Annotated in this window: 41 protein-coding genes; 19 read left to right on the top strand and 22 right to left on the bottom strand. The window is 32.4% G+C overall.

Annotated elements, in window-relative coordinates; translation table 11 throughout:
- Positions 1–106 precede the first annotated feature (106 nt).
- Positions 107–949 (bottom strand): 1,4-dihydroxy-2-naphthoyl-CoA synthase, encoded by an 843-nt coding sequence (locus GBO31_RS17230; protein ID WP_219009646.1) that lies wholly within the window; start codon positions 947–949, stop codon positions 107–109.
- A gap of 167 nt (positions 950–1,116) precedes the next feature.
- On the opposite strand from GBO31_RS17230, the gene GBO31_RS17225 reads away from it, so the two are divergent.
- Positions 1,117–1,593, top strand: a complete 477-nt coding sequence (locus GBO31_RS17225) for a hypothetical protein (RefSeq protein ID WP_219009644.1) — start codon at positions 1,117–1,119, stop codon at positions 1,591–1,593.
- A 30-nt stretch (positions 1,594–1,623) separates the two neighbouring features.
- Here GBO31_RS17225 and GBO31_RS17220 read toward each other — a convergent pair whose 3' ends face one another.
- From GBO31_RS17220 to GBO31_RS17205, 4 genes are all read right to left on the bottom strand, one after another.
- Entirely contained in the window at positions 1,624–2,457 is an 834-nt protein-coding gene (locus GBO31_RS17220; RefSeq protein WP_219009650.1) for a CvfB family protein, read from the bottom strand.
- A gap of 108 nt (positions 2,458–2,565) precedes the next feature.
- Positions 2,566–2,907, bottom strand: coding sequence for a DUF2853 family protein (locus GBO31_RS17215; protein ID WP_219009642.1), 342 nt, complete (start codon positions 2,905–2,907; stop codon positions 2,566–2,568).
- A 103-nt stretch (positions 2,908–3,010) separates the two neighbouring features.
- Positions 3,011–4,735, bottom strand: a complete 1,725-nt coding sequence (menD, locus tag GBO31_RS17210) for a 2-succinyl-5-enolpyruvyl-6-hydroxy-3-cyclohexene-1-carboxylic-acid synthase (protein WP_219009641.1) — start codon at positions 4,733–4,735, stop codon at positions 3,011–3,013.
- 189 nt (positions 4,736–4,924) lie between these two features.
- Entirely contained in the window at positions 4,925–5,815 is an 891-nt protein-coding gene (locus GBO31_RS17205; protein ID WP_219009639.1) for a LysR family transcriptional regulator, read from the bottom strand.
- Between the two features lie 136 nt (positions 5,816–5,951).
- On the opposite strand from GBO31_RS17205, the gene GBO31_RS17200 reads away from it, so the two are divergent.
- The gene (locus GBO31_RS17200) at positions 5,952–6,341 is read left to right on the top strand and encodes a nuclear transport factor 2 family protein (protein ID WP_219009637.1); all 390 of its coding nucleotides are present in this window, start codon (positions 5,952–5,954) and stop codon (positions 6,339–6,341) included.
- 27 nt (positions 6,342–6,368) lie between these two features.
- On the opposite strand, the gene GBO31_RS17195 is transcribed toward GBO31_RS17200, so the two are convergent.
- Together GBO31_RS17195 and GBO31_RS17190 are read right to left on the bottom strand one after the other, a co-directional pair.
- Complete coding sequence (locus tag GBO31_RS17195) at positions 6,369–7,451, bottom strand: chorismate-binding protein (protein ID WP_219009635.1); 1,083 nt, start codon at positions 7,449–7,451, stop codon at positions 6,369–6,371.
- A 5-nt stretch (positions 7,452–7,456) separates the two neighbouring features.
- The gene (locus GBO31_RS17190) at positions 7,457–7,879 is read right to left on the bottom strand and encodes a PaaI family thioesterase (RefSeq protein ID WP_219009633.1); all 423 of its coding nucleotides are present in this window, start codon (positions 7,877–7,879) and stop codon (positions 7,457–7,459) included.
- A gap of 84 nt (positions 7,880–7,963) precedes the next feature.
- Here GBO31_RS17190 and GBO31_RS17185 point away from each other — a divergent pair, with 84 nt between their 5' ends.
- The 4 genes from GBO31_RS17185 to GBO31_RS17170 all read left to right on the top strand — a co-directional run bounded on the left by GBO31_RS17185 (position 7,964) and on the right by GBO31_RS17170 (position 10,934).
- Positions 7,964–8,530, top strand: a complete 567-nt coding sequence (locus GBO31_RS17185) for a TetR/AcrR family transcriptional regulator (RefSeq protein ID WP_219009631.1) — start codon at positions 7,964–7,966, stop codon at positions 8,528–8,530.
- Complete coding sequence (locus GBO31_RS17180) at positions 8,530–9,378, top strand: alpha/beta hydrolase family protein (RefSeq protein ID WP_219009630.1); 849 nt, start codon at positions 8,530–8,532, stop codon at positions 9,376–9,378. Before GBO31_RS17185 ends, GBO31_RS17180 begins: the two co-directional genes overlap by 1 nt.
- 13 nt (positions 9,379–9,391) lie before the next feature.
- The gene (locus tag GBO31_RS17175; RefSeq protein ID WP_219009629.1) at positions 9,392–10,021 is read left to right on the top strand and encodes an alpha/beta hydrolase; all 630 of its coding nucleotides are present in this window, start codon (positions 9,392–9,394) and stop codon (positions 10,019–10,021) included.
- Between the two features lie 127 nt (positions 10,022–10,148).
- On the top strand, positions 10,149–10,934 hold the full coding sequence (locus GBO31_RS17170; protein WP_219009627.1) for a hypothetical protein: 786 nt from the start codon (positions 10,149–10,151) through the stop codon (positions 10,932–10,934).
- Positions 10,935–10,969: 35 nt separating this feature from the next.
- Here the strand turns inward: GBO31_RS17170 and GBO31_RS17165 are convergent, their stop codons facing one another.
- From GBO31_RS17165 to GBO31_RS17135, 7 genes are all read right to left on the bottom strand, one after another.
- Complete coding sequence (locus tag GBO31_RS17165) at positions 10,970–11,482, bottom strand: DinB family protein (RefSeq protein ID WP_219009626.1); 513 nt, start codon at positions 11,480–11,482, stop codon at positions 10,970–10,972.
- 89 nt (positions 11,483–11,571) lie between these two features.
- On the bottom strand, positions 11,572–12,618 hold the full coding sequence (locus tag GBO31_RS17160) for a S41 family peptidase (protein ID WP_219009625.1): 1,047 nt from the start codon (positions 12,616–12,618) through the stop codon (positions 11,572–11,574).
- 101 nt (positions 12,619–12,719) lie between these two features.
- Entirely contained in the window at positions 12,720–13,655 is a 936-nt protein-coding gene (locus tag GBO31_RS17155) for a helix-turn-helix domain-containing protein (RefSeq protein WP_219009624.1), read from the bottom strand.
- Positions 13,656–13,925: 270 nt separating this feature from the next.
- Positions 13,926–15,296 carry an alpha/beta hydrolase family protein gene (locus tag GBO31_RS17150; protein ID WP_219009623.1) on the bottom strand — a complete coding sequence of 457 codons (1,371 nt, stop codon included), beginning with the start codon at positions 15,294–15,296 and terminating at the stop codon, positions 13,926–13,928.
- Positions 15,297–15,447: 151 nt separating this feature from the next.
- Positions 15,448–18,030, bottom strand: coding sequence for a phosphoenolpyruvate carboxylase (locus tag GBO31_RS17145; RefSeq protein WP_219009622.1), 2,583 nt, complete (start codon positions 18,028–18,030; stop codon positions 15,448–15,450).
- 102 nt (positions 18,031–18,132) lie between these two features.
- Positions 18,133–18,612: an Lrp/AsnC family transcriptional regulator gene (locus GBO31_RS17140; RefSeq protein ID WP_027391699.1), complete on the bottom strand. Its 480-nt coding sequence runs from the start codon at positions 18,610–18,612 to the stop codon at positions 18,133–18,135.
- A 75-nt stretch (positions 18,613–18,687) separates the two neighbouring features.
- Positions 18,688–19,845: a M14 family zinc carboxypeptidase gene (locus GBO31_RS17135; protein WP_219009619.1), complete on the bottom strand. Its 1,158-nt coding sequence runs from the start codon at positions 19,843–19,845 to the stop codon at positions 18,688–18,690.
- A 386-nt stretch (positions 19,846–20,231) separates the two neighbouring features.
- Between GBO31_RS17135 and GBO31_RS17130 the strand changes: the two genes are divergently transcribed.
- The 5 genes from GBO31_RS17130 to GBO31_RS17110 all read left to right on the top strand — a co-directional run bounded on the left by GBO31_RS17130 (position 20,232) and on the right by GBO31_RS17110 (position 24,833).
- Positions 20,232–20,720 carry a helix-turn-helix domain-containing protein gene (locus GBO31_RS17130; RefSeq protein ID WP_219009618.1) on the top strand — a complete coding sequence of 163 codons (489 nt, stop codon included), beginning with the start codon at positions 20,232–20,234 and terminating at the stop codon, positions 20,718–20,720.
- Between the two features lie 79 nt (positions 20,721–20,799).
- Entirely contained in the window at positions 20,800–21,177 is a 378-nt protein-coding gene (locus GBO31_RS17125) for a DNA topoisomerase IV (RefSeq protein ID WP_219009617.1), read from the top strand.
- Between the two features lie 64 nt (positions 21,178–21,241).
- Entirely contained in the window at positions 21,242–21,820 is a 579-nt protein-coding gene (locus tag GBO31_RS17120; RefSeq protein ID WP_219009614.1) for a PhnA domain-containing protein, read from the top strand.
- 192 nt (positions 21,821–22,012) lie between these two features.
- The gene (locus GBO31_RS17115; protein WP_219009612.1) at positions 22,013–23,020 is read left to right on the top strand and encodes a glycoside hydrolase family 11 protein; all 1,008 of its coding nucleotides are present in this window, start codon (positions 22,013–22,015) and stop codon (positions 23,018–23,020) included.
- A gap of 70 nt (positions 23,021–23,090) precedes the next feature.
- Positions 23,091–24,833 (top strand): carbohydrate-binding protein, encoded by a 1,743-nt coding sequence (locus GBO31_RS17110; protein WP_219009610.1) that lies wholly within the window; start codon positions 23,091–23,093, stop codon positions 24,831–24,833.
- A 111-nt stretch (positions 24,834–24,944) separates the two neighbouring features.
- Here GBO31_RS17110 and GBO31_RS17105 read toward each other — a convergent pair whose 3' ends face one another.
- Entirely contained in the window at positions 24,945–27,620 is a 2,676-nt protein-coding gene (locus tag GBO31_RS17105; RefSeq protein ID WP_219009601.1) for a DNA gyrase/topoisomerase IV subunit A, read from the bottom strand.
- 37 nt (positions 27,621–27,657) lie between these two features.
- Positions 27,658–29,511 (bottom strand): DNA topoisomerase IV subunit B, encoded by a 1,854-nt coding sequence (locus tag GBO31_RS17100; RefSeq protein WP_219009600.1) that lies wholly within the window; start codon positions 29,509–29,511, stop codon positions 27,658–27,660.
- Positions 29,512–29,857: 346 nt separating this feature from the next.
- Between GBO31_RS17100 and GBO31_RS17095 the strand changes: the two genes are divergently transcribed.
- Together GBO31_RS17095 and GBO31_RS17090 are read left to right on the top strand one after the other, a co-directional pair.
- Positions 29,858–30,958, top strand: a complete 1,101-nt coding sequence (locus GBO31_RS17095) for a Gfo/Idh/MocA family protein (protein WP_219009599.1) — start codon at positions 29,858–29,860, stop codon at positions 30,956–30,958.
- A 9-nt stretch (positions 30,959–30,967) separates the two neighbouring features.
- Complete coding sequence (locus tag GBO31_RS17090; RefSeq protein WP_219009598.1) at positions 30,968–33,592, top strand: glycoside hydrolase family 31 protein; 2,625 nt, start codon at positions 30,968–30,970, stop codon at positions 33,590–33,592.
- 101 nt (positions 33,593–33,693) lie between these two features.
- Here GBO31_RS17090 and katG read toward each other — a convergent pair whose 3' ends face one another.
- A complete protein-coding gene (gene katG, locus GBO31_RS17085; RefSeq protein WP_219009597.1) occupies positions 33,694–35,886 on the bottom strand; it encodes a catalase/peroxidase HPI in 2,193 nt (730 codons plus the stop codon).
- Positions 35,887–36,079: 193 nt separating this feature from the next.
- On the opposite strand from katG, the gene GBO31_RS17080 reads away from it, so the two are divergent.
- The 3 genes from GBO31_RS17080 to GBO31_RS17070 all read left to right on the top strand — a co-directional run bounded on the left by GBO31_RS17080 (position 36,080) and on the right by GBO31_RS17070 (position 38,711).
- Positions 36,080–36,409: an ArsR/SmtB family transcription factor gene (locus GBO31_RS17080; protein ID WP_219009596.1), complete on the top strand. Its 330-nt coding sequence runs from the start codon at positions 36,080–36,082 to the stop codon at positions 36,407–36,409.
- Positions 36,402–36,860, top strand: a complete 459-nt coding sequence (locus GBO31_RS17075; protein WP_219009595.1) for an SRPBCC domain-containing protein — start codon at positions 36,402–36,404, stop codon at positions 36,858–36,860. The genes GBO31_RS17080 and GBO31_RS17075 overlap by 8 nt, the downstream gene beginning before the upstream one ends.
- Before the next feature lie 126 nt (positions 36,861–36,986).
- On the top strand, positions 36,987–38,711 hold the full coding sequence (locus tag GBO31_RS17070) for a phytoene desaturase family protein (RefSeq protein ID WP_343211319.1): 1,725 nt from the start codon (positions 36,987–36,989) through the stop codon (positions 38,709–38,711).
- A gap of 64 nt (positions 38,712–38,775) precedes the next feature.
- On the opposite strand, the gene GBO31_RS17065 is transcribed toward GBO31_RS17070, so the two are convergent.
- Positions 38,776–40,653 (bottom strand): peptidase M61, encoded by a 1,878-nt coding sequence (locus GBO31_RS17065; RefSeq protein ID WP_219009594.1) that lies wholly within the window; start codon positions 40,651–40,653, stop codon positions 38,776–38,778.
- 229 nt (positions 40,654–40,882) lie between these two features.
- On the opposite strand from GBO31_RS17065, the gene GBO31_RS17060 reads away from it, so the two are divergent.
- Both GBO31_RS17060 and GBO31_RS17055 read left to right on the top strand, forming a co-directional pair.
- Positions 40,883–41,641, top strand: coding sequence for an alpha/beta fold hydrolase (locus GBO31_RS17060; RefSeq protein WP_219009647.1), 759 nt, complete (start codon positions 40,883–40,885; stop codon positions 41,639–41,641).
- A 95-nt stretch (positions 41,642–41,736) separates the two neighbouring features.
- Positions 41,737–44,178, top strand: coding sequence for an alpha/beta hydrolase family protein (locus GBO31_RS17055; RefSeq protein WP_219009592.1), 2,442 nt, complete (start codon positions 41,737–41,739; stop codon positions 44,176–44,178).
- A 61-nt stretch (positions 44,179–44,239) separates the two neighbouring features.
- Here the strand turns inward: GBO31_RS17055 and GBO31_RS17050 are convergent, their stop codons facing one another.
- From GBO31_RS17050 to ychF, 3 genes are all read right to left on the bottom strand, one after another.
- Complete coding sequence (locus GBO31_RS17050) at positions 44,240–46,429, bottom strand: tetratricopeptide repeat-containing hybrid sensor histidine kinase/response regulator (protein WP_219009590.1); 2,190 nt, start codon at positions 46,427–46,429, stop codon at positions 44,240–44,242.
- Between the two features lie 142 nt (positions 46,430–46,571).
- Complete coding sequence (locus GBO31_RS17045) at positions 46,572–47,474, bottom strand: DMT family transporter (RefSeq protein WP_219009588.1); 903 nt, start codon at positions 47,472–47,474, stop codon at positions 46,572–46,574.
- 126 nt (positions 47,475–47,600) lie between these two features.
- Positions 47,601–48,695 (bottom strand): redox-regulated ATPase YchF, encoded by a 1,095-nt coding sequence (gene ychF / locus GBO31_RS17040; RefSeq protein WP_219009586.1) that lies wholly within the window; start codon positions 48,693–48,695, stop codon positions 47,601–47,603.
- Positions 48,696–48,884: 189 nt separating this feature from the next.
- On the opposite strand from ychF, the gene GBO31_RS17035 reads away from it, so the two are divergent.
- Positions 48,885–49,424 carry a hypothetical protein gene (locus GBO31_RS17035; protein WP_219009581.1) on the top strand — a complete coding sequence of 180 codons (540 nt, stop codon included), beginning with the start codon at positions 48,885–48,887 and terminating at the stop codon, positions 49,422–49,424.
- 81 nt (positions 49,425–49,505) lie between these two features.
- On the opposite strand, the gene GBO31_RS17030 is transcribed toward GBO31_RS17035, so the two are convergent.
- Positions 49,506–50,671 (bottom strand): polysaccharide lyase family 7 protein (locus tag GBO31_RS17030; RefSeq protein ID WP_219009579.1); only part of this gene is annotated, 1,166 nt, incomplete at its 5' end.

Below are 50,671 nucleotides of genomic sequence, written 5' to 3'. Positions count from 1 at the left end.
GATTTTTCGATCCTATATTGAACCGATAATAATTCGTCTTCCTTATCTTTCACAGATTAAATTTTAGTTATTCTTTGAAAATAAATTAATGTGTATTATAAAAACATTAAGGTATCCATTTAACATTCTTGAAATTTGGCTTTCTTTTTTCCAAAAATGCATCTCTACCTTCTTTAGCTTCTTCAGTCATATATGCTAGTCTTGTTGCTTCTCCAGCAAATACTTGTTGACCCACCATTCCGTCATCAGTTAAATTCATTGCAAACTTCAACATTTTAATAGATGTCGGAGATTTCTCCAAAATTTCTTGTGCCCATTGATATGCTGTATCTTCCAATTCTTCATGAGGAATAACTGCATTTACCATACCCATTTCATAAGCTTCTTGAGCAGAATAGTTTCTACCTAAGAAGAAAATTTCTCGCGCTTTTTTCTGTCCGACCATTTTAGCCAGATATGCTGACCCATATCCTCCATCAAAGCTGGTTACATCTGCATCAGTTTGCTTAAAAATAGCATGTTCTTTACTAGCTAAAGTAAGATCACAAACTACATGAAGGCTATGTCCTCCTCCTACTGCCCATCCAGGAACTACAGCAATAACAACCTTTGGCATAAAACGAATCAGACGTTGTACTTCCAAAATATTTAGTCTATGCATCCCATCTTGTCCTACATATCCTTGATGACCTCTAGCTTTTTGATCACCTCCACTACAAAAACTATAAACACCATCTTTGGTAGATGGACCTTCTGCAGATAATAATACTACTCCTATTGAAGTATCTTCTTGCGCATCATAAAATGCATCGTATAACTCACTAGTTGTATTTGGTCTAAAAGCATTCCGAACGTTTGGTCTATTAAATGCAATTCTAGCTACACCATTTGCCTTTTTGTATGTTATATCTTGATATTCTTTTGCAGTTTTCCAGTTTATTGAACTCATTATATCTTTTTTTGTGCTATCAAAAATAAGATAATATATTGTATCGGACTATATACTTTTAGCAGTTAAATCAGGTTAAAACAACAATATTTTTATATGTTTTATGTAAATTAACAATAGTTTTGCACGATTTTTGATATCTTAGACCAGAACAGATAGTTATAGTTATGAGGTTTTTTATTGTATTACTTTTAAGTGTTTGTAGTTTCTCATCGTTTGGTCAAGAAAAACCAATGATCAAAGTAACATGGGAAGCATTGGAGGCTAAGTTTTCTGAGAATAATTCTAAATACTCATTAGAGCATCAAGAAATTACACCTGCATTATCCTATATAAGACAAATTATAGCCACTGGAAACTATCAACTTATGGAAATAAACTTGGCAGTTGACATCCGTAAGCAACATCTGGATAATGAAACTCCTATTTTATTGCTTCCTGAAAACAAATTTGTTCAATCAGAATATAATATTGCATTTCCAACTGCTGTTCAACAAGGTGCTTTAAGAGTTTCTATTACTGGAAATGGTGGATATAACAGTTCCAATACTAGTAACGGCGGAATTAAAAATACTGCTTACAGAGATGCTAGCACTTATACTGGAATTTACTGTCCAGTCACTGGGGTTCCCTTAACTTACTAGAAGATATTTTATTCCCATAAACTAGATTTCTTAATCTATTAAACGGATACCATCTTTTTCTATCACTATTTTTTTTGCCTTGTATAAAGACCCTATAGCTTTTTTAAAGCTCTTTTTACTTAATTGAAAAACTTCTTTAATATCATTTGGATCAGATTTATCGTTTAAATCTATAAACCCTCCTTGTAATTTCAATTCTTGAAGTATTTGCTGAGCATTAGGTTCTATAGACCTATAGCCATGACGCTGTAATGTAAGATCTATTTTTCCATCAGGTCGTACTTTTTTCACAAATCCTTTTAACTGATCACCAGTAGTTAACTTCTGAAAAATCTCATCTTGATATACCAAACCAAGATGTTTCTGATTCACAATCATATTCCATCCATGAGGAGAAGGGTGAGAAGCAATTAGATCTACTTCATCATATGATGACAACAGTACCAATGAATTATCTAAAAAAGAATTTGTTTTGCTAGATCCTACTAGCCTATTCGTTTCTTTATCCAAATAAACATATACTAAATACCAACTACCCACTCTCATTTTTGAAGCTTGTTCTCTAAACGGAATGAAAAGCTCTTTCTCTAAACCCCAATCCATGAAAGCACCAATTTCGGAAACCGTTGTACACTTTAGATATGCAAAAGAATTTACAGTAGCATAGGGTTCTAAAGTCGTAGCTACTATTCGTTCTTCATGATCGAGATATACAAATACTTTGATCTCATCACGAATCATAAACTCTTTTGGAACATATTTATTAGGTAACAAAACTTCATTCCCTTCTTGATCACTAAGATACACTCCCTGATCTCTTTCTCTCACAAATTCTAGTGTATTGTATTCACCAAGTTTAAGCATCATCTAATATTTTGCGCAAAGATACTTTTTTAATCTACCTTTAGTAGATTAAAATAAAAAAAGGTGTTCTTTAACAGAACACCTTTTTTTATTTTGTTTTAAATACTTTTAATTATAAATAGCCTCTTTTCCGAAATGCTTTGTCAAAAGATAGTACACCACTGCTCTGTACTTATTTCTGTTAGATTTACCATAAGCTTCCATAACAGAAGCAATTGCTTCATCTAATTTGTCACCATCCGAAAGACCTAATTTTTTAATAAGAAAATTATTCTTTACAGTATCCAATTCTGACTGATCACTTCCAGAAACCGTAGAGGCATCTGCATTATAAATAGAAGGACCACAACCAATAGTAACTTTTGTTAAAAGATCCATATCTGCGTCTTGTCCTATTTTATCTTTAATGTCAGCTGCGTACTTAGCAATTAAATCGTCTCTCTTGCTCATAAAATGATAATGTTTTAGGTTTTAGTTAATTTATTATGTTATCTCAAATATAATCTATTTATAAATGAATTATTCATTTATAAATTATAATAAAATCGATTTTTTAGATAAAATGCTTAAAATAATCGATTAAAACACTATCATTTATTTTTCTAGGTGTAAAAACCTCTAATAATTGAGGAGACTCATTATTATTGTATAACTTTTTAACTTCTTCTTCCAAAGTATCCAATCCATCAGCTTTAGCGTACCCAATATGAAACATTGTACATAACTGTTCGGCGGTTAAATCATGTTTCGTTTCGAAGTAAGTACTAAAATTATCACTTTCGGACTTGCCAGGTAAAATTCTAAAAATTCCACCACCTCCATTATTGATCAGAATAATTTTAAAATTTGATGGAATATTATTATTCCATAACCCATTACTATCGTAAAAGAAACTTAAATCACCTGTAAGCAAAGTAGTAGGGACTCCTGAAGCAACTGCAGCTCCAATTGCTGTTGATGTACTTCCATCTATACCACTTGTTCCTCGATTACAAAATACTTTAAATGTAGGATTCAAAGAGAATAGCTGTGCATATCGCACAGTAGAGCTATTGCTCAACTGAATCATTTGAGCATCAGGAATCAAATTAAATATACTTTCAAATGCTTTTAAATCAGTGAACTGTATTTTTTTAACATACTCACTATGCTTCAATCGTCGCTGTTCTCTTATGGATATCCAATAAGATTTATAATCATTTTCAATGATTCGAGTATTTGGTAAAAAATCAGATAAAAACTTATCTGGATTCATTTTAATATGTTCCGTTAGACAGAAATAAGTATCATACGCTTTTTTCTCATCAACATGCCAATGAACTTTTGGTTGATATTTTCTCAAAAAGGCTTTAATTCTTTTAGAAACAACCATACCTCCGAATGTCAGTAATACATCAGGTTGTAATCTTGCAAACTCTTCTTCATTTAATGAAGTAATAAGCTGATCAATACAATTAATATGGGTATGATGATGAATATTTGACGTAGTTTCGGTTAAAACTAATACAGAAGGATCTTTAGCCAAATAATCAATCCATCTCTGATCAATACTATCAGGATGATTAACCCCTATTAATATAAGTTTTTGTTTAGCTCCGTTCCACTCCTCTAACATATTAGTATAGAGCTGTTCAGAAATACGATGTTCTATAGATTCAACAGGAATATTTTTTGGTGAAATTGTAGGTTCAGAAATGGTATCATATAATGGCTCATAAAACGGAACATTAATATGAACAGGTCCATTTCCTTGTATTGCAGCATTTAATGCTAAATTAATTTCTCTTTCATTATGTTTTTGAGCTTCATGTTGTTTCTGTTTTACCTTAATATCCACTACTTCTGTTTCTGGAACAATTTCTGAATATAAGTTAGCTGAATACAAAATATGATTATCAAAAACATTTTTTTGACGTATTGTCTGTCCATCTCCGATATCAATACGTTCGACAGGACGATCCGCACTTAAAACTACCAATGGAATATCACTATAAAAAGCTTCTGAAATTGCAGGATAATAGTTAAGTAATGCACTACCAGAAGTACATATTAGTCCGACAGGTCTTTGGATTTGTTGTGCTATTCCTAAAGCAAGAAAGGCAGCGCATCTTTCATCAACAATGCTATAACAATGCATTTCTGGATTTTCCGTAAACCCAATGGTTAAAGGTGCATTTCTTGAACCTGGCGATATAACTACATGATGAATTCCTTTTGCTTCACATAAAGCAACAATAGTTTGTGATAAAGGAATTTTGGAATATAAACGTTTCTTCATTCGAGCAGCTAAATTACAATATAGCGAGAAGTAAAGCCAGTGTTTTAATGTATTTTAATTTACATTTTGAGGTTTAGTTATCCAACACTTACTAAGAAACCTCAAAACTGCATTTTCATTAAATGCTCGATATTACCTAAGGATAGCTGATTTAAAGTTCTCTCATTTCACTTACAAAGAGCAAAGATGTCAAATCTTCGAAAAATTATCTTCAAAATTTGAAATAAAATCATGGATATATTTTTTTGATATATCTGATGTACGATATACTAAATGATGTGTTCTTTTTAAACCATTTTCACCAATCCTTTTAAAAGTCAAATCTTTTGATAATTTAAAAGATTTTAGCGTCCATTTTGGCATACACATGATTCCCATATTAGCAGCTACCATTTCCAAAGCAACTTCGGTTAATGGAACAGCTGATATTTTTAAGGGATGAATTCTATTGGGCTTTAAATATTGCTCATAGACAGAAACTGTTTCCAAAGGAAAAGAATGAATTATTAAATGTGTTTTTGAAAAAAACTCTGCATCTAAAAAATCAATAGCTCCAAGTAGGTTTTCTTTATGGGTAATTGCAAAAATCTCATCTTCATAAATCTCAATACTTGACAAAGTCTCATTTTGCGGTTTGGAGGTAACTATTGCAATGTCTATTTCATTTGACAAAATTTTGGAAATTGGCTGATGTGTTGCTTCAAGTATCAAATCAACATTTATTTCTGGATACAACAATCCCATTTTTTGAATAAAAGCAGAAAGACCTTGATAAAAACTATAACATTCTGTACTTACTTTTATAGTACCAACAGAACCCGCCTGTAACTGTTTAATATTTTGAAAACCTTTTTCAATACTTTCCAGAATTGAGTTCCCTAAAGTATAGAGTTCATAACCTTCCTCTGTTAATTTCCATTTATTTCGAGTTCTAAGAAAAACCTTAAAGCCTAACCTTCCTTCCAACTCTCTTAACTGATGACTTAAAGCAGATTGTGTTAAAAACAATTTTTCGGAAGAATTAGCAATACTTCCCTCCTCTACAATTGTTTTTATCAATCTAAAATATTTGATTTCCATACATCACAAAGTTAACTATTCACAACTTATAATGTAGTTGAAAAAAATTCAGCTAAACATCAAAAAGTCTCAATCTTAAGGTTTAACGCCATACAACAATCGAACTACATTTGACAAAAATTAAATCTTAGAAATTATGCAAAAGCAAAAAACGAATTCAACAACAGAATTGCTAAGTGCTATACAAATGTACTTTGACGCTCTTTACTATTGTAATACTAAATTATTAAACAAAGTATTTCATAAAAGCTCTAGTTTATTTGATGTAGACCAAGGAAAGATTTTTGTTGAACCTATAGACAGTTTTAGTAAAGATGTTGGAGGCAGATTATCTCCATCAGCTGCAGGACAAAAGCCCGAAGCAGAAATTTTAATGATTGATTGGCTATCTTCTCATTGCACAACTGTAAAAATCAGGATAAGAGCACATAAGAATGTATTTGTTGATCACCTTGCTTTTGTAAATGGAGAAAATGGCTGGCAAATAGTTTCAAAAATTTGGCACTTGGAAAAAGAGATTGATTAATCTCTAAACAATTACACTTTGATAAACCTATAAAACTCTTCTCATCGTTTCGGTCTTTCTTACGGTTTCCTCCCACTCTTTTTCAGGAATAGAGTCTTTGGTAATTCCTCCTCCTACGTATAGTATTGCTTTATTATTATAAAACTCCATACATCTTAGATTTACAAATAAATTACTTTCAGAACTATTTTCATTAGCAATATGCAATTCTCCTAAAAATCCGGTATAATATTTTCTCGAATAACTTTCATGTTCTAAGATAAAGGACCTGGCTTGTTTTTTAGGCAAACCACATACTGCGGGTGTTGGATGCAAAACTTCAACAATATCTTTTACATTAGATTGTACATTTTTCAAGATTCCTGTAATATCGGTTTTTAGATGTAATAAGCTGCCCGCCTTATATGTATATGCTTTAGACTTTTCAATAGTCTTTACTTTTTTCGCTAATTCTTCCAAAACAAACTCTGTGACCATAGCCTGTTCTTCTATTTCTTTTGTTCCCCAAGAAACTTTCATGGAGTCAACATAGGGTTGTGTACCTGCCAATGCCATTGTCGAAAAATTATTTCCTTTAACAGTAAGCAATGTTTCAGGTGTGGCTCCTAACCAAGTTCCTACCTTTGGATGATACCAACAGTACACAAAAGCATTTAGATATGTATGAATTAAACCTTGAAAAACTTCCAATGGTTGTTTTTCTTCTGTAAAAAGTATTTCTTCTTTTCTGGAAAGTACTACTTTCTTAAACAAATTATTAGAAATAGCATCTATCCCTTTTTGTACTAAAACTATATGATCATTTTCAGACGTTTGATCTTCTTTACTATTAGAGAAGTTATTTTCAAAATATAGTTGCTTTTTAGTATCTATAGAAATAGTTGCTCTTAAAAAAACACTTTTGGCTTCAGGAATAAGAATTGTTTTTTCATCACTATGGAAAGGAGCAAATACAAAACCAGGTGTTTCATAAGATCTTACTTCATGTAAAATAGCATCCTCCTGTAAAAAACTATTTACTTTATTTTCTCCCGGTTTTTTATAAATTACTAATGGTAATTGCTGATCCAACTGTGATTGGATTTTCAGATATAAAGCTGAAACATCCATTTGATCTAAGATTTTGCTAATGCAATTGTTGTTAATTTTACAATGGAAATTAAGTTTCCTTCTTCATTGCGTATTTTTATATCCCAAAGCTGAGTGGTTCTTCCTTTATGTACAATTTCAGCTTTAGCGTAGACAAAACCTTCACGAATACTTTTTACATGATTAGCAGAAATCTCTAAACCTCTAATATAAAATTTATCTGTATCTAAAAAAATATGTGATGCCGCGCTACCTACACTTTCTGCCAACGCAACCATTGCTCCTCCATGCAATACTCCATCCGGTTGATGTACTTTTGGAGTTACCGGCATTTTGGCTACCAAATAATCTTTACCAACTTCACAAAAAGAAATATCTAATGTCTCCATTAATGTATTTTTGCACATAACCGCACATTTTGCTAGTATTTCTTCCTCTGATAATTTCATAAATTAAATTTTAGGTAAAAATAAACATTGAGGTTAAATTATTCTAACTATATTTATATATTATTTTAACGAACGTTCAATAAAATGCCAAAAGCCAAAACATCTAAAGAAGAGGTATTACAAAGGGTAATTCCGATCCTAAGAGAACGAGGAATTGCTAAGAGCAGTATGAGTGAATTGGCAAAAGCTTGTGATATCCAAAAGTCTCATTTCTATTATTACTTTAACAACAAAGAACAACTTATCAAAGAAGTACTTGCTACAGTTCATGGGTACTTCAAACACAACTTGTTTAAAGTCATCAATAATAATGATCTTACCATTACACAAAAACTAGAAAAAGTGAGAGCCTTAATTGATAAAATGTTTAGAAATGCCGATAGTGGATGTATTATGGCAAATACAGCTCTGGAAACTGCACACCTCAACCCTATTTATAAAGATGAAATACAACATTTTTTTGAAGATTTCATATCTGGTTTGCAAGCTTTATTAACACCTTCTTACTCAAGGAAAGAATCATTAGCACTAGCGGAACAGATCGTACAAGATCTCGAAGGTGGAATATTATTAATGAGAATTTATAATGATCATAAATACATTAATAATGCAGTTTCCAGAATGGAAAAAATAATTTTAAAAGCTCACTAATGAAATCATTCTCCATCCCATCAACTGACAACTATCCGATTTCAGTACATGAATTTGTTCCGAAATCATCAAATCAAAAAACCGTCGTATTTGCACCTGCGGTTGCCGTTCCTCAGAAATTTTATTTCAATACTGCTGAGTATTTAGCAGAAAAAGGATGTAATGTTTTTACATTTGATTACCGAAGTATAGGATCTTCCAATTCCAAAAATATTCGATCCCTAAAAAATCATGGTTTCTTCTCTTGGGCCATGGATTTTAAAGCAGTCTCAAAATATGTGAAAGAAAAATTTCCAGACAACACACAATTTATGATTGGTCATAGCTATGGAGGAAATAGTGTGGGATTCAGTGATGCTTTCCAATATTATGATAAGTATCTTACTATTGGATCTCAATTTGGGTTTTATAAACATTTTACACCTAAAATGAGGTTTTTGATCTATTTAAACTTTAAATTCTTTGTTCCGATTACCACAGCTATTTTAGGATATTACCCCTCTAAATGGTTTGGATTAGGGCGATCTTTAACAACTAAAGCTGCAAAAGACTGGGCTACCTTTTTATTACATCCAGATTCTATGTTGCATTTTACAAAAGGAAGCTCGGATACTTTTTATCAGGAAATAAAGGAATCTATGCTATTGATTAGTATCGATGATGACCTTTTTGCACCCAAAAAATCAGTAGATATTTTAGCGGATCGTGTCTATAGCAATGCAGAAACCACTAGAAAGCACTTAAAACCTTCTGATTTTAGTTTAAAAACAATCGGACATTTTGATTTTTTTAGAAAGAAAAATCAAGATATCTTGTGGCCCATTATTGACGAATGGTTTCAACTTTAAAAATAAAACAACTATGCAAAAAGAGGTTGTCTATCAATCCATAAATACATACGATACCTTAAATGAATTAACTGATAAAACAAAAACAGTTTGGTTGGTTTTTCATGGAATAGGATACCTTAGTAGATATTTTATTCGATTATTTCAGAGTCTGAATCCCGAAGAAAATTATATTATCGCTCCACAAGCTCCCTCTAAATACTACAAAAATAATGACTACAAAAGGGTTGGTTCTAGTTGGCTAACAAAAGAAAACACACAAACAGAAACCAAAAACGTTCTCAACTATATTGATGCTGTTATGGAAATAGAAAAAATCCCTTCTAGTGTTAAGTTTGTTGTTTTGGGATATTCTCAAGGAGTAAGTATCGCTAGCAGATGGATTGCCAGTAGAAAAGTACAACCAGAAGGTTTTGTAATGGTTTCTGGTGGTTTTCCAAAAGAATTACAGAAAGAGCATTTTACTTTTTTATCAGCTACTACTAAAATAACTCATATTTTAGGAGAGCAAGATCCCTATTTTGAAATAGAAAAAGTAAATGCAGAAAAAGAACGTGTAAAAAATATATTACCTCAAATTGAATTTAGAACACATTCTGGAGGTCATGAATTAAACATTGATACTTTAGAAAATATCTTTTAAATCACTACTATAGATTGACACATTCCTTTATCATATTAAAAAAAATCAAACCTGATCAAATAATTATCTAATTCAAATAGTAACATTTTGACAACTTAGGATATATATCAATACAAACATTGATATTATGCTAAAGATTATTACAAATTCATTACTCCTGCTATTTTTATTTCCTTTATGTAAAACATATGCCTTAGGAGATTTATATGTCGATCGTGTTACTGGCTTACAATTAGGTTCTGATGGGGCCATATCTAATGAATTACGCGTAATCGATATCAGAGAATGGAACTATGTGATTGAAGAAAAGGGAGGTCCTAAATCTATTTCTGGCATCGCAGAATTACATCGAAATAGCAGCGTAATTACTTTCGATGAGGAACAGATACAGAAAGAAGTTCAAAAGATTGCTGATGATACGGTAAAAGAAGGTTTAGAAAATCAAGTATTCATTGTATTAAATGTAAATAATGGTAAAATATACGCTATACGAGACTGGATTCCAGAACAGCGGACACATAAAGAAATTGTTATTAATACCTATGGTGTTGGAGTAAATAGTGCTCCAAGAGTAGGAGAAGGATTAATGTTACTTRCTCAATTACATGGGCATCCAAAAGAAACACATGATGATAAAATAAATATACGATCCGTTTCTGAACATGATATCATGGTTGCCAAAGAATTAAGTATAACAATTTTTGCAATTGATGCTTTCACATCCTTTAATTGGTTTGAATCCAAAAAATCAATTAATAATTCTGGTTCATTCCATATTCATTTGGTTTCCGCAAACGGAATTATCCAGCAATTTGTTGGTCAAACTATAGGTAAGAATGGTTTGAATACATTCAATTTTACCAATTACTTCAATCTATTATTAAGAAAAGAAAAACAGATTGAACCTTTGTAGAAATGGATATCTACACTTATTTTCCTTTCTATACTTTATAAATATCTCTCTTGTATAACATCTAAATGATGTTTTTGATGACCAGAAAGAATATATCCGGCAGCTCTTGCACTCATAGGACTGCCACTAGCCTCTCCAATATACGTTAACATTTCTGATGTAAAACTTTTGTATAACGAAATAGAACTATTTCTTACTGCTTTAAAATCTGCTATAAATTCTTCTTTACTAATAGTATTCGCATTGGAATTAGGAACATATTCATCCTGATCAAATCCCATTAGTGAGTTACTATCTTTCCTTGCAAATCTAAGTGCACGATACGAAAATATACGTTCAGTATCAATTATGTGTTGTAATACCTCGGCAATTGTCCATTTATCTTGATCATATGCATACTTCATTTTTTCATCTGGAATTGTTTCTACAAAATCAACAAATTGAGGTATTCCGTCCCGTAAACCTTCTACAATATCGCCTTTAAGAGCTTTATCTATAAACGTTCCGTAATAAGGATTATACTCTTCAGGTCTCAGTAACTTTTGCATATGATTATCGTATTAGTAGACCGGAAAAGTACTAAATCTTTGAAATAAAACTCTTGTATTAACACTTCTTTATCAGACTAAAAATACTTTTATCGCTCCTTATTAATAAAGTCAATTGCTTCTATAATGTTTTTATCTTTCGATAGATCCTCATAATTCGCTTCTTTAAGGATCTCAATTTCTGGCTTAATCGTTTTGGTGAACTTAGCTGATCTGTCTGTACCGTAACTTAAAGTGATCGCGGCTGTTGTATCATAGGGTAATTTAAATAAATCATTTGCAGTAGTTAAACCATAAGTCTCTTCTCCTATGATTACAGTGTTCTTTCTTCCTCTAAAACCTAATGCCACAAACTCACCAGCACTATTGGTCAATATTCCTGTAAGCAATGCAACTGGTATTTGACTTTTTGGTTCAGCTATTATATCTATTTGAGCTTTTATGTTTTGATTTTCATAGAAAACACCTTGTTTCAAACTAGACCGGCTTTTTACATATTTATTCGTATCTAAATACAAGGTTAGCGTATCATCACCTAATAGATGGTATAATCCAGCTAACATGACATTAGAATTCCCTCCTACATTTATTCGCAGATCTATAATCCAACCTTTTATTTGTTTACTTTGATCCACTTTGACTATAGCATCATAAATCTCTTGAGCTTTCTCATTTAATTCTTCTTGTTTAGCATTCAACAATAACATTCCTGGAATAAAAATATAACCATAATGCTCCTCAATAACACTTACTTCAAATTTTGGTTCTGAAGCATACTTTACCAAAAAACTTTGATGAAAATCTTCTTGTGTCATCTGCTTTTTCAGATTACTACTATATGTATTTTCTCCAGCAAACAGCGACAAATGATCTCCTTTAATCCTATCAAAAAGTGTAGAACAAACTTGTAATGATTCCTTAAATGTTTTACTCTTTATTGCTTTTTCTTTTATATCGTTTTCTATAACAGCCCAGTCGAACTGATCTTTATAGATATAATTAGCCTTTAGTTCTTTAAACAAATCGTTATAAAATATATGAATACTATCCTTTACAGATATCGTTGCATTCTGACCATATGAAAATGATGAGTAAATAAAAACACTACTAATAAAGAATAAACCTAATCTTTTCATAAACACTATTTTTTTAATTGACACACCAAAACTATAACGTTATGAGAGAAAAATGGTCTATAAAAACTAGAATAGTGTCCAGAAAAAAAATATTGGACTTATTAATTTTGATGCTCTTTTTTATACTGTGTAGGAGTTAATCCTGTTACTTTTTTAAAAACAGCATTAAATGATGATTTAGAACTGAAACCTGCTTTTTCTGAAACTGCTAATAAGGTAAATTTATCTTGATCCGAAGAAATTAATAATTCTTTTACCTTTTCAACTCTATAAGAATTAATGAAATCTGTAAAAGACATTTGATATGTAGTATGAATATATTCTGAAAGTTCTTTTTCAGATATCGGTAATAAGGAGGCTAAATCCGCTACTTTAAAATTTCTATTTGTAAAAACCTCCTCTTTTTTCATATAATACTCAATTCTATTTTTTAGGGAGTCATGCTCCTCCTCTTCTATTTGATCTTTTAAATAGTAAATTTTAAACAGAAGGTTTGATTTAGTAAAACCGATAAAACCAATCCAATAAATATAAATAGAGTTTAGCACCAAAATACCATAGTAAAAGGTTTGACTATGCTCTAAACTAAACAGATTTGCTATAACTTGATGTAATAAGTTTAAAATAACTATAGCCATCCATATTCTAGAAAATATTGATAACCATTTCCAATTATTCTGTATAGATATAGAACCTTTAATTTTATTGTTGTGGCTTTTTAAAAATTTTAATCCTATAATAATCAAGATCAAATTAAAAAGAAGATATACCATATCATTATATACAAAGAAACCGGTTTGATATACCTTAAAGAAAATATCCTTATCAATACCGGTATGCAATTTTACATACCAATACAACCGCATAAAGCCATAAATTATAGCAGGAACGAATAATAAATACTCTAACTTATTAATGACTTTTTCTTTGTTGGAAATCTGATGTTTTAAGTAAAAATAAAATGAGACACCAATTATATATTTATAGGGAAATGGAAATGATGCCAAAGGAACAAAACCAATAGTATAAATCCCCATATACAGCATAGCATATGTCAGATTAAAAAATGATAGAGAAAATAAGAAAAGTAAATAATATCTAAATGCAATTGTATTTTCTCTTCTTTTAGAAAACAGATATATACAAAGAGTAAATCCTTGTATAGCACCAAACAAAACAATAATATTTAAAAGACTAAGATTTATTTACTGTAAGCTTTTAGGTTATTAATATGGAGACTAAAATACGATTCAATTACTATCTCTTGATCAAGAAAGTTTTAAATTATTCAAAAATCTCTTTAAAACTTATTTAACTTGTTTCTTTATCCACTTTGTAAGTATATCAAGGGCAACAGGAGAGAATGTTTGTTCGATTTCAGCATATTCACCAATAGACCCTCTATCAGATTCTTGAAATAAATGATTCAGATTTTTCAGTTCCATCAGTTCTACATTTGTATTACCTGCTTTGTCCAAAGAAGTTTTGATTCCAGATAAATTTTCTTTTGAAAGCACCTGTAAATCTTTATCTCCATTAAGTGCTAAAACAGGGATTTTTATCTTTTCTAAATATTCAGAAGGTTTAGACTTGATAAAACTTGCCACTTCATATGAAGTTATCTGTTGTACTAATGCCTTGCGTTGGTTTTCAGGGAATAGTGCTCCATACTTGTTTTTATAATAACTATGAATACTATCTTTTAACGCCAAATTATTGAGATTGGCTGTTTTAATAATATCATATGCTTCTTTTACTATTTGTAGTCCTTGTTGGATTTGAATTTCATTTAGTCCCATATCTTTCTCGAATGCAGCTTTCTGAGACAACATTAGTTGATCTCCAGGAACTCCTGGCGCAGCTAACAACACTAGAAAACCGACAGTACTAATTTCTGCAGCAACTTTGGGAGCTACAATCCCACCAATACTATGACCTATTAATCCTATTTTAGAAGTATTAATTTCTTTTCTGGTTTTTAAATAATCGATGGCTGCAATAACATCTGACGAAGACACTTCAATAGTTAATTTAGCAAAATCTCCTTCTGATTCACCCACACCTCGCTCATCAAAACGAAAAACAGCAATTCCATTTTTGGTTAAATGATCTGCTATTACATAATACGGTTTATGACCAAACATTTCACCATCCCTATTTTGTGGACCACTTCCACTAACAATAACTACCAATGGAAAGTTACCTTCTTTTTTAGGCAATGTTAAAGTTCCTTTCAATTGTATATCATCCGATATATTACCAAAAGTAATCTCTTCAGAATAATAACTAAAAGGAGCCTTGGGTTCTTGGGGTCTATTTAATGAAACTGCACCTCTTTTTAGATTTAATGGAATTGGAAATCCTCCTTGTTTAAAATTCCCGATAATCTCACCAGCTTCGCTAAGTTTTCCCTCATATTCCAATTTCAAATTAGAAAAAGATATATAAAGGGATGAATCTTTGAAAGTAGTTTTGTTTGCTTCAGCACCGCTTAAACCTTGCGCCAAAATATCTAAGGTGGTACTATAAGTTGTATCCGATTTTTTAATGTGAAATCCAATATCTAACTTATTCCCTCGAATATCAACAGTTCCTTTCCAGTCTCCTACAATACCTTGGGCAAATAAACTGATTGAGAAAAACAAAAGATAAAAAGTAACTACTATTTTCTTGAACATTAGTATTATTTTTTTGATTTGATGATGTATAATAATAAACTAATGTATGATATTTTGATTAGTATTCAACTTTTAATGGAAAAGTTCGTGTAATAAAAAAACCATAATACAAAATTGCATTATGGTTTTTAGAATATAGTTTTACTTTTCTTTATGCAGAATTACGACTTGCGTTAATATTTCCAAATAAAGAGCGTGTTACCATTTTTTCATAAACTTCTAAGTCTTTATGCTCCTCACCAGATCTATTCATATCCTGAATTTTCTTAAGTGCGTATTGCTGAATCGTTAGTAAAGGCAGCACAATGTTTTCTCGAATCTCAATAGAAGCTTTACCTGATGGTTCATTCTCCATTAACTCTTTATAGCCTGTTAGCTTAAGTAATAAACGCTTGGTAAGTTCATATTCATCATGAATAATATTCCAAAAAGCACCGTACTCCTTATCATCTTTCATATAAGCTGTCAATTGAAAGAAAGATTTGGTCAAACTCATCATACTATTTCCTACTAGAGCTCTAAAGAAAGCGGATCCTTTATAAAGGTTTGTAATTTTATCAAATTCTCCTTTATCTTCATACGTTTTTAATGCAGTTCCAACACCATAGAATCCTGGTACATTCTGTTTTAACTGACTCCAACTACCTACAAACGGAATCGCTCTTAAATCTCCAAAATCTAGACTAGTACTCTTACTTCTTTTGGAAGGACGACTACCAATGTTTGCTTTACCATAGTATTTAAGCGTACTCATATGTTCTAAATATGGTAAAAACTTCGGATGGCTTTTAAAATCAACATAGGTTTGATAACTGATATCTGCTAAATTTTGCATAGTCTCTTTATTCTCTTTTGAAAAAAGATTCGCTTCATTAGCTGTAAGTTCGTTTTCTACACCTGCCCCAAGTAATTGTTCCAAATTATACTGACAAGAATCTAAAGTACCAAAGTTAGAACTAATAGTTTGTCCTTGTACGGTAATCTGAATTTGTTCATCTTCAATAGTAGGTCCTAAAGAAGCATAAAATTGATTTGTATTTCCTCCACCTCTTGCTGGCGGTCCTCCTCTACCATCAAAGAATATTACTTTTACATTATACTTTCTAGAAATTTCTGTTAAAGCTTCTTTTGCCTTAAAAATACCCCAATTTGCCATTAAATATCCTCCATCTTTTGTTCCATCAGAGAAACCAAGCATAATAGTTTGCTTCATTCCACGACGTTTTAGATGTTCCATATAAGCAGGATTGCTATACAATGTTTCCATAACATGATGAGAAACACGTAGATCAGGTACCGTTTCGAACAATGGTATTACGTCAACAGTAGGCTGCTCCCAATCACATAATCGTATCATGGCAAAAGCTTCCATAACATTTAGAACACTTCCATTATTACTAATGATATATCGATTAGATCCTCGTTCTCCGTTACTGTTCTGTATGGTTTTAATTGCATAAATAGATTCTATTGTTGCTCTAGCCATATCATTATCCAAAACAGAAGGATCCAAATTACCGGTAACATTGGATAACACATTTATCTGTTCTTCTTCTGATAAAGTTTCATAATTATCAGGAAAGAAACCTAATCCAAGTTCATTAGTTTTCTTTACTATTTCGGTAAGAACTCCATGATGAACTCTAGAATCTTGTCTTATATCTAAGGTTCCAAAATGAAATCCGAAAATCTTTACTTTATTAATTAAATCTTGCAATTCTTCTAAGAAAAGAGATTGATGTTTATTAATCAACTCTTCTCTTACTTCTAATAAACCATTCATCAGGGTCTCTATAGAAAGTGGTTCTGCAGTTTTTGCATAATAAAAATTATCATATAACGCGGATTCTAAAACTCCTAGTTTATCTTGAAGATCACCAAATGTAATCCTACGCTTTAACTTACGCATATCTCTATAATAATTGATAAGAACAGTTTTGCGAAGTCTTTTTGCTACTTTAAGTGTAGTTTCTGTTGTAACAAAAGGGTTACCGTCTCTATCTCCGCCAGGCCAAAATCCAAGATTGATCAAATCATTCTCAAGGTCTTCTCCCTGAAATATATTCTGCTGAATATAATTATAAATAGTTCCTACAGAATGATAAAAAACATTCTCTAAATACCATATAAGACTAACTGCCTCATCATAAGGTGTTGGTTTTTCTTTTTTAAAGAAAGCCGTTTTTCCTAATTGCGCTAATAATCTTTTGATTTTCTGAGAGTCATTCTCTCTTATAGCTGTATCCAAATCATGAATAATCCCTAATACTGTACCCGGATAAAACTGTGTAGGATGCGCTGTTAGAGTAGGCCTTATTTTAAACCTTCTTAAATACTCTTTCAATTCTTCTAATTGCCCTTTGGCCTGAGCTTCTTCTTTGATACTTCTAAGCGTACCACGACCATCCATATTATTAACTATAGGAAACGCAGCATCTTCGATTGCATCAAACAACACAACTTGTCTTTCAATATATTGAATAAACCGAAATAACAAATCATGCTTTTCCTTATCTGAAGGATTATCGCGATATGATGTAAAAAAGTTTTCTACAATTTCAGTAGGAGTTTTCTTTTCTTCATAGCCTTTTTCACAAACTTCTTTAAAAAGTGGTAAAAGAACACCTGTATTGGTAATCTCGTCAAAAGGTAATGTAATAAATATACTATTGTATATCTGATATTTAGTAAGAACGTTGTGGTTAAAACGATCTATTTTTGGTTGTCTTGCCATAATTGTGGTTACGAATATGGTTGATTAATAAAATATAATACAAGAAAAAACCCTCTAAGATGATTTCCTAAAGGGTTTATATGTTAGCATACAATTACCCCTTTACAAATCTTGGAAAATTGAATGCATTAAACGTTTCTTATCATTGATACTTTCTTCTAATGATATCATAGTTTCTGTACGGTACACACCATCAATATCATCTAACTGAAAAATAATGTCTTTTGCATGATTAGTATCTTTTGCTCTTACTTTACAAAAGATATTAAATTTCCCTGTTGTAATATGCGCAACAGTAACGAATGGAATTTCTTTAATTCTTTGTAATACAAACTTCGTTTGAGAAGTATTTTGAAGATATATCCCAACGTAAGCAATAAAAGAATACCCTAATTTTTTGTAATCTAATGTTAGAGAAGAACCTTCTATAATTCCAGCTTCTTCCATCTTTTTAACACGCACATGAACAGTACCGGCAGAAATAAGTAATTTCTTTGCAATATCTGTAAAAGGAGTACGAGTATTTTCAATCAACATATCTAATATTTGATGATCTACTTCGTCTAATTTAAATTTTGCCATAGTAATTCTAATAAATTTTCCCGATTAATTACATTGCAAAAATAACAGAAAAATAATGTTTTCACATATTTTTTTTCAACTTTTTCTTAATTCTGTTGAGAATAATTCATCATTTAGACGGAATTTTAACAACTTAGCTTCTGGAACTACCTCTACTGTAACGTTTTCGTTATATATTGTCCTTTTATTACCTATTATTTCTCTATGCCCATAAAATTTTTGCAAATTCCCAATTTTAACAATTTTCGGAACGAATTTGACATTATTTTCTGACAATTCCTCAGTATATTGAACACCTATATCTACATTTTTTTCATTGAGAACGACATCTCTAATGATAATATCATAAAAAAGCTTTCCATTTTCAGGAATATCGAAATATGATTTATAGTTATCACCATTAATCTCATTTTTGGATATATATGAAACAGAAGTTACCAATGCATAGAAAATGTATTCTCTTGTCTTTTCTCTTTCATAATCGTTCTTATAATGACCCGCTTCAAATAAAATTGTAGGCACATTAAGGTCTGATAAAGTATCGCCTACACAATTTATATTAAAACCATCATCATATCTTCCTACACTATTAGGAATACATTTCTGAAGTACAATATTCATTTCAGCAATTATCTCCATAGCAATTTTACGACAAGTGGTAATAGAGCGTTCTTGATCTCCTGCTGGAGACAAAAAAGATACGGTAGCAGGGAATTGTGTCTCGCCTGCACTAAATATAGTGCGCTGGCCATGTAAATTAAAAGCGTAGTCAGGTTGAATCTTATCTATTAGATTACGCAATATTATACTTTCTTTCTGGGTTCTATTTTGAGCATCTCTGTTTAAATCAACTTGATTATAATTAAGTCGTGTATAAGCTTTAGCTCCATCTGGACTAAGTATCGGTATGATATATAAAGTACAATTAGCTAATATTTTCTCTGAAATAGTATTAGACTCATCTGACAACATATTTAAAAAATCGAATATTGCTTTGGTAGTCGTACTTTCATTTCCATGCATTTGGGACCAGAATAAAAGTTTCTTGGATCCATTACCAATTTTAATCAGGTTTATATCCGCATTGTTTTCTGAAGTGCCTAAGGTTTCAACACTTGCCCAATTAGATAAGGTATCAATAAGTGGTTTAATATGTTCTAAATGTATATAACGACCTACTATTGAAGGTTGTTTATAACTAGTAAACCAATCTTTTAGTTTCTCTATTTCCATAAGTACAATTATGCGCTAAAATTACTATTGTTAATGGAAGATTCATAACAAATAAAGTAATTTTTACATATGTAAACCAATACAAGTTTTACAATTGTAAACTATGTGTATTTACAGTTGTAAACATCTAAAAATTAGATGTTGTTTACATAATTAAACAGCCTTTTAAGATTAAGTTTCCAATTAAGTATGTTTATATGTATTATCAAACTATAAATTACATTTTATTACTTAAATACCTAAATTTCAAATAAATAATTTAATTTATTTAAAGTTTTTATCTAATATAATATTATTCTATTTTATATATATTTACAAATGTAAACTGTTTTGTTTTTTCAATTGTTTACCTTTGTAACCAATACTCATATATAAATTAGTTTACAATGGTAAACACCACTGCTTTTGGAAAAAGAATACAAGAAATTATGAAATTTTATCATGTTTCCGCTTCAGGGTTTGCGGATGCAATGGGTGTAGGACGTTCATCTATTTCTCACATTTTATCAGGGAGAAATAAACCTAGTTTAGATTTTGTTATGAAAATTACAGAAGCATATCCTGAAGCAGAATTATATTGGCTCCTCTACGGTGAAGGAACATTTCCTAAATCAGAAAAAACAATTGTAAAGAATGAAAAACCAAAACCTGAAGAACCAGAATCCTCTCCTTCTCCTACTCTAGAATTAAGAGATGAAACTTCATTAAACCAAGATCTTTTTTCACAATCTAATCCTGAAAAAAAAAAATCGATTTCAAATGAAATACAAGAAACTTCTTTAAAAAATATAAAAAGCACTTCTTCTTCACTTAAAGAAGTAGATAAAATAGTTTTCTTCTATAAAGATGGTACTTTCGAAGTTTACAATAACTAACGAATTAGATATTTTCCTTTAACCGTATGAAATCTGTTGAAATAAATTTATTTTCGCATAGCATTGTGCATATAAACTTATGACTCGATTTATCTATTTATTCCTTACTTCCTCATTATTTTTAGGATGTTATCAGCAAGAAAGAAACTGTCAACAGTTTCATAATGGCACTTTTGAATTTGAAACATATCTAAACGGTGAATTAGCTAAAACTACTTTTATTCGTAATGATTCTATAGAAATAGACTATTTTCAAGGAAAAAGTGATACCTCCAGTATCCGTTGGATCAATGATTGTGAGTATATTGTAAAAAAGTTGCATCCTAAAAATATGGCTGAAGAAAAAGCTATTCATATGAAAATATTGACGACGGATGGTGATACCTATACTTTTGAATATGGGCTGGTAGGCGTTAAAAAAAATAAACAAAGAGGTACCGCTAAAAAAGTGAATTGATGTTTGAAATATTCAGAAATTTATCTTTTCAGTTTATTAATAACGTGTCTCTTAAATACTCCCTATGAATACATTAAATGAATTAAAACAGCGTAGTGGAAATATCTGTGAACTATGTGGAGCTACTCATGATTTATCAATTTATGAAGTACCAGAATCTCCTAATGTGGGGTTAGATTCTAGTATTTTAATCTGCTCAACATGTAATACTCAGATCCAAGATATTTCTTTAATTGATCCTAATCATTGGCGTTGCCTCAATGATAGTATGTGGAGTCAAGTACCAGGTGTGCAAGTAATGGCTTGGAGAATGCTCAATAGATTAAAAAATGAAGGATGGCCTCAGGATCTTTTAGATATGTTTTATTTAGATGATGAGACATTAAAATGGGCCAAAGCAACGGGTGAAGATAGTGATGAGGATACTAAAGTAAAGCATCTGGACGCTAATGGAGCTTTATTACAAGCAGGAAACAATGTTGTTTTGATAAAGGATTTAAACGTGAAAGGAGCTAATTTTACTGCAAAGAGAGGAACAGCGGTGCGAAATATCTCTTTAGTTCATGACAATTCTGAACATATTGAAGGGAAAATAAATGGTCAGCATATTGTAATTTTGACTAAATACGTAAAAAAATCCTAATTCAAATAAAATCTCTCAGTTTATAGTATTTTATTTACTTAAAATTTAAGTAAATAAAATACCGCACATTCTCAATATTTTTTGTTTTTCCTTGTTATTAGGTAAAATTGCAGCTTTATTAACCAAATAAATTACTTGAAATAAGCTCCYTCCCATTTATTTACAGGTAAACCAAAAAAATTGAACTTAACCATGAGAAACAATGCTTTGGGATCACCTTGTATAAAAATCCCAGTAATACTTTTTTTATTCTTTTTTTTCGCGAATACTTTCATATCAACATCGCAAACTTATTGCATACAACCAGGTGCTGATCAGATTGCAGGAGAAGAAGATGGCTTCAGATACGAGCTATGGAATCAAAATTCACAAGGAACAGCTTGTATGACTTTAGGGAATGGAGCACTTTTTAGTGGTGAATGGAATGGTATTTTGAATTATCTGGCAAGAAGAGGTCTTGGGTATAATCAAACACAAGAACATCAAGAAATTGGAGAGTTCTATACCACATACAATTGCGATTATAACCCTTCCTCAGCTTCTGGAAATTCATATCTGTCCGTATATGGCTGGACTGTAGAGCCTTTAGTAGAATATTATATCATTGAAGATTGGCGAAATTGGATTCCTTCTATGGCTGATGGAGCTGATCTTAAAGGATCTTTCGAAATTAACGGAAGTTTTTATGATATTTATGAGAATACTCGAGTAAATCAGCCTTCTATAGTGGGTAACACTACATTCCAGCAGTATTTTAGTATCAGAAGAAACACGAGAACAGCAGGAACTATTAACATTTCTGATCATTTTAGACAATGGGAATCTATTGGAATGAATTTAGGAAAACTACATGAAGTTTCTGTAGTTGTAGAAGGATATCAAAGTAATGGGAGTTTTGAATTCACAGAACTAGATGTTTCTGTTGACAATACAATTTTAGGTATTAATGATTTACAAAGAGCTAACTCCTATTTTGAAGTATATCCCAACCCGACAAGAGATGTAGCCTATATACATTTCAAAACGCCTAATCAGAAAAAGAAACTTGAAATATATGATGTTTCGGGAAAAATAGTTGTTTCAAAAAACTATGATCTAGCAGAAACCACTGCTGAAATTAGCAATTTATCTCAAGGAATGTATTTTGTTGTACTAAATATCAACAACAATAGCATTACCGAGAAGTTGATTATCCACTAAAAGATTGGTAGTATATTACTAATCTTTCTTATAAACCACACACAACATTTTAACCAACTTATTTTACACAATGAAAAAATTAAAACACCTATTAACCACCAGTATGGTGGTATTCATGAGTTCATTTCTTCCGGCCCAATCACTGTATACACAGGACGGAACTGATCCCACTTGGGAATATATCATGGCCAATGATTTAATACCTGTTGGATATAATTCAACGGATGGAATAACTGGTTCTACGATTGATGTAAACCAGAATCATCCAGAAATCAACTCAAGTCCTTATAGCAATAGGCCTATCCAAGAAGAAACAGCCATTCACACCCTTGGAAATTCTACAATTAATCGTCCAGATTTTCATAAATGGTCGCGCTGGTATCAAGAAGATGGAAACACACAGGTATTTCGTTTGTTTAAAGACGAAATTAATGTAAGAAATGATGTTTGGTACAAACCACGTATTGAAGCCGAACTTAAAGATCACGTAACCGGAAGCACTATAAAAAATGGAGCCGACTGGGTTGAATGGAGTGGCACATATACCGTTTTAAACCCAGTAAAATGTACAATTTTCCAAATTTGGGGTAACGGAAGTAGCAATATAGTACTAATGCTTCATATGGAAAATGATGGGAGAATTAGATATAATCCAAGACAAGGAGGTTCAGGCTGGAGAACAATGATTGATGATGCAACCGGCAAAAGCTTTCATATTAGAGTTAGAGATTATGGAAATAAATATGAAGTATATTTAAATGATGAGTTGTTTGCTACTAGAAACTATAATAGAAGTGGCGGCGGTCATTTCCGTTGGGGATTATATCATTCTGGAGAAGCAGTAGTGAAAGATTTCATGATGTTTGTTACTGGTGCTCAAAGAAGATATAGTAATGATGATGATAGTGATAACAACAATGCGATTGGCCCTGAAGGATATAGTTATGCTGTTAATGAATCTGAAACCGTTCAAATCTCCAATATCCCATATGATATTGCCTATGGTCAAGACGGGCAATATGAATATTTATTGGAACAAAGAGAAAATATAAGCTGTGATAATGAAACATTTGGTAATGATCCATTACCAGGAACTCAAAAATACTGTTTTATAAGACAATCAAAACTTCCATATCCAGAAGTTGCTACTACCATTCCTGGAATTATAGAAGCCGAAAACTATGATTTTGGAGGTGCTGGTGTAAGCTACCTAGATGAAGATACCGAAAATAGAGGTGACGAAGATTTTAGAGAAAATCAAGGAGTAGATATTGATAATGGTCCGAATGGAAACGGCCTAGCTGTTGRTTGGATTCGTACTGGCGAGTGGTTAGAATACACCATTCAGGTAAGTAAAGATGGATCATATGATTTTAACTTTCATACATCATCCCCAACAGGAAATGGTAGTTTAGGCCTTGATATTGATGGAGAAAGCTTGTTAACAAACATTCCAACTCCTCAAACTGCTGACTGGGATACTTACACCATTTCTAATGCCTCCGCTTTACTAACTGCTGGGGAACATTTGCTTCGAATAAAAATCGAAAATAGTGGATTCAATTTGGATAAAATTGAAATTGCTAATAATCTTCTAAGCACAAACGACCTTAACAAAGAAACCATAAACATTTACCCAAACCCTTCAAAAATTGGAATATTTTATCTTCCTAAAAGTTACAGGTATTCTGTGTATTCTATTCGAGGGAAACTTTTATTTACTTCAGAGTCAGACAAAGTTGATCTTTCTAAGTTTTCGAAAGGTATTTATCTGTTTAAAGTAAATAACACAATCGTCAAATTAGTAAACTAAAAAAGCGCCGTATCGTTAAATACGGCGCTTTTTATTTTTATGTATTAAGCTTTTATATTTACTAAACTATATATCTAAATAAAAACATGTAAGTTATTAAAATACAGGTGCTTAAAACAAGGAAGTTTGTTCTCCATCTCCTTCGTCTTCTGTATCATTATCTAATGTTACTCCATTCCCAGTTTCACCAGTTGAAGCAGCATTTGGATTTACGGCTTCTTCTTCAATAACTTCAATTTCTTCTGCTGGCAAATCTTCTGGTTCATCATAAGGTAATGGGTCTAATAAATTGATTTGTCTTACCTTTTCTGTTGTTAATTGATTGCCTTGCGCCTTAATTCCTTTAACCGCAATAAAATCTTCTAAGCTAATTTCGTCATTAGGTTTTTGATCCTTACCTCTAATTTTGTTATAAACTACCTCTGCAACTGGTCTATGATCAGTGGAAACAATTTCTAAAAATGATTTTTGGTGATCAGAAATAAAATTTTCTTCTTTATCCGCATTTTCAACTATAAAACGCTTCACATAGTAACGTTCTTTTTCACCATCCCAATAAATTGCGGAAATGGGCTTCATAGGTTTCCACTTTTCTAGGACGATCATATCCGAATCAAAATGCACAGTAATTTCAGGCACTATAGTTTTTACAACTCCTTTCTGATTAACAATCAACAACCTATCTTCTCCTTTAAATTCTCCTAGCAGATCGCCTCTTCCATCAACATTTAATCGCCTTACTGTATCGTCAAACCAAATTTTGCGAGGTTTTAGAGTGGAAACTCCTTGCTCTTTCAATTCGATCTTTTTGATATTATATTTCGTTACTATATTACCTTTTACGCCTCTTCCTTTTATCAATAAATCTGAGAAATCAAGGTCAAATTTTAATTTTTTAATACTTCCTGCTTGGCGCAAAAAGATTGTAATTACTTCGGCTTCACCATTTGGATTTGCAGTAAAATAAGTAATCTTAGAGCCCTTTTTACCTTGTGTTAGATCATACTCTTTATCTCTGGTAACACTTGTTACAGCAAATCGTTTTACATAGGAAGCTCCTCCTCTACCATCTTGGTAGATCATATTGTAGATTGTTCTTTTGTCTTTCTTTTTAAATACAGCTACATGAATAATATCCTTACCTACAAATGTTTTTGATCCAACTTTTGTGATCATCATCTTACCATCCGCCATAAAACAGATAATATCATCTATATCAGAACAATCCGTAACATATTCATCTCTACGGAGAGAAGTGCCTACAAAACCTTCCTCTCTATTTACATAAAGCTTTGTATTTCTGATAACAACTTTGGTAGCTTCAATGTCATCAAAAATTCTGATTTCAGTTTTACGCTCCCTTCCTTTTCCGTAGGTTTCTTTCAACCTTTTAAAATAAGAAATCGCATACTCTATCAAATGTTCTAAATGATGCTTTACCTGAGCAATATCTTCTTCAAGAGCTTCAATTTTTTGCTGTGCTTTGTCGATATCGAATTTTGAAATTCTTTTAATTCGAATTTCCGTTAAACGAACGATATCATCCTCGGTAACCGCACGTTTTAGATGTTTGATATGTGGCTGTAACCCTTTATCTATCGCCTGAATAACTCCTTCCCAAGTTTCTTCTTCCTCGATTTCTCGGTAAATACGGTTCTCAATAAATATACGTTCCAAAGAAGCAAAATGCCATTGCTCTTGCAATTCATTAAGTTGAATTTCTAATTCTCTCTTTAGTAATTCCACCGTATGATCAGTAGAACGTTTAAGCATTTCGGATACGCCTATAAAATTAGGCCTACTATTTTCCTCAATAACACATCCTAAAGGAGAGATCGAAGTTTCACAATTCGTAAATGCATACAATGCATCAATAGTTTTATCTGGTGAAATACCACTTGGTAAATGCACTAAAATCTCAACATCTGCAGCAGTATTATCTTCTATTTTTTTAATTTTTATCTTCCCTTTATCGTTTGCTTTAAGGACAGAATCAATTAAACTAGAAGTTGTAGTAGTAAACGGTATTTCACTTATAATCAGTGTGTTTTTGTCTAATTGAGAAATCTTTGCACGTACTCTAACTTTTCCTCCGCGATTCCCATCATTATAATTTGTGAAATCCGCAATTCCTGCAGTTGGAAAATCTGGTAAGATCGTAAAACGTTTTCCTTGTAAATGTTTGATAGAAGCTTCTATTAATTCCACAAAATTATGGGGAAGGATTTTGGTACTCAATCCAACAGCAATACCTTCAGCTCCTTGTGCTAATAGTAAAGGAAATTTTACAGGAAGGTTTATAGGTTCTTTTTTTCGTCCATCATAGGACAATTGCCAATCCGTAACTTTAGGATTATACACAACATCCAAAGCAAATTTAGATAAGCGAGCTTCTATATATCGAGATGCTGCGGCTCTATCACCAGTAAGGATATTCCCCCAGTTTCCTTGCATATCAATTAGCAAATCTCTTTGCCCTATCTGCACCATTGCATCGGCAATACTTGCGTCACCATGTGGATGATACTGCATGGTATGACCAACAATATTTGCCACCTTATTATACCTACCATCATCTAAATCCTTCATAGAATGAAGAATTCTTCGTTGCACAGGTTTCAATCCATCTTCAATTGCTGGTACTGCTCTTTCCAAAATTACGTATGAAGCGTAATCAAGAAACCAGTCCTTGTACATTCCAGTAACTTTGGTAATCACTTCCTGAGGCTGATGATCCTCTGGATTTAATTCATTATGTAATTCTTCGTTTTCGTTTTCTATATCCATACCTTTTTACGGGGCACTTTTTTGTATTCCTATTGGATTAATCTTCTACAGCGTCTAATTCTACTTTCAGGTTCTCGATAATAAATTCTTGCCTACTTGGTGTATTCTTACCCATATAGAATGACAATAACTCTTCAATAGACTTTTCTTTATCCAGCATTACTGGATCTAGACGAATGTCATCTCCTATAAAATGAACAAATTCATCAGGAGATATTTCTCCTAATCCTTTAAATCGAGTAATTTCTGGTTTCCCTGATAACTTTTCAATAGCATCCTTCTTTTCTTGCTCTGAATAGCAATAGATGGTTTCCTTTTTATTACGAACCCTAAATAAAGGTGTTTGTAGAATATACAAATGTCCTTCTTTTATAACTTCAGGAAAGAATTGAAGAAAAAATGTAATTAGTAATAACCGAATATGCATTCCATCTACATCGGCATCAGTAGCTATTACAATATTATTATACCTGAGATCTTCTAAGGACTCTTCAATATTCAATGCTGCTTGCAGAAGATTAAATTCTTCATTTTCATACACAATTTTTTTGGTCATGTTGTAGCTATTTAATGGCTTTCCACGCAAACTAAACACCGCTTGTGTATTTACATCTCTAGATTTTGTTATAGATCCACTTGCAGAATCTCCCTCTGTAATAAATAAAGTACTTTCTAAGTTTCTATCTTTTTTACTATCCGTAAGATGGATTCTACAATCTCTTAATTTCTTATTATGTAAGCTAGCTTTTTTAGCTCTTTCTCTTGCTAACTTACGAATTCCAGATAAATCTTTTCTTTCACGCTCTGCTTGCAATATTTTCCTTTGTAATGCTTCAGCAGTATCTGAATTCTTGTGTAAAAAATTGTCAAGTTTTGTTTTTACAAAGTCGTTTATATACGTTCTAACAGTAGGAAAATCTCCTCCCATTTCAGTCGAACCAAGTTTTGTTTTTGTTTGACTTTCAAAAACCGGTTCCATAACTTTTAAACTAATCGCAGAGACAATCGATTTTCTAATATCACTGGCTTCGTAATTTTTACCGTAAAATTCTCTTACTGTTTTTACTACTGCTTCTCTGAAAGCTGCTTGATGGGTACCTCCTTGTGTAGTATGTTGTCCATTAACAAAAGAATGATACTCTTCGCTATACTGAGTTTTACTATGTGTAATGGCTATCTCAATATCTTCTCCCAACAAATGAATAATTGGATACAACCGATCTTCTTCATTTATGTTATCAGAGAGTAGATCTTTTAATCCATTTTCAGAAAAATATTTTTCACCATTAAAAATTATGGTTAATCCAGGATTTAGGTACACATAATTTTTAAGCATTTTTGTTACGTACTCGGTACGATACTTATAATTCTTAAAAATGGAAGCATCTGGTATAAAAGATACCTTAGTACCTTTTCGCCTTGAAGTTTCTTCTAATTTTTCCTCATTCGTAAGATTTCCTTTCTCAAACTCAGCAGAAGCAGACTTTCCATCTCTGGTAGATTCTACTCTAAAATATRTAGATAAAGCATTCACTGCTTTAGTACCCACTCCATTTAAACCTACTGATTTCTTAAATGCTCTGGAATCATATTTACCTCCAGTATTCATTTTAGAAACCACATCAACTACCTTCCCCAAAGGTATTCCACGACCATAATCTCTAACAATCACTTTATCACCTTGTATAGAAATTTCAATCGTTTTACCAGCACCCATGACATATTCATCAATGGAATTATCGAGTACTTCCTTTAGTAAAATATAAATTCCATCATCTGCTGAAGATCCATCACCTAGTTTCCCTATATACATCCCTGGTCGCATACGGATATGCTCTTTCCAATCGAGGGATCGTATATTATCTTCGGTATATTTTGTTTCCTTACTCATAAAATTTTGGGTAGAATGCTTGCTAATATAAGATTTCACTTACGATTTTAAAATACCCCAACTACAAAGTAATTAACAATTCTGACTTCGTTTTTGTTGATTATTTGACAGACAACGAATTGGATGTAATAAAGCCGTTTCTCTATTACGAGAATTGCATTTTTAATTGGAAGAAAGCCTTTTAAGTCATATTGAAAAGTACATTGTAAAATTTCTCTTAAACTATATCATCTTCGGTTTACATGAGACTTATCAAACTAAAAATTTATTTTTTCTTTGATAAAAGACTACTTACTTTTATGAATTCACCATTTTTTATAAAACCACCTAAAAACTCATAATACTTATGAAAAAGGCTACATTCATACTTGCACTTTGCCTTAATTTAAGTGTGCTAGGACAAGATAATCCATTAAGAGTCGGTGTTATAGGACTTACGCACACTCATGTTCACTGGATTTTTGGTAGTGAACCTCGAGGAGATATTAAAATTGTTGGAATCGTAGAACCTAACAAAGAGCTAGCGAAGCGCTACGCAGCGCAGCATAAATTCTCTATGGATATAGTTTATGATTCTATCGAAGAACTAATCGCTAAAACCAATCCTGAGGCAGTAACAGCTTTTGGAACCATTTATGAGCATTTGGAAGTCGTACAAAAAGTAGCTCCCAAAGGTATTCACGTTATGGTAGAAAAGCCTTTAGCGGTAAGCATGGAACATGCAAAGGAAATGCAGGCATTAGCCAAAAAACATAAAATCCATTTATTAACCAATTATGAGACTACTTGGTATCCAACAAATCATAAAGCTTACGAATTAGTCAAAAAGGAAAAAACTATTGGTGAAATCAGAAAAATAGTTGTTCGAGATGGACATAAAGGACCCAAAAAAATTGGGGTTAACTCTGAATTTTTAGATTGGCTCACAGATCCTGTTCAAAATGGAGGTGGTGCAATTGTAGATTTTGGATGTTATGGTGCCAATTTACTAACTTGGTTTATGGACGGTAAACGCCCGAATAGCGTTACCGCAATTACCCAACAATTACAATCCGAAAACAATCCTAAAGTTGATGATGAGTCAATTATTTTATTAAAATATGACAATGCTGTTGCTGTAATACAAGGTTCATGGAATTGGCCTATCGGCAGAAAAGACATGGAAGTTTATGGGCTAAATGGTGTTATTTATGCTGATAATAGACATGATCTTAGGGTGAGAATTTCTGAAGGTTACGATGGATACGATGAACAAGTAATGAAGTTAGGAGAGAGAGAAGCTCCTTATGACGATCCATTCGCCCTATTTGCGGCGGTTATAAAAAATAAAATAAAACTGAACAGTTTTGACCTTAATTCTCTAGAAAATAACATGATTGTTGTTGAAATTTTAGATGCAGCCAAAAAAAGTGCACAACTTGGTCAGACAATAGTTTTAACAAAATAATCCCTTACTATGTTAAAAAAAATATCACTATTCATCTTTTTAGTAATAATTCTAAAAGTCGAAACATTTGCATTTCAAAACCCAGAAGCAAATTCTAAAGCTATAGTTCTTGTTGATAATGCCAGATTTACTGTACTAAACCCTAGAGTAATACGTATGGAATGGAATAATGAAAAGAAATTTGATAATAGAGCTTCTTTTATTATTACAAATCGTAATACTGTAGTTCCAACGTTTGATACATCGAATGATGATGGATGGTTGGTCATAAAAACCGATGAATTAGAACTTCGGTACAAAAAAGGAAGTGGTAAATTTTCAAAAGATAATCTACAAGTTGCTATACAAGTCGAAGGAAATAAAACCATCTGGACACCAGGCACTAAAAACAATGAAAATCTATTAGGAACAACCCGAACACTTGATGGGTATGATGGTGCTAAAACCTGGGATGGTAAACCTATCCCATTAGAAGAAGGGATTTTATCCAAAAACGGATGGTATGTAATTGATGATACCAAAAGTTTCCGTTTTGATAATTCAGATTGGAACTGGGTATCTGAAACGAAATCTACCTCTGAACAAGACTGGTATTTTTTGGGTTATGGCTTACAATACAAAAAAGCTCTTGCTGATTATACTCTAATTTCAGGAAAAATACCACTACCTCCACGTTATGCATTTGGGTATTGGTGGTCTAGATATTGGGCGTATTCTGACCCTGAATTAAAATCTTTAGTAAATGATTTTAGGCGATATGACATTCCGATTGACGTTTTAATCATTGATATGGATTGGCATTTGACTCATGGAGGATTAAAGAATATCAAAAACCCTCAAAAAGACCCTTTTGGAGAATTATTAGGATGGACTGGATATACTTGGAACAAGGCATTATTCCCAGAGCCAGAAAAGTTTATGGCCTGGACAGATCAGGAAAAACTAAAAACTGCTTTAAACTTACATCCTGCTTCTGGTGTTGCTTCACTCGAATCTCAATATGAAGATTTTGCTAAGAGTTATGGATTTGACACTTCTAATAAAGAATGGATTCCTTATCGTATGGCTGATAAAAAATGGGCTCAGACCTATTTCGATGTGCTGCTTCACCCTTATGAAGAATGGGGTGTGGATTTTTGGTGGCTAGATTGGCAGCAATATCCAGAAAGCAAAGTAATTAATGGTTTAAACAATACCTGGTGGCTCAACTACACTTTTTTCTCAAGTATGGCAAAGCGAACTGGTTCGAGACCATTATTATTTCATCGCTGGGGAGGACTGGGAAATCATCGATACCAAATTGGTTTTTCTGGAGATTATAAAATCTCATGGAAATCTCTAAAATATCAATCTTATTTTACACATACCGCTTCTAATGTAGGATATGGATACTGGAGTCATGATATTGGTGGACACGCATCTGGAGACTTTGATAAAGATGCAGAGTTATATGCACGTTGGTTACAGTTTGGAATTTTTAGCCCAATTCTCAGAACGCATAGTGCCAAAATATCAACTATAGAACGTAGATTTTGGATGTTCCCGAATGAATTTGATCATATGAGAGAACTCATTCATCTTCGATATGCATTAGCTCCTTATACATACACTATGGCAAGAAAAGCCTATGATGAAGGACTTTCCATTTGCCGACCGATGTATTATGATTATGCTAAAGAAGAAAATGCATATACATTTAAATATCAATATATGTATGGTGACCAAATGTTATTTTCTCCTGTAGCAGAACCAGTTGGAGAGGATTTAATTGCAAATCAAAAAGTATGGCTTCCCGAAGGAAATTGGTTTGAGTGGTCAACGGGGGAAAAATATAAAGGTAGCCAAGTAATTAACAATAACTATATGCTAAAAGAGTTACCATTGTTCATAAAAGAAGGATCAATAATCCCAATGTATCCCAAAATCACAAATCTACAGGAATTACCAGATCATCTCTTACTTAAAGTTTATCCAGGAGATAAGGGATCTTTTGATCTATATGAAGATCAAGGTGATAATGATAATTATAAAGAAGGAGCATTTACAATAACAACATTAAAACAGAAAGAAGTGGCAAATAGTAAAACAATTACTATTGCCCCAGTAAAGGGAAGTTACAATAAAATGGTAACATCTAGAAGTTACGAAATCATGTTGCCTGTAAGTTTTCCTCCTATTAAAGTTCAAGTAAATGGTGAAACTTACACTTATAGCGATACAAAACAAGAAAAACATTGGACCTATAATGGTAAGGAATTGACCACAAACATTTCAATACCTAAAGTTTTAACTTCAAACGCCTTAGAAATACATGTTACATATGATACCGAGATTTTAAAGAAAAAAGAACTTTTATATGGTAAACCAGGGAAATTCAAAAGATTAAAAGAAATTATCGGATTAATGAAAATTGAAATTGCACGTGAGAATTGGTGGGCACTATTGTCTAACCGAGTTTTTTCTGCAGAACAGGTACCTGTAAACATAAGCTACAACCCTACTACTATCATCGAACAACTTGAATTATTCGAAAAAAACTACGATGCTATGTTACATGATATGAGAACTCACAGAGATGCTAGAAAGAAAATTACCGACAATATTTTAACTCCTCTAAAAACACGTGCTAAATAATGCCGTAATTTTTAGCCCCATAGAGAATTAGTAGCTACAAATAAAAAAGGTGATCTTTAGTTAAGATCACCTTTTTCAAGTATTAATTTTTCTATTTCATTTTATGCAAGATCGAATCTATCAAGGTTCATAACTTTTACCCAAGCAGATACAAAATCCTGTACAAATTTTTCATTAGCATCATCAGAAGCATATACCTCTGCAATTGCTCTTAACTCGGTATTTGAGCCGAAAATAAGATCTGCTCTAGTACCTGTAAACTTCACATTCCCAGTACTGCGATTACTACCTTCAAATAAGGTATCATCTTTAGACGTAGGTTTCCATGTATAAGTAAAATCTAAAATATTTTTAAAGAAATCATTGGTTAAAGCACCAACGTTATCTGTAAACACACCATGATGAGAACCATTATAATTAGTTCCTAACACTCTCAATCCTCCTACAAGTACCGTTAATTCCGGAATTGAAAGAGTTAATAGTTGTGCACGATCTACTAATAATTCCTCAGCTGAAAGCTTTAAATCACCTCTTAGATAATTTCGAAAACCATCAGCTAACGGTTCTAAGTGTCCAAATGAATAGGTGTCAGTTTGTTCCTGAGTAGCATCTCCTCTACCACTAGTAAAAGAAACGGCTACATCAAATCCTGCATTTTTAGCTGCTAATTCAACACCGACGTTACCTCCAAGCACGATCAAATCTGCTATAGATACATCTCCAGAGAAGTCTTTTTGAATAGCTTCATATACATCTAATACTTTTGCTAATTCGGTTGGATTATTTACTTCCCAATTCTTTTGAGGCTCTAGACGTAAACGTCCTCCATTAGCGCCACCTCTTTTATCAGAACCTCTAAAAGTAGAAGCTGATGCCCACGCTGTTGAAATCAATTGTGATACCGTTAATCCAGAAACAGAGATCATCTTTTTAAGATTTGTAATATCTGAATCACTAAGTGGTGTTCCTGCTGGGATAGGATCTTGCCATATTAACTCTTCTTTTGGAACTTCTGGACCTAAATAACGAGATATTGGTCCCATATCCCTATGTGTTAATTTATACCATGCTCTAGTGAACGCATCTTCTAATTCGGCTGGATTATCACGAAAACGTTTAGAAATTTCTAAGTAATCTGGATCTATTTTTAAAGCCATATCTGCATCAGTCATCATCAATGCCTGTCTTTTAGAAGGGTCTCCAGCAGTTGGCGCAGTTGGTGCTCCCGAATCTGCTGTTGGAGTCCATTGATTAGCTCCAGCAGGACTTGTTGTTAATTCCCAGTCATAATCTAATAATACTTTAAAATAATCATGATCCCACTTATCTGGATTAGGTGTCCAAGCTCCTTCTAAACCACTAGTAATTGCATCATCTAAAACACCAGTTCCATAAGAGTTTTTCCAACCAGTACTCATTTCTTCAATTGCAGCTCCATGTGGTTCTGCCCCAACATATTTATCTGGATCTGCAGCACCATGAGCTTTTCCAAAGGTGTGACCACCTGCTGTTAATGCTACAGTTTCTTCATCATTCATTGCCATTCTACCAAACGTTTCTCTCATAAGTTTGGCAGTTTCTAATGGATTTGATGAACCATTAGGTCCTTCTGGATTCACATAGATCAATCCCATATGAGCAGCACCAAGATACCCTTCAAGATCTCCATCAGCAAAACGTTCTTTATTCGCTAACCATTCTGTTTCATCTCCCCAATAAATATCCTGCTCTGGCTCCCATATATCTTCTCTACCTCCTGCAAATCCAAAAGTTTTCAGTCCCATAGATTCGATGGCACAATTACCTGCAAGAATCATTAAATCAGCCCAAGAAATTTTATTTCCATATTTCTTTTTTATCGGCCAAAGTAATAAGCGGGCTTTATCCAAATTACCATTATCGGGCCAGCTATTTAAGGGAGCGAAACGTTGACTTCCGGAACCTGCTCCTCCTCTACCATCACCAACTCGATACGTACCTGCACTGTGCCATGCCATACGTATCATAAAACCTCCATAATGACCATAATCTGCAGGCCACCAATCTTGAGAATCTGTCATCAAAGCGACAATATCGGCTTTGAGTTCTTCATAATTAATACTTTTAAAAGCTTCCGCATAGTCAAAATCTTCTCCCATCGGATTGGATTTTACTCCATTTTGACGAAGAATATTTAGCTTTAATTCGTTAGGCCACCAATCTCTATTTGATGTTCCTGCGCCAGCGCTTTCCTTCTGACTTCCTCCCATAAAAGGGCATTTACTGATATCACCTGAATTGTGAGAATTATCCATAATGTTATTGAGTTTTAAAGTATGATATCCAAATTTAACCAATTACTAAACCATCATCAATAGGTTTTCTATATTTTTAAACAACATTACAATAAGAAATATCTATACTTTGTTTTTTAATAATAAATTTAAAAAAAATATTGCGTAACTGATCGGTTACTATTATATTTGTAACCGAACAGTTACATTTAGAATGAGAAGAGATGTTTTTCAAGCTATAGCAGATCCTGTTAGAAGAGATATTATTTCTATTCTAGCCAATCAGACCTTATCTGTTAATGCTATTGCAGAAAAATTTGATATTAGTCGTCCTGCCATTTCAAAACATCTTAAAATCCTAGAAGAATGCGGAATAATTTCTATCAACCAAAAAGGCAGGGAGCGTTATTGTCTTATTCAACCACAAAATCTCCTACCCGCTTTCCTGTGGATAGATCAATACAAAAATTTATGGGAAGAAAAATTAGATTCTTTCGAAGACTATTTATATAAACTACAATCTAAAACCAAAAACAATGAATGATTTAACCAAACGCACACTATCTCTCAAAAGAACTTTTAATGCTCCTGTGAAATTGGTTTGGGAAGCCTGGACAAATTCTGAACACATTGCCCAATGGTGGGGACCAAAGGGGATGAAAACAAAAGTTATTGAGCATAATTTTGAAACTGGTGGTACTTGGAAGTACGCTATGCAGATGCCAGATGGTAATGAATTTATTTCTGAGGGTGTTTATAAGGAAATCATCACTTTAAAAAAGATAATTTCTTCTGCAGATTTTAAACCAATGACAGAAGGAGTTGAGTTACAAGCTTTATTTGAAGAAGATGGTGAAAAGACAAACTTCGTGTTTAATGTAGTGCATCCTACAGAAGAATATTGCCTACAACAAGAAAAAATGGGCTTTATGAACGGTTGGGGATCAGTATTTGACAGATTAAAAGAATTTGTAGAAGATTCTAGCGAATCATAATCGTTACAAAGAAAACATGTATTGATTGTTTAAGAATGAATCTTATACTCCATATTTTAATTCTATACTAATTCAAAAAACAATACCTTTAACACAAAATGCTAGACAATTAAACTAAAACAAAAGGTGGTAAATTCTATTGAAACAGATGATGAAATTAAGGCTTCTACAGAGATTGAACCTAAACAATATGATACAATAATAATTGGTTCAGGAGCTGGTGGTTTGGCTTCTGCAATCTGTTTAGCTCGCTCAGGCCAAAAAGTTTTGGTTCTGGAACAACATGATGTTCCTGGAGGATGGTGTCATAGTTTTTATTTGAATGGATACCGATTTACTCCAGGAGTACATTATGTCGGACTTCTAAATAAGGGTGAATCCACTAGTACATTGTATGAGGGATTAGGTATTGCTAATGATATATCATTTTTTAGAATGAATCCAAAAGCCTACGAACATTGTTGGATTGGGGATCATCGTATTGACATGCCTGCTGGTTATGAAAACATACAAAAAGTATTATCAGAAAAATTTCCCGAAGAAAAAAAAGGTATTGCTTCTTATTTAAAATTAGTAAGTGATGTTAGTTATGAACTTCAACTAATTCCTAAAGTAAAAGGATTTTGGCAACATGTCACCATACCTTTTAGGACTAAGAATATGGGGAAGTATAGTGTTTTTAGCTTACGAAAGGTAATCAAAAAACATATCAAAAGCCCTTTACTTAAAGCTGTTCTTAATATTCAGATAGGCGATCATGGTTTACCTCCTTCCAAAGCGAGTTTCCCTCTACATGCGGCTGTAATGGGACACTATTCTAGTGGTGGTTATTATCCTGTTGGAGGTGGTGGAGCTATGGTAAAAGCAATGACAAAAGCTTTAAAAAAACATAAAGGAGAAATACGCACAAGTCAAAAAGTAACTCAAATTTTACTCGAAGGCACTAAGAAAAAAAAGGCCGTTGGAGTACAACTAAAGAGCGGTGAAAAGATTTTAGCGAAGCGCATAATTTCTAATGCTGATCCAGGAAAAACATTTCTTGATTTAATTGGGAAAGAAAATATTAGCAAAAAACTAAATAAACGTCTGGGCAAAACTAAATATTCCTGTACTTCTCTAATGCTTTTTCTAACGGTAGATATGGATGTTCGTAAAGCGGGATTAGACTCTGGTAATATTTGGTTAATGCAGCATGAGGATCTAGATGCTTTATTTGAAGAGACGCAAAAAGTAAATATTTTAGAAGGAGATACATTTCCAGGAATGTTTATTAGCTGTACAACCCTAAAAGATCCTATTAGCTTTGATGGAAGGTATCATACTATTGAAGCTATTACCTATATTAATCATCAATCATTTCAGGAGTTTAAAAATGAAGATCTCCAACGTTCTAGCGCATATTTGGATTTCAAAACCAAACTAACAGAAAAGATGATTCGTACATTAGAAACTGTAATTCCTGGAGTTCAAAATCATATTGTACAGAAAGAACTAGGTACCCCCATTACGAATGAATACTATATCAATTCAACCAATGGGTGTGTATATGGAACTGAAAAAAGTTTTTGGCAAATAGGTCCATTTGCTTATAAAGCTAAAAGCGAAATAGAAAATTTATACTTATGCGGTGCTAGTGTACTCTCACATGGTGTTGCAGGAGCTGGTTATTCTGGTGTTGAAACAGCTGCAAAAATATTGAAATGCAGACAAGATGATCTTTTACAAGCTGATGATACTCAAGAAATAAAAATTTATGACGCTGAAGATGACTCAGAATACCCAGAATGGATGAGACAAAAGATGAAAGTAAAAAGAGATCGTTTGACTGCTGGCGTAGACGGTTTTTCTTAGTAGTAAGCGAACATTAAAAACATAAAAAACGGGTCAGTTAAGACCCGTTTTTTATTCTATATCATTACCCTTTCAACCAAGCATCTCTAAGTTTCACTTGTGCTTCTGTAGGTTTTTCTATACTACTCAATGCTTTACCTTTGGTATATGACTTAGTTAATTTTGTCTTTAAGAAAACTTCTTCTCCTCCTCTATCAAGTTTTATCTCTACATCATCTCCTTCTTTCCACTGTAATGTTCCTTGCAATACTGAATTAGCATTTATCAATGTTACTTCAGTACCATTAACTTCTTTTATAACATCAAAAGGTTTAATTCCATTATCCGCCCAAAAACTATTATCGGCAACATCTTCCGTAAAAAAGATAGTACCTTTATCTTGATCTCCTCCTACGATAATAGTATTTCCATTTCGCACATAATCTGTTTCAATATTTTTAACTCCCATAGAAAGACCTACTTTACTAAAGAATTCATTATAATCAATAGGAGTTTCTCCAACAACATGTGTTGCCAAAAACTTTTCTATTGAAGGATACGTCATAGCAACTATTTCTTCTATGATGGTATTATCTTCAAAAGGTTTATTCTTACCGTATTTTAAAGACAACTCTTTCATTAATGACAAAACTCCACGATTACCATCGCTTTCTTCTCTTAATAATATATCGATGCACATACCGATTAAAGCACCTTTCTCATATACATTAGCATAATTTTTAGCATAGGGTTCATTCAAGATATTTTCACTCATTTTAGTGAAACTCATCGTATCATCAAAAAGACTTGCTGATTCTATTTTCCCCATCATTTTAGTATAAAACTCTTCCTCGGTAACCAAACCTTGATTTACTTGAAAAACGCTTGCAAAATATTCGGTAATCCCTTCATACATCCATAAATGCTTAGAGAATGTTGGATTGTTATAATCAAAATAGTGTACATCTTCAGAATGTACGCTTAGTGGAGTTACGATATGAAAAAACTCATGAGAAACCACATCAGTCATAGCAGATGCCAATGCCTCTTCAGGAATAGCTTCTGGTAAAACTACTACGGTGGATGTATGATGCTCTAATGCTCCAAAACCAGTTGGGGCTGTCTGAGATTGCGAAGCTAAATACAAATAAATATCATATCTAGGAGTACTATCAATATCTCCTAAATATTTTTTCTGTGCTTCCATCATCTTATAAACAGTTTCCTTAATACCAGCGGCTGAATATGTTTTATTAGGAGAATATACACTTAAAACAATCTTTATACCTCCTACTTCAAACTCCTCAACATCCAATTTTCCATACATCATTGGATTATCAGTAACATCAAAATATCTCGTTGCAAAGTATTTATCAGTTGTGACAGATCCATCTTCGCTTATTTCTTTTCCTGCACTAGGTAAGGCAGAAGTTCTTTGCATATCAGATGGAGCTTTAACTTCTATCGTATATTGATTATCCTTCAATACATCAAAATAACCAATAAACCCATGCAGGTTCAAAACAAAATTATCAGATGCTATATTCGTTCCTGATGGTGAAAATGGCGTACCTACACCAGTATTTTCGATATCGAACGTATCATTTACTAAATACACGATTTTATCTAATTGCTTAGCATTCGGAATTTTCCAAGTATTATCGTCTACTTTGTTTATCGAAAGTTCAGCTCCATTATAATCTAAAGCCCTAAACCCATCTACAAATTTTCCAAAATCACTAACGGCATAGGTTCCTTGCACCACTTTAGGTAAAAAATAATGTACAGTATCTTGTGTAAAACGTCCAGGATTAATTACCACAGGAACTTTATCATCTGTTACTCCTGTAAGATCAACTTTTGTAGTTATTGGAGCTTTTGTAGCTAAATCATTGGATTGATTGACTGATCCACATCCTAATAATAACAAACTTAAGGATAGTGTGGCTAGTATCTTTTTCATGTATTCAAAATATTTATTATGGTAGACGCAAAAAATTATATAGTGTTGCAACTTTGATCGTGCAAAATATATAATTTGTATAGACTTTAACCTATTTTTGATCATTATTTACTCTATAATGGAGATTAAATACTGAAGGAGGAGGCTTCCTCTAAATCAAAAAATGTTTCTAATCAATACCTTATAGGTTTACTTTAAGGTCTTTTAATTATATACTGAACTTTTGGACATATTTCTTAACGAACATCGTTTACGACTTTCTTGCAACCCTAAAACATTTAACAATTCAAAACCTACAATTTTATTCTTGCACGACTCTTTGGGTTGCATAGAACTTTGGAGGGATTTTCCTGAAAAAATAAAAGCTGGCACAGATTATAATGTTCTTTCCTATGATCGACAAGGATATGGGAAATCAGCTAGTTTTTCTGAAACTACACGAGACAAAAACTATTTAAAAAAAGAGGCGGATACCCTAAATCTTTTAATCAATCAACTAGAACTGGAAAAGGTAATTCTTTTTGGACATAGTGATGGTGGAAGTATTGGATTGTTAGCAGCCTCTCTATACCCTGAAAAAATATTAGGTGTTATCACAGAAGGAGCTCATGTTTTTGTAGAAAAAGAAACCTTAGATGGAATTCGAGAGGCGAAAATAGCCTACAAAATGACAAACCTAAAGGAAAAACTTACTAAATATCATAGTGCTAATACTGAAGCTGTTTTTACAATGTGGACAGAGACTTGGCTTTCTCCCATGTTTTTGGATTGGAATATAGAAAACTATTTGAGTAACATTCAATGTCCGTCATTGATCATTCAAGGAGAAAAAGATGAATACGGGACTTTGGATCAAGTGACAAGTATTGTTGAAAAAACAAGGGGAATATCTAAACCACTCATCATTCCTGAAATTGGTCATACTCCGCACAAAGAAGCTCCTAAAACAGTGATCCGGGAAACGATAGATTTTGTCCTAAATTTATAAATTCGGGGAAGAAAACTCATATAATTATTTACAGTTAACAGTATTTAACTTTAAATAATGATACTTTTGGGATATTATACAAACATTGAAAACTTATGAAATTCATCAAATCATTTTTTATTGTACTGTTTATGGGTTCAGTACTATATGCCCAGGAAAATTTGGGATATCAAAAACCTGTTAAAGAAATTTTAGATTTAGTGGATGTTCCACTTGCTCCTTCCATTCGAATTGATGAAAAAGGAGAACAACTTATCTTTTTATATCGTGATGGATATAAAACAATTGCAGAATTATCAGAAAAAGAAATGAGATTAGCAGGATTAAGAATCAATCCTAAAACAAATATCTCTAGTCGTGCCAACTATTTTAATAATATCAAATTAAAGAAAATAGACGGTGAACCTATACAAGTTAGTGGACTTCCACAAAGCTTAAGATTATCAAATATTTCTTGGTCTCCTGACCAAACTAAAGTTGCTTTTACTCACACTACTCTAGAAGGCGTAGAGTTATGGTTAGTGGATATTAAAACTAATAAAGCAAAAAAGTTAACAGATGCAACATTGAATGCTAATATGGGATCTCCATTTAGATGGTTCAAAGACAATTCTGCTTTATTGGTAAAGTTTTTATCTAAAGAGAAAAAACCATTGATTAACGTTAATGAAGCAGTCCCAACGGGTCCTACCATCTCAGTTAGTGAAGGAACAAAAGCTCAAAACAGAACATATCAGGATTTATTAAAAAATCCAAATGATGAGTATAACTTTGAACAATTAGCAACTTCAGAAATAGCTAAGGTAAATCTAGATGGCACAAAAACATCATGGTCTACAACTGGCATGATAAGAAATTACTCTTTTTCTCCGGATGGTAACTATGTGATGGTTACTGAAATAGAAAAACCATTTTCTTATTTAGTTCCGTTTTACCGTTTTCCTCAAAAAACGACTATTTACAAAAGCTCTGGTGAGCCTTTTAAGGTGGTAAATGAGATTCCAATCGACGAAGTAAGACCAAAAGGTTTTATGGCAACTAGAGTAGGAAAAAGATCTATGAGCTGGAGAGCTGATAAACCTGCAACGTTAATATGGGCAGAAGCTTTAGATAAAGGAGATCCTGAAATTAAAGTAGCATATAGAGACGAAGTTTTTGAACAAGATGCCCCATTTACAGCAAAACCGAAGTCTATTTTAAAAACTATTAACCGCTACAGTGGTATACAATGGAGTAATGACGAAAACACGGCGTTCGCTTATGATTATTGGTGGAATACGAGAAATACAAAAACCTATGTTTTTAATCCAAATAAATCTTCTATAAAACCACAAATCATACATGATAGAAATTATCAAGATCGTTATAATGATCCAGGAAATTTTGTGACTTCTAGAAATGAATTTGGCCGCTCTGTAGTGGATATTACAAAGGGTAATGTATACCTTATGGGAGATGGGTTTAGCAAAGAAGGTCAATTTCCTTTCATAGATAAATTAAACCTAAAAAGTAACGCTACAAAAAGAGTTTATAAATCGACTTATACGGATAAAGTAGAGAATATTTATTTTGCGACTAACCTTAACAAAGGAGATTTCCTTGTTGGTATAGAATCACCAAGTGAGTATCCTAACTTCTATATCCGTAATATTAACGGAAAAAATAAATTAAAGCAAATTACCAACTTTGCCAATCCTTTTGCTGCACTACAAGGTGTACATAAAGAAGTGATTAAATATAAAAGAGATGATGGATTAGAGTTATCAGGTACTTTATATTTACCGGTTGGATATGATAAAACCAAAAAGGAAAAGTTACCAATGATTCTATGGGCATATCCAGAAGAATTTAAAGACAAAAAGAGTGCTTCGCAATCTACGTCTAATCCAAATGAATTTACATATCCATTTTGGGGCTCTATGATTTATTGGGTTACAAGAGGCTATGTTGTTTTGGATGATGCTTCTTTCCCTATTGTTGGAGAAGGTGATGAAGAACCAAACGACTCTTTTAGAAAGCAATTAGTAGCAAATGCAAAAGCAGCAATAGATGCAGTTGATAATTTAGGCCTTATTGATAGAAATCGTGTAGCTGTAGGTGGACACTCCTACGGTGCGTTTATGACCGCAAATTTATTATCGCACTCTAATCTTTTTGCAGCAGGTATTGCCAGAAGTGGAGCATACAATAGAACGCTTACTCCTTTTGGATTCCAGAGTGAAGAAAGAAGTTATTGGGAAGCACCAGAAGTGTATAATACTATGTCTCCTTTTATGCATGCTGATAAAATGAAAACTCCATTATTATTAATCCATGGAAAAGCTGATAATAATTCAGGTACATATCCTTTACAAAGTGAACGTTATTTTAATGCTTTAAAAGGTTTAGGAGCTACAGCAAGGTTAATTATGCTTCCAAAAGAAAGTCATGGTTATAGGGCTAAAGAATCTATATTACACCTCTTATGGGAACAAGATCAATGGCTGGAAAAATATGTAAAAAATAGAAAAGAAAAAGTTTCTGAAGGAACTAATTAATAAAAGCAAAACGCCAGAAAATTTTCTGGCGTTTTTTTTATTTTTAAAATAGGTATTCTTGCTATGGTAACAAATTTTTGGAAATGATATCTTTTAAGTCATTTTTGTTCAAAGGTTTATTAATAATATCATTCATCCCTATTTCTAAACAATCATCTTTTACCTCACCAAGTTCCGCAGCTGTCAAAGCTATTATAGGTGTTGTTTTATCAAACTCCCTAATTCTTTTTGTTGCTTCGCTACCATTCAGGTAAGGCATATTGAGATCCATTAATATCAAATCAAAATCCTCTTTCTTTACCATCTGTATGGCATTAAAACCATTCTCCACTATCGTACAATCGTAACCAATTAAACTCAATAGATTTTTGGTGACTATCTGATTAATTTTATTATCCTCAGCCACTAGTATTCTTCTATATACATTTGTTTTCCCATTATTCCTTTCATTATTGGAAAGTTCTTCTCCTTCTTCTAAAACTTCTAAAGTAAGGTCAAAATAAAACTTTGTTCCTCTACCTTCATTACTCTCTAAATAAACATTGCTATCCATCATTTCCAATAGATTTTTCACAATAGATAACCCAAGACCAGTGCCTTCTACATTATTAGATTCTCGATCCACTTGTGAAAATTTTTCGAATACAAAATCCTTCTTATCATCTGGTATTCCAACACCACTATCTTCTACTTCATATCGAATGCGAATAGTGTCTTTATCTTTATCTAGTAATATAATTCGAAGCCAAATCTTTCCTTTTTCTGTAAACTTTGAAGCGTTTCCAATAAGATTGATTAAAATTTCAGATAATCTAAGGGAATCCACATTTAAAGACTCTGGAAGTTCATTAGGTACTTCTAGAACAAGCTCATTGCCTTTACTWTTTGCCTGATATTCAAATGAATTTAATAAGTTTTGTGATAATTTGAATAAATTGGTTGGCGTTTTAGCCAATTTCACCTTATTAGATTCTATTTTACTAATTTGAAGTACATTATTAATTAAGTTTAAGAGATAATCCCCTGAAAACTTTAAAGAGCCTAATAATTGCTTATGTTTATCTAAGACATCTTTATCTTCTAATAATAGTGACGTTATTCCTACCACTCCATAAAGAGGTGTTCTTAATTCGTGACTAACTGTAGATATAAATTGTGACTTTACCTGCGTAAGTTTCTCTGCTTCAGCTTTAGCTTCAACAAGTTGACTATTTTTATCTTTTAAAACATCACTTAGTTTTTTCTTAGATCTATAACTAATATAGAAGAAGAACGCTGCTCCAAAGAAAAAGGTCAATCCAGCAATAGAAATTATATTAATAATTCTATTGTTTTTAGCCATTTTCATCTGGTATTCCCTTTCAGTCTTTGCTAATTCAATTTCTCTTTCATATTCATCTACATTAAAGCTTACTCGAGCGATTTCAATTTGTTTTAGTTTTTCTTTATTATATACTTTATCCTTATACTCTTGATAACGCTTGATATCTTTATAAGCATTTCCCAACTCCCCTTTTTTCTCATACATTTCGGCTCTAGCTTCATAGATATAAGATAATTCCAATAACATATTATGTCTTTCTGCTATCCTCAAAGATTCACTAAAAAAACCTTCCGCTTCCTCAAGATTATCCTCACCTAGTGCAAGCCTTCCTTTTAGGTAATATACTTCACAAAATCCCTCTATATCTTTATTTTCGACAACTAACTTATTAGCTTCTTCAAGATACGGAATTGCTTTATCTAATTCGTTTGCTTCAATATACGTCCATGCTAAATTGATGATCGGAGTCATATATTCTTTAGAATTATTCAATTGCTTTCCTAATTCGGTAGCTTTATTATAGTAGACTAAAGATGCTTCTAAATCCTTATATTCATCAGAATATACATTTCCCAAACCATTGTTATTCCATAAAATCAATAACGAGTCCTTTGCTTTTTCAGCATACTTAAGAGACTTTCTAAAATATAGTTCTGCATTTTTATAATCTACCAACGTTTGATAGTTGTACGCCATGAGATAATAAGCTTCAGACTTATAGTGATCATTATCTAATTCATGAGCATAATTAGCTGCTTTGATAGCATATTCAAGTGATTCTTTGACCTTGTATTCGAAAGTCAGATTATTAGAAGTATCTATTAAATACTGTAAACTATCATTAATAGGAAATCTGGGCTCCTGTTGACCACACAAGAATAATGGAATAATCCATATAACAAATTTAAATAATGATTTCCCCTTCAAAATTAGTTAGTTTTTGATGAATTATTGCTTAGAGACACCTTAATACTCCGTATCTTGAAACAACTTATCTTCTACGTTAATTTACTAAAAAAAGTAGAAAGTCTAACATTTTATAATTTTTAGATCACAAAGAAACCGATAATCATTGAGATTTTTTACTTTTTTTTGTAGTAATGTAAATCCCAAAAATTACAATACCAGCTCCAATAATTTGTAAGGTTGATAGATTTTCATCTAAAATAAAAAAAGCGAGTAAAATTGTTGAAACAGGTCCTAAACTGCCAATAATAGCAACATTTGAAGCGCCTAATCGAGCTATAGCTGAAGATATCAAATAGGAAGGTACAATAGTGGCAAAAAATGCCATTAAAATTCCTAAAACATATACTTCTGGAGCGTAATTAGTGAGATCGCCTCTATCCAAAAGTATGTATTGAATAATTATACAAAGAGATGACACAATCATAGCATAGGAAGTAAATACGACAACACCAAATTTAGGAATCAACCATCCACTCCCAACCAAATAAATAGCATAGGTTAAAGCGCTTAAAAAAATCAAAGAAACACCTGAAATTAGATTTGGTGTATCTAATTGAAGTTCTTGCCAAAATGTAATTACGACTCCAACATATGTGATACAAATAGCTATTAATTGTTTTTTAGTTATTCTTTTTTTCAAAAAGATTCTAGAAATGATCAATACTAAGGTTGGATAAACGAATAAAATAATACGTTCTAATCCTGCTTTAATATATTGTAATCCTAAAAAATCAAAATAGCTTGCTAAATAATACCCTACGAAACCAAAAAATAAAATCCATAGATAATCTGATTTCTTTATTGCTTCTGGATTAGCTGGTTTTGTAAGCATAGCAATGGCAAAGTAAACTGGTACAGAAAAAGACATTCTAAACAGCAGTAGATGTTCTGAACTAATATGATACTTATATGCCATTTTTACCATTACTGCTTTTGCTGAAAAAAGTATGACCCCAACAATAGCTAGTACTACCCCAATAGAAATTTGTTTAGATTTTTGCATTAGACAAAATTAAAATCAATAGTTGTTAAGATTTGAGCAGAATGCTGTAGAATTACGATGCCCAATAAAAAAAACCTCTTAGAAAGTCTAAGAGGTTTTCCTTATTTAAATAAAGTATATTTTAATTTAAACATTGAATAAGAAATGCATCACATCTCCATCATTTACAACATATCCCTTTCCTTCTATGCCTAATTTTCCTGCTTCTTTCACTTTAGCTTCACTACCATAAGAAACATAATCATCATATTTAATGACTTCGGCACGTATAAATCCTTTTTCAAAATCTGTATGTATCACTCCAGCTGCCTGAGGAGCAGTAGCTCCAATTGGAATTGTCCAAGCTCTCACCTCTTTGACTCCTGCTGTAAAATATGTTTGCTGGTTAAGTAATTTATAGGCCGCTCGAATTAATACAGACGATCCTGGWTCTTCTAACCCCATATCTTGAAGAAACATCTGTCTTTCTTCATAATCCTCAAGTTCGGTAATATCTGCTTCAGTTCCTACCGCAAGTATAATAACTTCTGCATTTTCAGAAGCTACCTTTTCTTTTACTCTTTTTACATGATCATTCCCTTCAACAGCCGCTCCCTCATCTACATTACAAACATATAAAACTGGCTTATCGGTAATGAACTGTAATGGTTTTACATAAGCCAAATGATCATCTTCTGAAACATCTACCGCTCTTACAGATGTTCCGGCTTCAAGTCCTTCTTTCAACATTAAAAGCACTGCTTCTTCTTTCTGAGCTTCTTTGTTACCGGTTTTTGCAGCACGTTTAATTTTATCTAATTTCTTCTCTAAAGTTTCTAAATCCTTTAGCTGTAATTCTATATCTATAGTCTCCTTATCTCGAATAGGGTCTATAGAACCATCTACATGCACAATGTTATCATTATCAAAACAACGAAGTACATGAATAATAGCATCTGTTTCTCTAATATTTCCTAAAAACTGATTCCCTAAACCTTCACCTTTACTTGCTCCTTTTACTAATCCCGCAATATCTACAATTTCTACAGTAGCTGGTATAACGCGTTCTGGACTTACAAGTTCCTCAAGTTTTTCCAATCTAGGATCTGGCACATTTACAACACCTATATTTGGTTCAATTGTACAAAAAGGGAAATTAGCACTTTGTGCTTTTGCATTAGACAAACAATTAAAAAGTGTTGATTTTCCTACGTTAGGCAATCCAACTATTCCTGCTTTCATATGTATAGTTATATAGGAACAAATATATATTTATTCGAATTTTTAAGAGTGCAAAGATAATAAGTATTCGTATATAGAATACAAATACTATTGAAATAGATTTTGGTAAAATATTTACTTACAAAAACACACAAGAAAATGAATATTATGTATCTTTTTGTATTTTTATAATCCTAAATAAGCAAACCTATGAAAGTATATACTAAAATAGTGTCATTGGCATTTTTATTTTCTGTTTTTATTGGACATGCTCAATCTGAAGAAAAGACTGCAGAAACAAAACCCAAAGAAAATTCATCGGAAGAGACTGTCACAAAAACCATAAGAATAAAAGGTGCTAACGGAGAAGAAAAAATTATTACTGAGCAACAGATTATTACGAAAAAAAGTGAATTACAATTAAATCCAGATGAAGAAGATGAAGATACAAATAGAACGGCTGTTTATTCTCCACAAGAAGTATCTATAAAAAATGCAGGAAAAACATCTTCAGAAAAACTCTATAGTAGTATTCCTAATGGCTCAGGATTTATTTTTACTATTATAGATGAAAATGGAGAAAAAATGCTAAAAGCCAGACCTCTTTCTAACGGTTATTATCTGGTTAATTTTGGAGGAAATAATAATAGCTTAGGTCATTTTGATGAATCAAAAAATCTAATCCTAGAAACCTATGATGCGACCTCAGATTCAATAGTATCTTCAAGTTATAAATTAAAGCAACTCTAATTAAAAAAACACTTATAAGAAAAAATCGCCTAAAGCATTTTAGGCGATTTTATTTTTTATTTGATAGTTATAATTATAGAATTAATTATCAGGAGATACCTCTAGATCCCTAATTAACACCTGACCATAAACATTAGAGTTTTCATGGCTACTCTTAGTCGACTGCAGATAACATCCTGCCTTGAAATAATTTTCATTAGCATTACCAATATCAACGGATTCGAATAGCTCTTCAACTCTATTACCATTATTATTCAAGTTGTATAATCTAACGACACCATTTCGCATAGTTAATTCAAAATAGTATTCAGTATCCATTTGCATATTAAAATTTATAGTTCTACCACTTCCTTCTATCTCTTCTGTAACGTATCCTAATATTCTTAAGTCTATAGATCCTGAATTTTGTCCAGCATCACCTTGTACTTGGACTCTAATAACATCATCATAAAAATCATCTCTTTCATGAATCTGGCCAAAAGCTAGTTTACCAGAAGGTGGTAAATCTTCAATTCTAAATCGCCATTTCATAGAATGTTCAGTATTGGTGTTACCATTCCAGTAATTATCGCCTCCATTAATAACTTCTCTTAACTCAGATCTTGGGTTCGAAGATCCTCCAGAAGTTGGATTACCAGGATAACATCTAAAGGCTGCATATCCGTTTTTTTCGAAAAAGAAGTGACTTTCAGACTTGCTCGCATTATCTTCATAATCTAACCCATTATCATTACTTCCCACATTTAGGTTTCCACTAAAACCATTAAGTTTCCATCCATTTCCGATAATCGCATTTGCTGTTCCTCCTCCTGGTGGCGGTGGTGGATCTATAGTACCTCCGGATCCTACAATACGTGTTTCTGTAATACTATTCCAAGAACTTGAGGAATTACCGAAACAAGAAATCCTAACGTAACGAACATTTACAGTATTAAAACTGTACTCTTCCAAATTAGTAGTGTTACCACTACTTCCAGTTCTTTTTGCATCAAAAACTGTCACTAAACTTGAAGTAGAATTTCCTACTCTAATTTTGAAAAACGCTTTTCTTTGATTTCCCTTATACCATGCTATCTTAAGACTAGAAACATCTTTTGGAGAACCTAGATCATAGGTTATGTATTTACCTGTATATCCGTTTGATGACCATCGAGTATTAAAATTACCATCCAGAGTATTTGCAGGAACATTGCCATCATCCCCATTGGCAGTAACTGATACAGGATTCAAATCTGCTTTAACTAAAG

This window comes from Aquimarina litoralis (genome assembly GCF_019295435.1).
Lineage (GTDB): Bacteria > Bacteroidota > Bacteroidia > Flavobacteriales > Flavobacteriaceae > Aquimarina > Aquimarina litoralis_A.
Note: the sequence above shows the minus strand (reverse complement) of the source record. Positions and strands in the feature narration are given on the sequence as shown.

What these genes read in the sequence shown, in the direction of transcription:
- GBO31_RS17230 (WP_219009646.1), bottom strand. Translation starts at nt 949, where the DNA reads ATGAGTTCAATAAACTGGAAAACTGCAAAAGAATATCAAGATATAACA.
- GBO31_RS17225 (WP_219009644.1), top strand. Translation starts at nt 1,117, where the DNA reads ATGAGGTTTTTTATTGTATTACTTTTAAGTGTTTGTAGTTTCTCATCG.
- GBO31_RS17220 (WP_219009650.1), bottom strand. Translation starts at nt 2,457, where the DNA reads ATGCTTAAACTTGGTGAATACAATACACTAGAATTTGTGAGAGAAAGA.
- GBO31_RS17215 (WP_219009642.1), bottom strand. Translation starts at nt 2,907, where the DNA reads ATGAGCAAGAGAGACGATTTAATTGCTAAGTACGCAGCTGACATTAAA.
- menD (WP_219009641.1), bottom strand. Translation starts at nt 4,735, where the DNA reads ATGAAGAAACGTTTATATTCCAAAATTCCTTTATCACAAACTATTGTT.
- GBO31_RS17205 (WP_219009639.1), bottom strand. Translation starts at nt 5,815, where the DNA reads ATGGAAATCAAATATTTTAGATTGATAAAAACAATTGTAGAGGAGGGA.
- GBO31_RS17200 (WP_219009637.1), top strand. Translation starts at nt 5,952, where the DNA reads ATGCAAAAGCAAAAAACGAATTCAACAACAGAATTGCTAAGTGCTATA.
- GBO31_RS17195 (WP_219009635.1), bottom strand. Translation starts at nt 7,451, where the DNA reads ATGGATGTTTCAGCTTTATATCTGAAAATCCAATCACAGTTGGATCAG.
- GBO31_RS17190 (WP_219009633.1), bottom strand. Translation starts at nt 7,879, where the DNA reads ATGAAATTATCAGAGGAAGAAATACTAGCAAAATGTGCGGTTATGTGC.
- GBO31_RS17185 (WP_219009631.1), top strand. Translation starts at nt 7,964, where the DNA reads ATGCCAAAAGCCAAAACATCTAAAGAAGAGGTATTACAAAGGGTAATT.
- GBO31_RS17180 (WP_219009630.1), top strand. Translation starts at nt 8,530, where the DNA reads ATGAAATCATTCTCCATCCCATCAACTGACAACTATCCGATTTCAGTA.
- GBO31_RS17175 (WP_219009629.1), top strand. Translation starts at nt 9,392, where the DNA reads ATGCAAAAAGAGGTTGTCTATCAATCCATAAATACATACGATACCTTA.
- GBO31_RS17165 (WP_219009626.1), bottom strand. Translation starts at nt 11,482, where the DNA reads ATGCAAAAGTTACTGAGACCTGAAGAGTATAATCCTTATTACGGAACG.
- GBO31_RS17160 (WP_219009625.1), bottom strand. Translation starts at nt 12,618, where the DNA reads ATGAAAAGATTAGGTTTATTCTTTATTAGTAGTGTTTTTATTTACTCA.
- GBO31_RS17155 (WP_219009624.1), bottom strand. Translation starts at nt 13,655, where the DNA reads ATGGGGATTTATACTATTGGTTTTGTTCCTTTGGCATCATTTCCATTT.
- GBO31_RS17150 (WP_219009623.1), bottom strand. Translation starts at nt 15,296, where the DNA reads ATGTTCAAGAAAATAGTAGTTACTTTTTATCTTTTGTTTTTCTCAATC.
- GBO31_RS17145 (WP_219009622.1), bottom strand. Translation starts at nt 18,030, where the DNA reads ATGGCAAGACAACCAAAAATAGATCGTTTTAACCACAACGTTCTTACT.
- GBO31_RS17140 (WP_027391699.1), bottom strand. Translation starts at nt 18,612, where the DNA reads ATGGCAAAATTTAAATTAGACGAAGTAGATCATCAAATATTAGATATG.
- GBO31_RS17135 (WP_219009619.1), bottom strand. Translation starts at nt 19,845, where the DNA reads ATGGAAATAGAGAAACTAAAAGATTGGTTTACTAGTTATAAACAACCT.
- GBO31_RS17130 (WP_219009618.1), top strand. Translation starts at nt 20,232, where the DNA reads ATGGTAAACACCACTGCTTTTGGAAAAAGAATACAAGAAATTATGAAA.
- GBO31_RS17125 (WP_219009617.1), top strand. Translation starts at nt 20,800, where the DNA reads ATGACTCGATTTATCTATTTATTCCTTACTTCCTCATTATTTTTAGGA.
- GBO31_RS17120 (WP_219009614.1), top strand. Translation starts at nt 21,242, where the DNA reads ATGAATACATTAAATGAATTAAAACAGCGTAGTGGAAATATCTGTGAA.
- GBO31_RS17115 (WP_219009612.1), top strand. Translation starts at nt 22,013, where the DNA reads ATGAGAAACAATGCTTTGGGATCACCTTGTATAAAAATCCCAGTAATA.
- GBO31_RS17105 (WP_219009601.1), bottom strand. Translation starts at nt 27,620, where the DNA reads ATGGATATAGAAAACGAAAACGAAGAATTACATAATGAATTAAATCCA.
- GBO31_RS17095 (WP_219009599.1), top strand. Translation starts at nt 29,858, where the DNA reads ATGAAAAAGGCTACATTCATACTTGCACTTTGCCTTAATTTAAGTGTG.
- GBO31_RS17090 (WP_219009598.1), top strand. Translation starts at nt 30,968, where the DNA reads ATGTTAAAAAAAATATCACTATTCATCTTTTTAGTAATAATTCTAAAA.
- katG (WP_219009597.1), bottom strand. Translation starts at nt 35,886, where the DNA reads ATGGATAATTCTCACAATTCAGGTGATATCAGTAAATGCCCTTTTATG.
- GBO31_RS17080 (WP_219009596.1), top strand. Translation starts at nt 36,080, where the DNA reads ATGAGAAGAGATGTTTTTCAAGCTATAGCAGATCCTGTTAGAAGAGAT.
- GBO31_RS17075 (WP_219009595.1), top strand. Translation starts at nt 36,402, where the DNA reads ATGAATGATTTAACCAAACGCACACTATCTCTCAAAAGAACTTTTAAT.
- GBO31_RS17065 (WP_219009594.1), bottom strand. Translation starts at nt 40,653, where the DNA reads ATGAAAAAGATACTAGCCACACTATCCTTAAGTTTGTTATTATTAGGA.
- GBO31_RS17055 (WP_219009592.1), top strand. Translation starts at nt 41,737, where the DNA reads ATGAAATTCATCAAATCATTTTTTATTGTACTGTTTATGGGTTCAGTA.
- GBO31_RS17045 (WP_219009588.1), bottom strand. Translation starts at nt 47,474, where the DNA reads ATGCAAAAATCTAAACAAATTTCTATTGGGGTAGTACTAGCTATTGTT.
- GBO31_RS17035 (WP_219009581.1), top strand. Translation starts at nt 48,885, where the DNA reads ATGAAAGTATATACTAAAATAGTGTCATTGGCATTTTTATTTTCTGTT.